The organism is Desemzia sp. FAM 23988, from assembly GCF_045528365.1.
Lineage (GTDB): Bacteria > Bacillota > Bacilli > Lactobacillales > Carnobacteriaceae > Desemzia.
Window position 1 is genome coordinate 1 of record NZ_JBGQQS010000024.1, and the last position, 43,030, is coordinate 43,030.

At 38.3% G+C, this 43,030-nt stretch carries 34 protein-coding genes, 12 tRNA genes, 1 rRNA gene and 1 other annotated feature; of the genes, 9 read left to right on the forward strand and 38 right to left on the reverse strand.

Annotation, left to right across the window (positions count from 1 at the left end):
* Positions 1 to 211 precede the first annotated feature (211 nt).
* A complete protein-coding gene (locus tag ACEN4L_RS11205) occupies positions 212 to 2,308 on the reverse strand; it encodes a peptidoglycan D,D-transpeptidase FtsI family protein (RefSeq protein WP_407097382.1) in 2,097 nt (698 codons plus the stop codon).
* A gap of 200 nt (positions 2,309 to 2,508) precedes the next feature.
* Here ACEN4L_RS11205 and ACEN4L_RS11210 point away from each other — a divergent pair, with 200 nt between their 5' ends.
* On the forward strand, positions 2,509 to 5,268 hold the full coding sequence (locus ACEN4L_RS11210; RefSeq protein ID WP_407097383.1) for a YfhO family protein: 2,760 nt from the start codon (positions 2,509 to 2,511) through the stop codon (positions 5,266 to 5,268).
* A gap of 63 nt (positions 5,269 to 5,331) precedes the next feature.
* Here ACEN4L_RS11210 and ACEN4L_RS11215 read toward each other — a convergent pair whose 3' ends face one another.
* Entirely contained in the window at positions 5,332 to 5,940 is a 609-nt protein-coding gene (locus ACEN4L_RS11215) for a superoxide dismutase (protein WP_407097384.1), read from the reverse strand.
* A gap of 967 nt (positions 5,941 to 6,907) precedes the next feature.
* Between ACEN4L_RS11215 and ACEN4L_RS11220 the strand changes: the two genes are divergently transcribed.
* A complete protein-coding gene (locus ACEN4L_RS11220; RefSeq protein WP_407097412.1) occupies positions 6,908 to 7,684 on the forward strand; it encodes a DUF1189 domain-containing protein in 777 nt (258 codons plus the stop codon).
* Between the two features lie 671 nt (positions 7,685 to 8,355).
* On the opposite strand, the gene ACEN4L_RS11225 is transcribed toward ACEN4L_RS11220, so the two are convergent.
* Both ACEN4L_RS11225 and ACEN4L_RS11230 read right to left on the reverse strand, forming a co-directional pair.
* A complete protein-coding gene (locus tag ACEN4L_RS11225; protein WP_407097385.1) occupies positions 8,356 to 9,681 on the reverse strand; it encodes a DEAD/DEAH box helicase in 1,326 nt (441 codons plus the stop codon).
* Between the two features lie 221 nt (positions 9,682 to 9,902).
* Positions 9,903 to 10,208 carry a hypothetical protein gene (locus tag ACEN4L_RS11230; RefSeq protein WP_407097386.1) on the reverse strand — a complete coding sequence of 102 codons (306 nt, stop codon included), beginning with the start codon at positions 10,206 to 10,208 and terminating at the stop codon, positions 9,903 to 9,905.
* 401 nt (positions 10,209 to 10,609) lie between these two features.
* Between ACEN4L_RS11230 and zwf the strand changes: the two genes are divergently transcribed.
* Complete coding sequence (gene zwf / locus ACEN4L_RS11235; protein ID WP_407097387.1) at positions 10,610 to 12,118, forward strand: glucose-6-phosphate dehydrogenase; 1,509 nt, start codon at positions 10,610 to 10,612, stop codon at positions 12,116 to 12,118.
* Between the two features lie 126 nt (positions 12,119 to 12,244).
* On the opposite strand, the gene proS is transcribed toward zwf, so the two are convergent.
* The 4 genes from proS to argR form a co-directional block, all read right to left on the reverse strand.
* Complete coding sequence (gene proS, locus ACEN4L_RS11240; RefSeq protein ID WP_407097388.1) at positions 12,245 to 13,684, reverse strand: proline--tRNA ligase; 1,440 nt, start codon at positions 13,682 to 13,684, stop codon at positions 12,245 to 12,247.
* Between the two features lie 713 nt (positions 13,685 to 14,397).
* Entirely contained in the window at positions 14,398 to 15,267 is an 870-nt protein-coding gene (locus tag ACEN4L_RS11245) for an aldo/keto reductase (RefSeq protein WP_407097389.1), read from the reverse strand.
* Between the two features lie 29 nt (positions 15,268 to 15,296).
* Positions 15,297 to 16,832, reverse strand: coding sequence for a phosphomannomutase/phosphoglucomutase (locus ACEN4L_RS11250; RefSeq protein WP_407097390.1), 1,536 nt, complete (start codon positions 16,830 to 16,832; stop codon positions 15,297 to 15,299).
* A 55-nt stretch (positions 16,833 to 16,887) separates the two neighbouring features.
* Positions 16,888 to 17,343: an arginine repressor gene (argR, locus tag ACEN4L_RS11255; protein ID WP_407097391.1), complete on the reverse strand. Its 456-nt coding sequence runs from the start codon at positions 17,341 to 17,343 to the stop codon at positions 16,888 to 16,890.
* A gap of 173 nt (positions 17,344 to 17,516) precedes the next feature.
* Positions 17,517 to 17,741: a binding site (T-box leader), on the forward strand.
* A gap of 150 nt (positions 17,742 to 17,891) precedes the next feature.
* Here argR and argS point away from each other — a divergent pair.
* Positions 17,892 to 19,586 (forward strand): arginine--tRNA ligase, encoded by a 1,695-nt coding sequence (argS, locus tag ACEN4L_RS11260; RefSeq protein ID WP_407097392.1) that lies wholly within the window; start codon positions 17,892 to 17,894, stop codon positions 19,584 to 19,586.
* 36 nt (positions 19,587 to 19,622) lie between these two features.
* Here argS and yidD read toward each other — a convergent pair whose 3' ends face one another.
* The 7 genes from yidD to ACEN4L_RS11295 all read right to left on the reverse strand — a co-directional run bounded on the left by yidD (position 19,623) and on the right by ACEN4L_RS11295 (position 27,774).
* Positions 19,623 to 19,874, reverse strand: coding sequence for a membrane protein insertion efficiency factor YidD (gene yidD, locus ACEN4L_RS11265; RefSeq protein WP_407097393.1), 252 nt, complete (start codon positions 19,872 to 19,874; stop codon positions 19,623 to 19,625).
* A 77-nt stretch (positions 19,875 to 19,951) separates the two neighbouring features.
* Entirely contained in the window at positions 19,952 to 21,697 is a 1,746-nt protein-coding gene (locus ACEN4L_RS11270) for an ABC transporter ATP-binding protein (RefSeq protein ID WP_407097394.1), read from the reverse strand.
* Positions 21,694 to 23,361 carry an ABC transporter ATP-binding protein gene (locus ACEN4L_RS11275; RefSeq protein ID WP_407097395.1) on the reverse strand — a complete coding sequence of 556 codons (1,668 nt, stop codon included), beginning with the start codon at positions 23,359 to 23,361 and terminating at the stop codon, positions 21,694 to 21,696. Before ACEN4L_RS11275 ends, ACEN4L_RS11270 begins: the two co-directional genes overlap by 4 nt.
* Positions 23,362 to 23,783: 422 nt before the next feature.
* The gene (gene trmL / locus ACEN4L_RS11280; protein ID WP_407097396.1) at positions 23,784 to 24,293 is read right to left on the reverse strand and encodes a tRNA (uridine(34)/cytosine(34)/5-carboxymethylaminomethyluridine(34)-2'-O)-methyltransferase TrmL; all 510 of its coding nucleotides are present in this window, start codon (positions 24,291 to 24,293) and stop codon (positions 23,784 to 23,786) included.
* A 25-nt stretch (positions 24,294 to 24,318) separates the two neighbouring features.
* On the reverse strand, positions 24,319 to 25,479 hold the full coding sequence (gene queG / locus ACEN4L_RS11285) for a tRNA epoxyqueuosine(34) reductase QueG (protein WP_407097397.1): 1,161 nt from the start codon (positions 25,477 to 25,479) through the stop codon (positions 24,319 to 24,321).
* Positions 25,480 to 25,998: 519 nt separating this feature from the next.
* Positions 25,999 to 26,850 carry a putative RNA methyltransferase gene (locus ACEN4L_RS11290; protein WP_407097398.1) on the reverse strand — a complete coding sequence of 284 codons (852 nt, stop codon included), beginning with the start codon at positions 26,848 to 26,850 and terminating at the stop codon, positions 25,999 to 26,001.
* A 33-nt stretch (positions 26,851 to 26,883) separates the two neighbouring features.
* Positions 26,884 to 27,774 (reverse strand): NAD-dependent dehydratase, encoded by an 891-nt coding sequence (locus ACEN4L_RS11295; protein ID WP_407097399.1) that lies wholly within the window; start codon positions 27,772 to 27,774, stop codon positions 26,884 to 26,886.
* 181 nt (positions 27,775 to 27,955) lie between these two features.
* On the opposite strand from ACEN4L_RS11295, the gene ACEN4L_RS11300 reads away from it, so the two are divergent.
* Positions 27,956 to 28,393: a DUF2188 domain-containing protein gene (locus ACEN4L_RS11300; protein WP_407097400.1), complete on the forward strand. Its 438-nt coding sequence runs from the start codon at positions 27,956 to 27,958 to the stop codon at positions 28,391 to 28,393.
* Between the two features lie 97 nt (positions 28,394 to 28,490).
* On the opposite strand, the gene ACEN4L_RS11305 is transcribed toward ACEN4L_RS11300, so the two are convergent.
* Both ACEN4L_RS11305 and ACEN4L_RS11310 read right to left on the reverse strand, forming a co-directional pair.
* Complete coding sequence (locus ACEN4L_RS11305) at positions 28,491 to 29,057, reverse strand: YtxH domain-containing protein (RefSeq protein WP_407097401.1); 567 nt, start codon at positions 29,055 to 29,057, stop codon at positions 28,491 to 28,493.
* A 90-nt stretch (positions 29,058 to 29,147) separates the two neighbouring features.
* Positions 29,148 to 30,425, reverse strand: coding sequence for an aminotransferase class I/II-fold pyridoxal phosphate-dependent enzyme (locus tag ACEN4L_RS11310; protein WP_407097402.1), 1,278 nt, complete (start codon positions 30,423 to 30,425; stop codon positions 29,148 to 29,150).
* 257 nt (positions 30,426 to 30,682) lie between these two features.
* On the opposite strand from ACEN4L_RS11310, the gene ACEN4L_RS11315 reads away from it, so the two are divergent.
* The 4 genes from ACEN4L_RS11315 (at position 30,683) to ACEN4L_RS11330 (ending at position 34,634) form a co-directional block, all read left to right on the forward strand.
* Positions 30,683 to 32,020 (forward strand): ABC transporter substrate-binding protein, encoded by a 1,338-nt coding sequence (locus ACEN4L_RS11315; RefSeq protein WP_407097403.1) that lies wholly within the window; start codon positions 30,683 to 30,685, stop codon positions 32,018 to 32,020.
* Between the two features lie 205 nt (positions 32,021 to 32,225).
* The gene (locus ACEN4L_RS11320) at positions 32,226 to 33,050 is read left to right on the forward strand and encodes a carbohydrate ABC transporter permease (RefSeq protein WP_407097413.1); all 825 of its coding nucleotides are present in this window, start codon (positions 32,226 to 32,228) and stop codon (positions 33,048 to 33,050) included.
* Between the two features lie 161 nt (positions 33,051 to 33,211).
* Positions 33,212 to 33,958: a carbohydrate ABC transporter permease gene (locus ACEN4L_RS11325; protein WP_407097414.1), complete on the forward strand. Its 747-nt coding sequence runs from the start codon at positions 33,212 to 33,214 to the stop codon at positions 33,956 to 33,958.
* A 43-nt stretch (positions 33,959 to 34,001) separates the two neighbouring features.
* Positions 34,002 to 34,634 (forward strand): YesL family protein, encoded by a 633-nt coding sequence (locus ACEN4L_RS11330; RefSeq protein ID WP_407097404.1) that lies wholly within the window; start codon positions 34,002 to 34,004, stop codon positions 34,632 to 34,634.
* 62 nt (positions 34,635 to 34,696) lie between these two features.
* Here the strand turns inward: ACEN4L_RS11330 and ACEN4L_RS11335 are convergent, their stop codons facing one another.
* From ACEN4L_RS11335 to rrf, 21 genes are all read right to left on the reverse strand, one after another.
* Complete coding sequence (locus ACEN4L_RS11335) at positions 34,697 to 34,855, reverse strand: OadG-related small transporter subunit (RefSeq protein ID WP_407097405.1); 159 nt, start codon at positions 34,853 to 34,855, stop codon at positions 34,697 to 34,699.
* Positions 34,856 to 34,895: 40 nt separating this feature from the next.
* Positions 34,896 to 35,966, reverse strand: a complete 1,071-nt coding sequence (locus ACEN4L_RS11340; protein WP_407097415.1) for a sodium ion-translocating decarboxylase subunit beta — start codon at positions 35,964 to 35,966, stop codon at positions 34,896 to 34,898.
* A gap of 96 nt (positions 35,967 to 36,062) precedes the next feature.
* Positions 36,063 to 37,193, reverse strand: coding sequence for a sodium ion-translocating decarboxylase subunit beta (locus ACEN4L_RS11345; protein ID WP_407097406.1), 1,131 nt, complete (start codon positions 37,191 to 37,193; stop codon positions 36,063 to 36,065).
* A 17-nt stretch (positions 37,194 to 37,210) separates the two neighbouring features.
* Complete coding sequence (locus ACEN4L_RS11350; RefSeq protein ID WP_407097407.1) at positions 37,211 to 37,573, reverse strand: biotin/lipoyl-containing protein; 363 nt, start codon at positions 37,571 to 37,573, stop codon at positions 37,211 to 37,213.
* Between the two features lie 15 nt (positions 37,574 to 37,588).
* Positions 37,589 to 37,852: an OadG family protein gene (locus tag ACEN4L_RS11355; RefSeq protein WP_407097408.1), complete on the reverse strand. Its 264-nt coding sequence runs from the start codon at positions 37,850 to 37,852 to the stop codon at positions 37,589 to 37,591.
* Between the two features lie 15 nt (positions 37,853 to 37,867).
* Positions 37,868 to 39,289 carry an oxaloacetate decarboxylase subunit alpha gene (locus tag ACEN4L_RS11360; RefSeq protein WP_407097409.1) on the reverse strand — a complete coding sequence of 474 codons (1,422 nt, stop codon included), beginning with the start codon at positions 39,287 to 39,289 and terminating at the stop codon, positions 37,868 to 37,870.
* Between the two features lie 111 nt (positions 39,290 to 39,400).
* Positions 39,401 to 41,047: a phosphoenolpyruvate carboxykinase (ATP) gene (locus ACEN4L_RS11365; RefSeq protein WP_407097410.1), complete on the reverse strand. Its 1,647-nt coding sequence runs from the start codon at positions 41,045 to 41,047 to the stop codon at positions 39,401 to 39,403.
* A gap of 258 nt (positions 41,048 to 41,305) precedes the next feature.
* Positions 41,306 to 41,494, reverse strand: coding sequence for a hypothetical protein (locus ACEN4L_RS11370; protein WP_407097411.1), 189 nt, complete (start codon positions 41,492 to 41,494; stop codon positions 41,306 to 41,308).
* 233 nt (positions 41,495 to 41,727) lie between these two features.
* A tRNA-Leu gene (locus ACEN4L_RS11375) sits at positions 41,728 to 41,811 on the reverse strand.
* Positions 41,812 to 41,852: 41 nt separating this feature from the next.
* Positions 41,853 to 41,923 (reverse strand) — tRNA-Cys (locus tag ACEN4L_RS11380).
* Between the two features lie 21 nt (positions 41,924 to 41,944).
* Positions 41,945 to 42,016, reverse strand: a tRNA-Gln gene (locus ACEN4L_RS11385).
* Between the two features lie 9 nt (positions 42,017 to 42,025).
* A tRNA-His gene (locus ACEN4L_RS11390) sits at positions 42,026 to 42,098 on the reverse strand.
* A 19-nt stretch (positions 42,099 to 42,117) separates the two neighbouring features.
* Positions 42,118 to 42,188 (reverse strand) — tRNA-Trp (locus tag ACEN4L_RS11395).
* A gap of 10 nt (positions 42,189 to 42,198) precedes the next feature.
* Positions 42,199 to 42,279, reverse strand: a tRNA-Tyr gene (locus ACEN4L_RS11400).
* Between the two features lie 3 nt (positions 42,280 to 42,282).
* Positions 42,283 to 42,355 (reverse strand) — tRNA-Phe (locus tag ACEN4L_RS11405).
* 45 nt (positions 42,356 to 42,400) lie between these two features.
* Positions 42,401 to 42,473, reverse strand: a tRNA-Asp gene (locus ACEN4L_RS11410).
* 19 nt (positions 42,474 to 42,492) lie between these two features.
* Positions 42,493 to 42,565, reverse strand: a tRNA-Val gene (locus tag ACEN4L_RS11415).
* A 25-nt stretch (positions 42,566 to 42,590) separates the two neighbouring features.
* Positions 42,591 to 42,662: transfer RNA gene (locus tag ACEN4L_RS11420), tRNA-Glu, on the reverse strand.
* 24 nt (positions 42,663 to 42,686) lie between these two features.
* A tRNA-Ser gene (locus tag ACEN4L_RS11425) sits at positions 42,687 to 42,776 on the reverse strand.
* Between the two features lie 44 nt (positions 42,777 to 42,820).
* A tRNA-Asn gene (locus ACEN4L_RS11430) sits at positions 42,821 to 42,894 on the reverse strand.
* Between the two features lie 10 nt (positions 42,895 to 42,904).
* A 5S ribosomal RNA gene (rrf, locus tag ACEN4L_RS11435) occupies positions 42,905 to 43,020 on the reverse strand.
* Between the last annotated feature and the right edge of the window lie 10 nt (positions 43,021 to 43,030).

Sequence of the window (43,030 nt, forward strand, 5' to 3'; positions counted from 1 at the left end):
ACTCACCTCTTATGTGATTTCTGTTCGTCAGACCAGAGTTTTGCTTTGGGCTTCAGATTCCACCTCACGGTGGACACCCTTGCCGTCAGCTATATGCTTACCACTGTCAGGTTGCATTCGGGACTTGCACCCGTTAGAGTTCGCCCATGCTGGGCGAACAAAAAAAGGCCGGCCCATATCTTATGGACCAGCCTTTTTTGATGTCCTACACTTATTCTGCTCCTTCAGAAGAGTCCGTTGCATCTTCATCAGGGGTTGCTTCTTTGTACTCGCCTACTTTGAAATAAGCATCCATTACTTTTCGTGCAGCAATCGTATTTTCATAGTTTGTATTGTTGTTTGGTAGATTGGGCACAATGACAGCCACCGTAATTTCCGGATTATCATATGGCGCATATCCCACAAAGGTCTTATTCGTTACTGATTTTCCATTATAAAAAGCTTGGGCAGTCCCCGTTTTTCCTGCGGCCTCATACTCAGCACCTACAAAACGAGAACGTGCAGACCCATTCGCTCCGTGTACTACTTGGTAAAAGCCTTGATGCACTCGTTCCATCGCTTTAGGATCAACATTGACGGTGTTTAAAATCTCAGGTTCTAATTGTGTTTCGATTGTTCCTAAACCGCCATCTTCCCCTGTAGACCAAATTTCATCTACCAGTCTAAGCGCGATACGTGTGCCTCCGTTAGCAATTGTTGAAGCATACTGCAACAACTGAATTGGAGTATACGTATCGTACTGTCCAAAACCAAAGAACATTGCTAAACCAGCATTTGGATTAGGCCCAACATATCCAGTTGCTTCACCTGGTAAATCAATTCCTGTTTCTACACCTAAGCCAAATTGAGCAAAGTAATATCTTAGTTTAGTCATGACTTGGTTGACGTTTATCGGGAATGTTCCCTTGGAATTAAGTTGGTACTGACCGCCCATCCGTAAAACGACTTTTGCCATATAAACGTTTGAAGATTGTTCTAACGCGCCTATGTCATTTAATGCGACACTACCATTTCGGTTAAACACCGAGCTAATACTTTGAGTTTGCCCTGTTTTAAGTGGAGCATCGACAATTACATTATCATCAAAGGTCAACGCGCCATCCATATAGCCGGCTAATACAGTCGCACCCTTTACAGCAGATCCCATTGAATAACTTTGAGTAATATTTCCCAATGCATCATCTTCAATTTTGCCTGTTTCAGAATTGTATTTTTTACCGACTAAAGCTAAAATTTCTCCTGTTTGCGGATCAGAAGCAGCAATGTAAATTCTATCATTGTCCCCTTCTCGTTCGCCTAGTGATTCAACAGCAATTTGTTCTATCGTCTCTTGAAAATCCATATCTGTTGTCAGCACTAAATTATCGCCTTTTTCACCAGCGTACTGTTCAATCGTTTCAATGATATCTCCATTAGTGTTGGTTTGAGTTTCTGATTTAGATTTGGAACCGCTGAGAACTGATTCATATTGCTGTTCCAGCTGACTGTTTCCCACACGATCGTTTCGTGCATATCCTCTAGCCAAGTAAGTAGATAATTGACTTTCTGGTACTCCTTGTTCCTCTGTGGAAACTTCTCCAAGAATACTCTTCAGCATACCTTCTTGAGGATAATTTCGGATCCAATCTGTACCCGTATCTACACCTGGCAATGAACTTAAATGTTCACTGACTAAGGCGATTTCTTGATCTGTCACATTTTCATTTTTAATGTTGATCGTTGTTAAGGCATAAGCCCCATTCATTTTTTTAAAGATAGCTGCCGCTTCAGTTTCCACATCAGACATTTGAGCAATGTCTTCATCCGTTACTTTGGAAATTTGCGTTTGATAAAAATCAGAACCGCTTAGATCCAATTCTTTTTCTGATAATCTCTTATTGATTTTTTCCTCATTCAGAACTAACCAATAGTCTTGCAGATCACGAGGTGTAATATCGTATTCACTTTCGTTCTCTACTCTGACTTTAGAGGGCATATCGATAACAGCGGCTAAATCCAACGCTATCTTAGCCATATCTTCTGAAGAAACACCTTGTCCACGTGTATAGGTGATCGTTTGTACCGCTGTATTCCCTACCATTTTACGATGTTCAGCATCATATATTTCACCACGAGGCACATTTCCGGTTGCTAAAGTTGTCTCTGTTCGAGCAACTTCTGCTTCAAATTCTTCACCACTGACAATTTGCAAATAACCAAGTCTTAAAATAAGTAATGCGAAGCACACAAACACACCAGCAAATAGTATGTTAAGTCTTAAAGGAATATGCGACTTATTCTTCGTTTGTTTTTTTTGATTTGATTTCAAATGAACACCTTCCTATTTAAGTAGAACTTCGTATATTGTAACAGATTATCCGACCTTTAACCATAATCGCTAAAAAGTTTCACATTTAACTTTTTTTTGAATTCCTATCAGTAAAAAAACTTTTTTCCTGAATCGATTATTTCTCCTGCTTGAATATGCTATTCTAGGAGTAAGCAATTTTTTACTTGGGGTGATCGATCATGAAAAAACGAATAAGACTATTTATTCAAAATCAATGGCCATTATTATTAGCTTTTGCAGTCCCTTTTTTGATTATGTCCGTCATTCATGCATTCAAAGGGGTCTATCCATTTGGAAATGAAACTGTATTAACGATTGATTTGGGACAACAATATGTTGATTTTTTAGCTTATTATCGCACGACGCTGCTTGAAGATCCGTCAGCTTTCTTCTATTCCTTTTCGAAAGCCATCGGCGGGGATATGGTTGGATTGTGGGCTTATTATTTAGCCAGTCCATTTAATCTGATTTTCTTACTATTGCCGCAATCGCAAGTTGCATTAGGCGTTACAGTAGTCACTATGCTGAAATATGGTTTAGCCGGCTGGAGTTTCGCCTACCTATTAAAAAAAGAATTTGGTGGGGATGGTTTTAGTCTAGTAGCCTTTTCAACAAGCTATGCTTTAATGGGATACACGATTGTCAATCAATTCAACATCATGTGGTTAGATGGAATTATCTTCTTGCCGCTCATTATTTTAGGTTTGGAACGGCTGATCAAGCAGCAAAAAGGTGGTTTTTACACTGTTTTTTTAGCCATTTGCCTGATATCCAACTATTATATAGGGTATATGGTCTGCTTTTTCCTTGTTCTTTATTTTATCTTCCGCTGTATCAGTATTGGATTTCCACATACCAGTAAACGAAGGGATAATGTTCTGTCATGTATCAAAACAAGTTTATTGTTCATTTGGCATTCCTTGTTAGCTGGCGGTCTTTCCGCTATCTTGTTGCTTCCTACCCTTCATTCATTAATGGTAGGAAAAGCCAGTTATATAGAGTTGGATTTTAAATGGGAAACAGATTACTTTTTTCCTGAGATGGTCTCGAAATTTTTTGTTGGAGCCTTTAATTTTGACCAAATGCCTTCGGGATATCCAAACCTGTTTATAGGCAGTTTAGCTTTATTGTGCGTCTGCCTGTATTTCTTTAATCGGGCGTTTCCGTTACGAGAACGTGTTGCAGCTTTCGTACTAGTGACTTTTTTTATTTTCTCTATGAATATAGATGCCATGAATAAGATCTGGCATGCTATGCAATACCCGAATTGGTATCCGTATCGCTTTTCGTTCGTGGTCTCTTTCTTCCTATTATTATTAGCTTTTCGTAGTTTTACTCATTTGAAAGGGGTCAATCCTTTAGCTACTTTTTTAACCATGGTCATTGCATCTGGAATAGGACTGTATGTCTATAATGGAGAATTTGACTTTCTCACTCCCATCCAAGTCATCATTACTATGTTGTTTACATTCTTGATTTTATTGCTGCTTATTTTGAAACCACAACAGTATAAATGGTTGGGTTTCGTTTTATTTTTGGTAACGAGTATTGAAATGACGGTCAACGCCAGCATTTCTTTATCCAGGTTAAGTTATGTAGATCAAGACACGTTTTCTGTTTATCAGCAAAGCCAGCAGCAAGTGATCGATTGGATAGAAAACCAAGATGATGATTTATACCGGATCGAAAAGACTTTTGTGCGTACTAAAAATGACAGCTTCCAAGCCGGATTTAATGGCATTACGCATTTCAGTTCTACATTTGAAAGTGCTGTGCCCGACCTTTTCGGCCGTTTAGGAAATCCTGTCGGAGGTGGATTCCTGACCTATTCAAATGGGACACTTTTAACCGATGCTTTGTTTGGAGTGAAATACTACGCCAGTGAACGAAACGATCTGTATTGGAAAGACAATGAAGATATCCCTGCTTTGATAGAAACCGCGACGGAGCCATTAGAACAAAACAATTTTAGATACGATACTTTTCAAACAGCATTCTCTTTCCCATTCCGCTCGTCCTTAAATAAAGACAAGTATCATTTTACTTTGAAGCAGACTAAACCAGATTTAAAAGACTATCAAAAAATCGCCGCTACAAACCAAGTTGTGATTTACGAAAATCCTTATAGTCTGCCATTTGCATTCGGCAGCTCGAGCAATATCGAATCGGTATATTTACAGAAAAACCGGCCTATTCAAACACAAGAAGCTGTACTGAGTGCCCTAGCAGGAAGCAGCAACGCAACGACTTATTTCTTTCCTGAAGAGTTCTCAAGCACGATCTATCAAAATGTGCTGCTCTCTGGTTCTAGTTTTGAGCCAATTATTGAAAAAGACGACGAAGAGATTAAATCATCCGTTCAATTTCAATTTACTCCGAATACCAATGATGCTTATTATCTTACCGTAGGCTCTGCTATCGGAGACGAAGACGTCAACTTGTATTTAAATGGAGAACCATACGCATTCTATGATAGTTCAAATGAGACATTGATCCATAACTTAGCCAATGAAGATTATGGAAAGACGATAACATTTGAAATTGAACTGCTGGAAGATTCGATTTCTTTAGAAGATATTCAATTGTATCGCTTAGATACATCCGCCTTTGTTCACTCTATCGAATCCTTGCAAACTAGTGGAATGGAAGTTGATCATCATAGTCAGACAAACATCGAAGGTACTGTTACTATTCAAGATAATCAAGATTTCTTAATGACTTCAATTCCGTTCAGTGAAGGATGGTCTGTTTCTGTAGACGGTGTTCCCGTTCAGCCAGAAGAAGTGATTGATGGTTTACTAGGTATTCGGATCCAACCAGGAAAACACAAAATTGTCTTTTCTTACCGTACTCCTTATCTATTTGAAGGCATCATTATTACTTTTATTGCAATCGTATTATTGCTAATCCCTTCTATCCTCAAAAAAATAAATATATAACACAATAAAAAACCAAGCAATGGGATGCGAACATCTCATTGCTTGGTTTTTTATTTTACCGAGTTATTTTGCTGCGTCGTAACGTTTGCCTGCTTCTTCCCAGTTTACTACATTCCAGAATGCTTCAATGTATGCTGGACGTTTGTTTTGGTAGTTTAAGTAGTATGCATGTTCCCATACATCTAGTCCAATAATTGGAGTTTTACCTTCAGTTAATGGAGAATCTTGGTTTGGAGTTGAAACAACTTCAAGTTTCCCATTGTTTACTACTAGCCAACCCCAGCCTGATCCAAATTGACCAGCTGATGCTGCGGCAAATTCTTCTTTGAATTTATCGAAGCTTCCAAAAGTTGCTTCAATAGCATCCTTCAACGCTCCTGTTGGTTCACCGCCGCCATTTGGAGATAAAATTTCCCAGAAGAAGCTGTGGTTTGCGTGTCCGCCACCGTTGTTACGTACAACTGTACGAATATCTTCAGGAACAGATTGTAGATCTGCAACTAATTCTTCGATCGTTTTGTCCGCTAATTCAGGGTGTTTTTCAAGAGCCCCATTAGTTTTCTCAACATAAGTTGCGTGATGCTTGTCGTGATGTAATTTCATTGTTTCTTCATCAATGTGTGGTGCTAAAGCATCGTATGCATAAGGTAATTCTGGTAATTCAAAAGCCATAGTGTCATTCCTCCATATAATAAAATAGTTGCTTACTATTAATAATCTAACACTTTTTATAACCGATTACAATTTAAAAGACGAATTTTGTGAATTTCTTTGTCACATCTTATAGATCATACAGAGTCCTTCCATTTATCCATCATGGGAGTTACTGTCAGTAATGTTACAGGTAAAATGGGCACTCATACGTTTTAACGCTTCAGCGCTTATGCAGTCTTTGTAGCGTAAAAGTTTTCAATCTGTTAAGATTCAAAACGATCCCCTGACGTTCGTCAGACAGCACTGATTCCGGATGAAAGTTCTTTACCAACACTATACAAAGATGGAACAGGCATTTTTTCGCCATCGAATAAAAATGCCTCTTTTTTAAACCAGTCTGGTTCTATTTCACGTCATACGTATGAAAAAATTTAAATAAAAAATAAGATTACGAATCCTCTCGTCTCTGGTATGCTAAAAGAAAAATGCGGAAGCGGGCGACATGAACGAGATTTTATATCTGTTGAATGAAGTGGAAGGCTTCTGTCTTCATTATGAGAAAGACCTGCTTTCTTTGCACTTCCCGAAATATTTAGACACGCTTTTTAAGCTGTGACTCGTTTGAGACCCGTGATATTTCTGAAGGAATAGGGGGGGCTTGTAGCCATGTAAAGGATGAAATGTGAATTACGGAGCGTTAGCGCTTCAGCGCTTACGATTCCGTTTGAAGCTTGAAAGTCTGGAGACTACAGGCTCCAGACGGTCCCATGGCTTTCACAAGCAAACCCGTCCATTCCGGAGGAAATTCCACCCCATAGAGCCGCCCCTACTTATTAAGAGAGCGTTTTAGAAAGAAGACTTTAATTTTTGGGAGAAAGTACTTTTCATGCGTATGACGTGGTTCTATTTCAAGTGCTATTGAGTTTAGTTTCATAAAAGATTACAATTACATAGAACATCAAGAATTTTTTAAGGAGGAATACTTATCCAGCTCTTTCAGTTATTTAAAGCATCTTTATCTCGTCCTGAACAATTGATCCAAGCAAGGAATTTAAAAACAGGAAAAATAATTTTGTATTTTATCTTTTTGTCTTTTATTTTGACGATTCCCAGTTGGGTTCAAACCAATCAGCTATTAACAGATTTTATTCAAGATGGACAAGAAGTTGCTCAAAACATACCCGATTTTGAAATAGAAAATAACCAAATCACCCCTGCAGAAGATGCAGAAAGCTTTATTTATCAAACCAATTCTATTATTTTCGCTTTTGATCCCAGCGGCAACATCACCTCATCAGACATTGATAAACGTGTTTCCGGCAATACTCTTGGAATCTCATTGCTAGAGGATGGACTTTATTTAAGCATTCCCTTATACCCTATCCAGTTTCCATATAGTCAACTAAATGGGATGGATCAGGATACTTTTAAAGACGTTATATTAGGATTGCAAACCGTTAATCCTTTCGTTTTAGGTATTACCTTTGTACTATTATGGGTCAGCTCTTTGATTTTAGCTTTGATCTATAATTTTTTGTACACTGTATTTGGAAATTTGATTGCCACTATCACGAGAAAGCCATTGCGTTTTAGTGAAACGTGGAAAGTGGTGTTAGTTGCTTCTACTCTTCCAACTATTTTATTTACCGTATTGAATCTATTTAATATTCATCCTTTATTCCAATTAGAAGTGCAACTGGGAGTGACGATTTATTTTTATTATTTGTCTATCAAATCTATTCCTAAAAAAGAAACTCTCTAATAGATTTTTATTATCTAGATCGGACGTGCAAAAGTCGTATCAAAGACTTTTACATGTCCTTTTTTTATAGTTCTATAAGAAGAAATCACTTTATTTCGTATCCTTCCATAAGCCGCTTTTAGTCCTCTCCCATTTACTTTATTCCTATTGCTTCCTCCTTTTACTTGAAAAAAACTATGAATTTTTTGTTATTATTAATAAGTAAGAAAGTAACCACTTGCTATCACCCGTTGCAGTGCTCTCAAAAATACCACTTTGACAATCGTTGGACGCGTCAGTCCATTTCCACAGTTATTTCTGCTTTTCTGGCATATCTATCCATACTACTGGCTACATGAAGTCCACATAGCCAAGTACATCTAAGCGATCAATTTGACCGCTACTCTTACATTTAATCTATACATTAGTTTTCCAACCTTAAGGGAAACCCTCCAATCGAAAGCATCTTCTTATGCGAGTCCTGACTTAGTATAGAATATCTAGGATTGTTTACATTTTTTGCAAACACGAATCATTGAACCTTCTTGTATATTAGGAAGAGGAAAAATAACTTTTCCTCATTTCCTGCCCAACAATAGAATTTATTTTGATATACCCGTTTTTAATCGGATAATTGAAAAAGATCTCAAAAAAGAAGGCCATCTCTTTTTGAGACAGCCTCCTGCTTATACTTATGATTTTTTACCACGATTGCCTTCAATTCGGCGTTTTCGTTGGTTATTCTTTTTGATTTCACGACTGATTTTCTTTTTGTAACCTGGCTTGACGTTTTTCTTTTTCTTTTTCACATAACCGCGTAAAGATGGGCTTAATGTATCTTTAGCAGTGTTTTCACGTTTTTCTCGTCGTTGGCGGTCAAAAGTTTCTTTGATTTCACCTTTTGAAATTTTCTTCGGTTCAAATTTCACACCAATCTTTTCAATATCGTTCACCAAATTTTCTTCGCTTGGAGCATAAAGGGTAATGGCGATCCCTTTCATATTCTTTCTTCCCGTTCTTCCGACACGGTGAATAAAGAATTCTAAATCATTCGGGATCTCAGCATTGATGACGTGAGAAACTCCTTCGATATCGATGCCTCGAGAAGCTAAATCTGTCGCTACAACATATTGGTATTCCAGATTTTGGATTTGTCTCATCACGCGTTTACGCTCACGTGGAGGAATATCTCCGTGAATTGTAGCCACTTTTAGGCCTCGCGATTTTAACTCATTAGCAATTTCTTCTACTTTAGCTTTTGTATTGGCAAATACGATTGCTAAATAAGGTTGTCCGATCGTCAGCAATTGATAAATGATATCCACACGTTCTCTTCCTTTAGTAGAGATCAACCAATTATCAATTGAATCAGAGATAACCGTCTTAGGTGCAATTTGTTCAAATAAAGGATTTTCCATGTATTTCTTTAAGAAGGGTCTTAGAGATTCAGGAATAGTAGCTGAGAAGACCAGCATTTGCAAGTTATCCGGCATTTTGCCTGCAATTTTATCCACATCTTCTAAGAATCCCATATCTAAAGTCATGTCAGCCTCATCGACTACAAATGCAGTCGCAGTATGGACCAACAATCCATTAGCATTCACTAAATCTAGAATCCGTCCTGGAGTACCGATTGCAATATGAGGTTGCGTATTTTCTAACTTACTCAATTGGCGTTTTTTATCTGTCCCGCCGACAAAGTTTTGGACAATAACAGCTGGATTTGATTTTTCTGCCAATTGAACAGCTGCAAGATACAACTGTTCAGCAAGTTCACGACTAGGCGCAGTAACAACAACTTGGACTTCATTTTTTGCAGCATCGATTTTGTTCATCAATGGCAGCAAGAATGTATGCGTTTTTCCAGATCCGGTTTGAGATTGGCCAATAACACTTCTGCCTTTTTGGATAGCTGGAATCAATTTTTCTTGGACTTCTGTTGGTTCCTTAAAGCCCAATTCTTGGATCGATTCAATCAAAAAAGGTTGCAAATTAAATTTTTCAAATGGGTGTACCATTGTATCGCCTCTTTCTATCAATGTTATTTCTAGAATAACAACGTGGATGCTTTTTTTGGTTGTTCATTAGACTTTCCTACTTAACAAATTTACCACATTCATTCGTTTATATAGAATAATGAATTCTGAATTTTTCTATGACTCCGCATCTTGACTAGTATAACATAAAACCCATCTTTTTCTAAGTATGAATTGTGCGTGTTCCTCCATTTTTTATTGGTTTAACGGAAACGAGTTCTAAATGCAACAAATAAACAGATCCCCGCAATCGCTATTATAATAAAGTACCCACAAAAGATGATCTCCATGGCTAACAAGTCATAGAATAAATAACCCATCAAAGTCCATGTGAATGTTATCACGCCTGTTACCATCATAAAGCGACCAATCAATTTCACTCTCTCTTCAGCATCTTCTTTCTTGAAAAGACTCATAACATTCATTTTAAGTTGTCCTTTATTCAACAGCTTTCCGTCTACGAATAACAGCCCACTAAATAATGCGAAAACTAAAAATAAATAGTCCACTTTTTCCCCACTCTCTATTTATAGATACTTTGATTATACGAACAAATTAAATTAAGTTAAACCAATAACCTTAACTGAAATAATAAATGGTTTCTTTTCCTCTACTGATTAGAACTTGCACAAAATGTTTTTTTTCCTCCGAATCATTATTCTTAAAAACGAAAGAAATTCGTTGCAACCGTTAACAAATTTAGGTTTTATTTGATTCCTATGTTAAAATAAAATGGCTATTACTATTTACTAAATGAGAAATTTATCGTAAACGCGGTATAACAAATCAACTTCTTTGAAAACGAATGATTGATTCTGCTCTCAGAAAAAAGTACAATTAATTGAAGCAAACTTAAGATAACAATACCTGTTCGTCTTAAAGGATTACTTGAAAGTGAGGTTTGGTTAGAGTGATTGAAGAAAAAAAAGCTCTATTTATCATTTTTGGCGGGACTGGAGATTTAGCCAATCGTAAATTATATCCCTCCCTCTATCGTTTATTTAAAAAAGGCTATTTGAAAGAGCATTTCGCTGTTATTGGAACAGCTAGAAGAGAATGGTCTGATGACTATTATCGGGAGATCATCATGAGTAAAATTGGAGATTTGGCAGAATCTGAGGAACATGCGAAAGAATTTGCAAGTCATTTTTATTACCAATCCCATAATGTACAAGACATCGAACATTATAAAACATTGCAGTCGCTTGCTGAACGTCTAGACGACACTTATCAATTAGACGGAAATCGGATGTTTTATTTAGCAATGTCCCCAGATTTCTTTGGAATCATCGGTGAAAACATTAAATCGCAACAATTGCTGACTGAAAAAGGATTCAATCGTTTGGTGATCGAGAAACCTTTTGGAAATAATTACGAAAGTGCCTTCGAACTCAATGATCACATTCGTGCTTCTTTCAATGAAGATCAAATTTATCGGATCGACCACTATCTAGGAAAAGAAATGGTTCAAAATATTTCGACTATCCGATACGGCAATCATTTGATCGAATCCATGTGGAACAATCGCTACATCAATAACATTCAGATCACTTTGAGCGAATCTTTAGGCGTTGAAGAACGCGGTGGTTACTATGATACCAGTGGAGCTCTAAGAGATATGGTTCAAAATCACATTCTTCAAATTGTAGCCTTGTTGGCAATGGAACCTCCAGCTGTCTTCCGTGATTATGAAATTCGACAAGAGAAAATCAAAGTTTTGCGTTCGCTTCGTTTGTATTCAGAAGAGGAAGTACGTGTAAACTTTGTTCGCGGTCAATATGGAAGAAGTACTGTCAACGGAGAAACTTTGACAGGATATTGTGAAGAGAAAAATGTGGCTGAAAATTCTCAAACAGAAACTTTCGTAGCTGGAAAATTGTTTATTGATAATTATAGATGGTCTGGTGTTCCACTATATATCCGTACTGGTAAACGTTTGGCTGAAAAAGGGACACAAATTGATATCGAATTCAAAAATGTTCCTCATCAATTATTCCAAACAGCCGATAATCAGCCGTTGCCTCCAAATATATTGTCTATTTTCATCTCTCCTACCGAGGGATTTGCATTGCAATTAAATGCTAAAAAAGTAGGCCCAGGAGTTCAACCTGAACCTATCCAATTGACTAGTTCTCATTCTGCAGAAACTACTGCGAACAGCCCTGAAGCCTATGAAAAATTGATCTTAGATTGTTTAAACGGCGATGCGACAAACTTTACGCATTGGGATGAAGTAGCAGCATCATGGGAATTTGTGGATAAGATTCGTACAGCTTGGGATACGTTTGATATGGAGTTCCCGAACTATCCAAGCGGCTCCATGGGTCCTATCGAAAGTAAACATTTATTGCAAAAAGACGGCTTTAATTGGCATTGGTCTCCTGTGTCTACGATGAAAGATACAGCAGAACAGGACTAAATAAAACCTTAATCTAAAAGAGATCAAAATTCACCTGTTATGTGGTGGATTCTGGTCTCTTTTGATTGTTATGATAAAAAAACATCTCTCAGCATTCGCTGATGAGATGTTTTTCTTTTTTATGGATCAATAAGCTCTTGCTAACCAAACGGTATGTTTAGCAGGTTTACCGGATACGATACAAGTTTCTTTAACCACAGGTGGATTGAAAGGAATATTACGAGTTGTGAAGCCTGTTTCTTCTTTGATTTTAGCTTCCGTTTCCAATTCGCCATCCCAACCAGCTAAGACAAACCCTGGTACTTCTCCCGCAGTTTTTTTCTCTTCGATATGAGCTTTCAGCTCATCTAATGTATCGATCGTTGTATATTCATTTTCTTTGCGGTATTCACGAGCTGTTTCCAACAAGCGTGTTTGCATACTGTCAAGTGCTTCTGGTACGTAAGCCATGATATCATCTAAAGAAACGGCCTCTTTATCGCCTAGATCGCGCATTTTAACCATCACTTGATTATTTTCCATATCTCTAGGGCCAAATTCAATACGCATTGGCACACCTTTTAGTTCCCATTCATTGAATTTGAAACCTGGAGAGTTGTCTGTATCATCTAAAATGACACGGAAACCATTCACTTTCAATTCGGTTTCTAATTCTCTTAAACGTTCCACGATCTCTGGTTTTTTCTTCCATGGACCAACAGGCAATAAGACGACTTGTTTAGCAGCCACTTTCGGCGGCAATACCAATCCTTGCTCGTCCCCATGAGTCATGATCAAAGCACCGATCAAACGTGTAGACACGCCCCATGATGTCGTATGAGCTAGTACATGTTGATTGTCTTTATTCAAAAATTTGATATCAAAAGCTTCAGCAAATTTCGTTCCCATATAGTGAGAAGTTCCTGCTTGAACCGCTTTTCCATCTTTCATCATAGCTTCAACAGAAAAAGTATCTACTGCCCCAGCAAAACGTTCAGAAGGTGTTTTTTGCCCTTCGTATACTGGTACAGCTAACAATCCTTCAATTACTTCTTTATAAATAGTCAGCATACGCATCGTGCGTTTGCGTGCATCTTCTTCGCTTTCGTGTGCTGTATGCCCTTCTTGCCATAAAAACTCAGAAGTGCGTAAAAATGGTAAAGTTTTCTTTTCCCAACGGAATACATTTGCCCATTGGTTGATCTGCATTGGTAAATCGCGGTAAGAGTTTACCCAATCACTAAAGGCTGTACCAATCATTGTTTCAGAAGTAGGACGCAAAGCTAAACGTTCTTCCAATTGTTCTCCTGCTGCTTCAGTTACCCATGGCAATTCCGGGCTGAACCCTTCAATATGATCTTTTTCTTTTGTAAAGAATGATTCAGGAATCAGCATTGGGAAGTAAGCATTACGGATACCTTCTTCTTTAAAACGTTTATTGAATTCCTCTTGGATGTGTTCCCACATTTCGTAGCTGTCCGGTTTGAACACGATACACCCACGAACTGGTGAATAATCCATTAAATCGGCTTGTTTGATTGTTTGGATATACCAAGCTGAAAAATCTTCTTTTTGTAAATTACTCATACTTTCTTCCTCCTATTTTAACGAACGATTTTGGCAAAAAAAATAAGCATACTCCATCCTCTAAAAAGGACGAAACATACTGTCTCCGCGGTACCACCTTAATTGGTCAGTTTCAGTTGACCCAACTCAATTTCTGATAACGGCAGAACTCCGGTCATATTTCTACAACGTATTGTCAGGAAGGTTCAATCAATCAGCGGGGGCTTTTCTTTCAGCAATCAAAAAGCTCTCTTTTACCCATCATTTATCTACTAACCCTAACGCACCTACATTGCTTATTCTAAGCTAACTTCTTTTAAAATACAAGGATTACTTTTTCAGAGGCGGCTTATGACGTGTGATGCCTTTACTTTTTTCAAAACTGCCTTATGGTTAAGGAACAGCTTTGTAGCTCATAATTCAGCCTGGTGGTTCAACCCAATTATTAGGTAGAACCATTATAGATCACTAATCGAACCGATAACTCCTGCGAATTGTTAAGTAGAGCCACTATAGCTGGCAATTCACACCGGTAAAGCAAGCCGATTATTAAGTAGAACCACTATAGTTCACAATCCGAACCGGTAAACCACTCCGATAGTTAAATAGTACCCAACCTTCCTTATCAACGACTTATGGAAACCACCACAAAAAGCTCTAGGCGCTAGGAATTATTTCCTAGCGCCTAGAGCTTTTTGTGTATTTAATTTGATCGACACAACACAGTCCAACTATTATTTAGCGTCTTCTGGACGGATAGAAGTTTCTTTCAATCTTTCTTGATCATCAGGATCGCTACCGTAGCGAACACCAGTATCTAAAGATTTCATTTGCTCCATCTCTTCAGCCGTTAAACTGAAATCAAATATTTCACTGTTTTCTTTGATGCGGTTAGCGTGTACAGATTTTGGAATAATCACTTCTCCTCTTTCTAAGTGCCAACGCAAGATGACTTGTGCAGGTGTTTTGCCGTATTTTGCAGCTAATTCCACAATGATCGGTTGATTGAACAAGTCAGTTTTTCCTTGACCTAATGGACCCCATGCTTCATGAATAATGCCGTTTTCTTTCATGTATTCGTGCAATTCATTTTGCGGGAACTCTGGGTGAGTCTCAATTTGATTGATCATTGGTTGCATCAATTCTTGTTTTTTCAATTCTTCTAAATGGTGAGTTTGGAAATTAGATACGCCGATGGCTTTGACTCTGCCTTCTTCGTACAATTCCACTAAAGCTTTCCAAGTTTCCACGTATTTAGGAGCAGCCCAGTGAATCAAATACAAGTCTAAATAGTCTGTATCTAAACGATCTAATGATTCTTGGAAAGCTGCTTTCGTTTCTTCGTAGCCTTGGTCGTAGTTCCACACTTTTGAAGTCAAGAAAATTTCTTCTCTGGTAATACCAGATTCTTTTAGTCCTCTAGCCAAGTATTCTTCATTTCCATAAATTTTGGCAGTATCAAAATGACGGTAGCCAACTTCGACAGCAGCTTTGACTGCTTCCACAAGTTCTTCTTCGTCCTTCATCAAAAATACGCCTAGACCTAATTTAGGAATTTCGACTCCGTTGTATAATGTAATACTTTCAGCTAATGGTTGAACCACATTAACACTCCCTTTTCTACCTTTTTTCTTTATAACTTAGAAGAATCTAGTCCTTCTTGTTGACTAAAGAACAGTTTAACATTTTCTCGCAATTGAGCAATCGAATCTGCTTGATCACTTTCAAAATATAAAACCAGCAACGGTTCATGCAGACTTAAGCGTAATAAAAACCAGCCTGTTCCATATGCACCAGATGTATTGACACGTACACCCTCTAAGTTGTTGTTTTCAATCTCCATATCCGGCTGATCAGTTATAAAGTTTTTAAATGCTTCAATAACTTCCTCGCCAGTTTGTTGGACTGTATCTGTAGTGATTTTAAAACGAACTTCATCTGTTTCAACAGGTTGTTTTAATGATTCAAATAAACTCGAGAACTCCTTGCCTTCTGCAGATAATTCAGCATCCGCAATCAAGATCTTAGCAATCAAGTAAGCTCCATCATCCAGGAAATAATTTTCTTTCAGTGCTGCATGACCACTCGTTTCGATCGCAACTGATGTGTGCACACCTTCTTGATTTAATTTGATGGCTTGATTGATGACGTTGCGGTAACCCGTTAGGTGCCGATTTTGGTGTCCTCCAAGCTGTTCAATAAAGTCTTTCAAGTGTTCAGAAGTCGCTGAACTTGTCACGATAGTCGTTCCCGGATTCTCTTGGATCACGATTGCTGAAATTACCGCAATCAGATTGTTCCGATTCACCGTTTGTCCGTGGCGATCTACTAAAGCTGATCGATCTACATCCGTATCGAAAATAACTCCCATATCGGCATCATTGTCCAGCACGGCTTGTTTAATGCTTGCCATCGCTTGTTTGTTATCGGGGTTTGGAACATGATTGGGAAAATTGCCATCTGGTTCCAAGAATTGACTTCCTGAAATATCCGCTCCCAGCTTTTCCAATACTTCTGTGGCAAAAAAGCCGCCAGCTCCGTTTCCAGCATCCACAACAATGTGTTTTCCCTCTAAAGGAAGTTCAGGATTACGAGCTGTCGTGATGCCAGCTTGAATTTTTTGACGTAAATCAGCTGCATAATCTTCCAACAAATTTTTACGTTCAATGATGCCTTGATTATTCTCCCAAGTCACAGCATCCCAATTCGCGTTTTCCAACATAAAAGTAATGTCTTCGTGCTCTGCTCCTCCATCAGCTGTAAAAAATTTCAAGCCGTTGTATTCAAACGGCAAATGACTGGCAGTGATCATAATGGAAGCATCACAGGCATAATACTCATATTGAGTGGCCATAAAAAGTGCCGGTGTCGTTGATAATCCAACATCTACCACGTCGATACCTGCATTATTCAAGGCTTCGATCAGCACTTCTTTGATTCGGTTTCCAGATAAGCGGCTGTCTTGTCCGATAGCAACTCTTACAGGTTTCTCTAAATTATCCATTATCAATTGCTTTTTCTCTTTTAACCAACAAGCAAAACCAAAAGCTATGGATTCGATTGTTTGATCATGCAACGTAATGTCGTGTTCCGGTGTTTTGACCGCTATTCCACGTATATCAGAGCCATTTTGCAATTTTAGTAATTCATTTGCTGATTCACTAGCCAATTTAATTCCTCTTTTCTTTTAAAATGAGACTTCTAAACATATCCTATTTTTAATTTTACAGTTTAATAAATTGATTCAAATATTCATACATTTTCATCGCATTTTCTTCGTCTTTTGAAATCAATAGACAAGTATCGTTACCACCTACAGAAGCCACTATCTCAGGAAATTCGATCGCATCAATCAATGCCGCAGCGACGTGAGCATTTCCAGGTATAGTCACAATAATCGTGATGAATTGTACACGTTCTAGTTTTACCACGACATTGCCCAATGTTGATTGCAGACGCTCTTCTACAGACAAATTATTCGTTTGGTATAAAGTATATTTCATACCACCTTGAGGAGTCGAAGTTTTGATTAAATTCATTTCTTTGATATCTCTAGAGATAGTCGCTTGGGTTGCTTCTACTCCCTCCTCTTTTAAATAATGGAGCAATTCATCTTGGGTAGCAATATCGTGATTGGTGATAATCTGTTTGATTGCTAATTGACGATTCGTTTTTTTCATAGCCAAACCTCCATATGTAATTCGTTTCTTTGTCTCCCAGTATATCAAAAAAAGGTAGAAAGCGGTTAATAATTTAATTATTTTTACAATAATAATGAATAAACATTCTTTTTATTGAAAAACATTGGCATCTCGCCTGTTGTTTTGTTATAATAGGCTATACAAAATTGAATGAACAATCGTAGATGAAGAGAGTACTGCTTGAGGATGTTTTGAAGCGAGCTGGGTTGGTGAGAGCCAGTAATAAAAACTTGCAGGAAGCGCACTTCGGAGAGATGAGAACAAGGATCAGTATCACTAGTTCCATCCGGCTTATTCGGCCGTTACAGTGAATCAAGTGGTTGCGTCAATTTGACGTTGCAATAAGAGTGGTACCGCGGGGAATTCTCGTCTCTTTTTTAGTTTGATGTCATGAAAACTAAAAAAGGGCTATTTTTTTATGCAAAAAAACTGTTCTCCAGATGATTGGGTCTTTTCTACTGAGCATAATACATTCATAAATACAAAGACAAAATTTAAAAAACAAATTAACTAGAGGAGTTATGACAATGAATTACAAATTACAAGTGGCTCAAGCCTTGCATGAACAAGTTTCAGAAACATTGTCTGTTGAAGACATTCTTAACTTATTGGAAAAGCCAAAATCCGTTGAACATGGGGATGTAGCTTTCCCAGCTTTCTCACTAGCAAAAGCTTACCGTAAAGCACCACAACAAATTGCTGCCGATTTAGGAGAAAAAGTATCTTCCCCCATTGTTGAAAAAGTTGAAGTTGTCGGACCTTATTTGAACTTTTTCTTAAATAAAAAAACCGTTAGTGCCCACGTCTTACAAGAAATCTTAGAACAAAAAAATGCATACGGTGATATCAATATCGGACATGGAGAAAATGTTCCGATCGATATGTCTTCTCCTAATATTGCTAAACCTATTTCTTTAGGACACTTGCGTTCTACTGTAATCGGAAATGCTTTAGCACATATTGTTGAAAAAATGGGCTACCAACCTATCAAAATCAATCACTTAGGAGACTGGGGTACTCAATTTGGAAAATTGATCACTGCTTATAAATTATGGGGTACTGAGGAAGCGGTTAGAGAAAATCCGATTCAAGAGTTATTGAAACTGTATGTTCAATTCCATGAAGAAGCAGAAGAAAAACCTGAATTAGAAGACGATGGCCGTGAATGGTTCAAAAAATTAGAAGATGGTGACGAAGAAGCTACTGAATTATGGAAATGGTTCAAAGAAGAATCTTTAAAAGAATTCAATCGCATTTATGATAAACTAGAAATCACGTTTGATTCTTTCAATGGAGAAGCTTTCTACAATGACAAAATGCAAGAAGTTGTCGATTTATTAGAAGAAAAAAATATTTTGACCGTAGACAACGGAGCTACAATTGTGGATTTAGAAAAATACAATTTAAACCCAGCATTGATCAAAAAATCAGATGGTGCAACACTGTATATCACCCGTGATTTAGCTGCTGCTATTTATCGTAAACGTACGTATGATTTTGCTTTATCTCTATATGCAGTTGGAAATGAACAAAGCAATCATTTCAAACAATTAAAAGCTGTTCTGACTGAAATGGGTTATGACTGGGCTAATGATATGCACCATGTTCCATTTGGTCTGATCACAAAAGATGGTAAAAAATTGTCTACACGTAAAGGAAAAATCGTTCTTCTAGAAGAAGTATTGGATGAAGCCGTTGCCGTGGCCCTAAAACAAATCGAAGCGAAAAATCCTGATTTACCGAATAAAGAAGAAGTTGCCCGCCAAGTAGGTATCGGCGCTGTTGTCTTCCACGATTTGAAAAATGATCGTTTAAACAACTTTGACTTTACGATCGATGAAATCGTTCAATTTGAAGGAGAAACAGGCCCTTATGTACAATACTCTAGAGCTAGAGCTTTAAGTATCTTGCGTAAAGCAGGCGTTGATGAAGTTTCTGCTGCTGATTTCTACGCTTTAGATGATGCTTACAGTTGGGAAGTGATCAAACTGATCCAAGAATATCCTGAGACACTTCAACGTGCTTTTGGTAAGTTGGAACCATCTGTAATCGCTAAACACGCGATCCATTTGGCACAAGCCTTCAACAAATACTACGCCAACAGTCGTGTATTGACTGAAGATGCTGAAAAACCAGCCCGTTTAGCTTTGGTTCAAGCAGTCGCTATCTTATTGAAAGAAGATTTAAGAATATTAGGAGTACATTCTCCTGACCAAATGTAACAGCAAAAAAAACGAGGTTGAGTAGAAGGCAAACTTTTACTCAACCTCGTTTTTTTTATTGCGTCTAATGGAAAAATGTTCCGGGACTGGATCATACCCTCCTCTGACAAATGGATTACAGCGTAAAATTCTAAAGAAGCCCATAATTGATCCCTTGATCGCTCCATGTTTGCGAACCGCATCGATCGAATATTGCGAACAAGTTGGATGGTAGCGGCAACTGGGTGGAAAAAGAGGAGAAATCCCTTTTTGGTATCCTCTAATCAATAAAATAACAATTTTTTTCATTTATTCACCTACATCATATGATTCTCTTATTATAGAGCAATACCCTTACTTTTGTAAAGTAAGGGTGTTGCTCTGTTTTATTGACTTTTTTCTTTTTGTGAACGATACATTTCTGCATAGATTCCTTGTTTTTGAATCAATGACTCATGATCTCCCTGTTCTACAATTTGACCTTGATTCAGCACTAGAATTTGATCAGCATGTTGGATCGTCGACAAGCGATGGGCAATAATGAATGTTGTTCTTCCCATTTTCAACACATCCATTGCATGTTGAATCATTTCCTCCGTTTCAGTATCGATACTCGAAGTTGCTTCATCTAAAATCAATATTTCAGGATCAAAGGCCAGCGCTCTCGCAAATGAGATTAATTGGCGTTGACCAGACGAAAGCGTACTGCCCTTATCCACTACGGGCTCATCAATTCCCATTGGCATATTATGCAGCAAGGTGTCTCCGCCAACTTCTTCGATTGCTTTGATCACCGCTTCACGACTGATCGAAGTTTCTCCCAACGTAATGTTTGAAGCGATCGTTCCCTTAAACAAATAAGGGTCCTGCAGCACGATCCCCATATGTCTGCGCAAACTTTTTCTAGAGACGGATGTGGTCGGCGTACCATCTATTGTGATCGTCCCCTTAGTCGGGTCATAAAAACGGAATAACAAATTCATGATCGAGCTTTTTCCTGAACCTGTATGGCCTACTAAAGCGACCGTTTGACCTTTTCTAGCTGTAAAATCGATATCTTTCAATACGTATTCTTCATCCTTATAAGCAAATGAAACTTGATCAAAGACAACTTCCCCTTCTTTAAAGTCTAATTCGCCTGTCTGGTCTTCTTCTGTTTTGACTAATTTCATTTCAAAAACTCGTTTCGCCGAAGCCATCGCAGTCTGCAAGTAAGCGTATTGGGTCACAATACCTTGAATGGGATTAAATAAACGAGTCGTGTAATCTACATAAACATACAATACTCCAACTGTTATCCCTAGTGCCGAACTAAAATAGGCGTTTCCAAAATACACTACCAACAAGAGCAAGGTAATATTTTTAATCACTTCCACAAAACTAAACGAGCCCATAGAATCCAATAACGTAAATTTCAAACTGTATTTATACCACTCTTCATTTACATCCGTAAATTCTTTTTCCATTTTGTCTTCTTGCTGATAAGCTTGAATGATCGACATCCCTTGAATGGATTCATTTAAGGTCCCATTGATCTCACTAACCAATGACCGGATTTTTGTAGTAAACGGTACAGCAAACTTTTGGTACACAACTGCCCACAATACAAAGAAAGGAACCAATAACAGCGTAATCAATCCAAAAGTAATGCTAATTTGCATCAAGGCAATATAGATCCCTACTAGATAAATCAAGTTGGTCAACACTTGTCCAACCACAACGACGTAAAATATCCGTAATTGCTCCGTATCATTTGTGATACGAGAAACCACTTTTCCAGCAGGCAAATTGTCAAAATAACGGATCGGCAGTTTTTGTACATGGGCAAATAAATCATTCCGCATATTTTTAACGATTTCATTTGCTCCGATAGTCAGCAGTAAGAAACTAAAGTACCGGGTTATCGCTGTTACAAGCGCCAGTCCTAAGAATACGGCTAAATAACGGATCAATAAATCGACAGCTAGCAGCGTCTGATTCGAAGGAGCAATTACATCATCAATGATTCGTTGAATAATCAAGGGACCTGCTAAATCAGCTCCTACAGCAACAATCATTAATAAGATCCCAATGGAAAAATGGAGTTTTTTCTGGAAGGAATAAACCACTAATTCTTTAATTGTATTTTTCATTTAGTGTCCTCCTCTTTTAATTGTTGTCTTTGGTATTGCGTTTGGTACCATCCTTCTTTGGCAATCAAATCAGCATGTGTACCTTCTTCAATAATTTTCCCATCTTCCAGCACAATGATCCAGTCTGCATGATGAATCGCTGATAGACGATGAGTGGTGATCAAGGTCGTTTTCCCTTTACGAACGTGTTGAATATTATCAATGATTTTTTGTTCTGTTTTCGCATCTACTGCAGATAACGAGTCATCTAAAATCAAGTACTCTGGATTTTTAATCAACGCACGCGCAATGGAAACACGTTGTTTTTGCCCACCTGAGATGGCAACGCCTCTTTCTCCAATCAATGTATCCAACCCTTCAGGCATTCTAGCTAGATCTTCTTCAAAATTGGCCAAACGAACTGCATCCATGATCTCGTCATCCGTTGCTCCTGGCTTGCCGAACTGAATATTTTCTCTTATTGAACGAGAAAACAGCGTATAATCCTGCGGGACATAACCGATCATTGGTTTCAACACGTCGCTTTTCAACTCTTGAATGGACTCAGATCCAACAGTGACCGCTCCATTTCCTGCAGGATATTGGAGCAGTAATTGACGGATAAAAGTCGTTTTCCCGCTCCCGGTTTTTCCTACAATCCCCAGAGTATTTCCTTGAGCGATTTTAGTTTTGACATTCGCCAAATTGGCAGACTCAGAAGAGGGATATTTAAAGGTGACTCCTGAATATTCGATATCTTGACTATCCAGTACAGCTTTGTATCCCTCTTGCTCCATATCATCACTGGATCCCAATACTTCTGCCACTCGTTTCATAGAAGCACTACCTTGCTGCACCAAGTTGATCAGTTCCCCGACTGCCTGAACTGGCCACACCAGCATACCTAAGTAGACTTGGAAAGAAATCAACTGTCCTAAAGTCAGTTCTCCATTTGAAACTAAAACAGCACCGTAACCAAATGCTACAATGTAACTGATTCCCATCAAGATCTTTACAATCGGAGAAAACAAGGCGTTGATTTGCGCTACAGAAATGTTTTTTTGCAGGACCTCTTCTGTTTTTTCCGCAAATTTTTGAGCCATAGCATCTTCTTGAACGTACGCACGCACGACTCGTACACCCTCTACGCCTTCCAAGACATCATCATTGATATCTGCAAAAGCTGTTTGAGAAGCTAAATATCGCTCATTCACTCGATCTCCAAGTATTTTCAACAGATACGCCATGATCGGCATAGTCAGCATAGACCAGATGGTCAATTTCCAAGACACCGAAACAAACATCATGACCAAGATAAATCCAAGAAAAACTGTCGAATCCATGGTTACCATAATTCCATAACCAGCCATTTCTGATATTGCATCTAAGTCATTGGTGGAACGGGCCATTAAATCTCCGGTACGATATTTTTCATAAAAGGTTGCTCTCATACGTAAAAAGTGTTTCATTAATCGTTCTCGTAGTTCTTTGGCCAATAAGTTTCTGCCTCCGAAAAATAGATATCCCCAAAATACTTCTGTTCCATAAGTAATTACGATCGATAGAACAAATAAAGCGATTTGGCTGATTAGTCTTTCAGTAGTTAATGTATTGCTGTAAATCTGGTCAATCACATTTCCAATGATATATGGTGGTATCAGCACTGCCGCATTTGAGAATAACATGGCAAATATCCCCCACCCATATCTCTTCTTATGCGTTTTAAAAAAAGGCCACAATTGTTTAACTAACTCTTTCATTCTCCCCCAACTTTCCACGCTCCTATCAAAAAAAGACAAAAAAATAGCACTAATCTATTAAAAAACAGATGAGTGCAGAATTTCCTTTACATTTACTCGTCGATTTTTGAATAGGAGGATAATCTTAATTTATGAATGTTTAAATCTGCTAAATAAATCATGATCGATTCCCTCCATTTCCTAAGTATAGTTTACAAGTCATATTGTAGCCCTTTCATTAAAAATACACAAGTCAAATTGACATATTTTATTCATCTTTTTCATTATTTTCTTAGAAGTTGATTTTGGACTATAAAAAAAGCCCACCTTGGAATAGAATGAACTTCTCCAAGATAAGCAAGTAAAGGTTAGTCTAGTTTGTCGTTAGCGTAATGGTGTTGCAATTCTAATCCAGAAAATTCTTGTTGCCGTAATACTTCATAAATCATAATGGCCGCTGTATTGGAGAGATTTAAAGAACGCACGTGTTCATCATTCATCGGTAATCGTACACACTTCTCTTCATTTTCACGCATGAATTCTTCCGGTAATCCTGTTGTTTCTTTCCCAAAAAGAAAATAGTAATCTTCCTCTGTATTGGTATAATCTACTTCGCTGTAAACGCGATTGGCAAATTTAGAGACTAAAAACAGCTGTCCGTCTTTAGAATATTCCATAAAGGCTTCCAAGTTTTTATGATAAGTAATGTTTACATCATTCCAATAATCTAATCCAGCTCGTTTTAAATGTTTGTCATCCGTTTTAAATCCTAATGGCTCAATCAAATGTAAATGCGAGTTGGTTGCAGCACACGTACGGGCAATGTTTCCTGTATTTGCTGGAATCAGTGGTTCAAATAGTGCAATGTGATTTGTCATGTTTCTTTCTCTCTCTCCTATTAACTTACTTCAATTTTTTATTTCTGATGACTTCAATAGCTTGAGTAATCTCATAAACAGCTTCTTCATCCGTCTCTTTCTCCAAAGCTTCGTGTAGAAATTCGATCACCAGATCATCTCTTTTTGTGACTATTTTGGAAATAGACCAAGCTGCTGTCCCACGAATTACGGGACGAACATCTTCTTCGATGCAGCGCAACAGATCCGGCAAAGCAGTCCGATCACGCGAGTTTCCTAAGGCAATAATAGCATTTCTCTGCAGCGGCTTCTTCCCTCTCCAGGAACCAGCCATTGAGCCAAATTGCTCTTTAAAGTCTTTGTTGCTGATTATCAGCAATGGTTTTAATTTGGGCATCACTTTTTCAGGATCGGGTTCCATTTCATCATGAAAATGAAAATCTTTTCCTCTATTATAAGGACAAACAATTTGGCAAATATCGCATCCGTAAATGACATGTCCGATTTTACGGCGGAATTGTTCGTCCATCATCCCTTTGGTTTGTGTCTGGTAAGAAAGGCATTGTTTAGCATTGATTCTTCCATCTCCCAGTAATGCTCCAGTAGGACAAGCAGTGACACAACGCATGCATTCCCCGCATCCAAAAGGAACAGGTTCGTCTGGCTCAAACTCTAGATTAGTGATGATTTCTCCCAAATACACATAGCTGCCGAATTCTTCTGTGATCAGCAAGCCATTTCGCCCAATAAACCCCACTCCCGCTCGTTGAGCTACGGCAACATCTACTAATTCGCCCGTGTCTACCATCGGCTTAAAAGTCACTTCTTTATCAGCGGTCACACGTATATAATCGATGAGGCGCTCCATACGATTCCGCAATATGTCATGGTAATCTTGCCCCCAAGAAGCGCGCGCAAATTCTCCACGTCGAACCCCTTTTTCTCTCTGCGGAGGCTCACTCATTTTTGTAGGATACGCTAAAGCAATGGAGATAATAGATTTTGGCTGATCAAAAATCAACTCTGGATAAACGCGTTCTTCAATGACTTTGTGTTCGAATCCAGAATGGTGCCCTTTTGCTTGTTGAGCTTTCAATCTTTCCTCTAGACCATCAAACGGTTCTGCTGTAGCAAACCCGATTTTATCAATGCCGATTCGTTTACTTTCCTCAATGATCCGCTTTTTTAATAAAGTCCCACTGGTCATCTCGATCCCAACCTTCATGTCGTCTTCATAATTTAAGAATGTAAGTTTATTTTATCATATTTACTCTGTCTAGTCTGTTACAATTCAATCCTGTCTTTTTAAACGGTTCCGCAATTTTTGACGTAAGTAAGTAACAGCTAACTATCTTATAAGCTAAATCAGATAGAACTTTAGTTGGGATATAGGTTGCTCATAGTATCCTAGATCATGGCTGAAGAATGACAGTAATGCGGTTGTCAACATCAAAAAACACTCAATTTAATGAAAATGCAAATTTGAACGACAAAAAAACGTATCGCTTCGGTGTCCAGCACTGCGAAACGATACGTTAGTAGAGCCTCTTGATCTCATTAACTTTTATCAACATCTGATGGGATTACTGATAAAAACGAATGAACCTGTTTGGCTTATAAATAACAATATAACACCATCATGATATGAATGCAAGGGAAATCTTTTAAATAGTTTTCTTGTCTCAACTAAAAATGACTTTTTTAGGAAATCGTTTGATTTGCTTGATTATCCTGGCATTTTACCCACTAATAAACAAACATGTATCGTAATTTCTTTCAGTGGATGAGCTACCGCATATTTTAAAGCTTCCTCACTTGCTCCCCAGCTCAAAGGGGTCATTTTCACCAAATCCTGATAGTTTTCCAGCGTCAGCGGAAAAGTATATCGAATGGTGTAAATCTGACTCTCCGGAAAGTGTTCTTGGAACTTTGCGACAACCAGTTCATTCGAATACGATTGCTTCTCTTCTCGATCTCGATAAAGCACGTTTCTTAGTTCTATTAAGTAATCTTTATCCGGAACAATTTTTAGAAGAGTTCCATTAGGCCGCAGCATTCTTTTGAATTCTTGATAATTCGAAGGAGAAAAAATGTTCAATAATGTATCAGTTTGTTTACTCGCAAATGGAGAATGAGCCAAATCAGCCACACACCAAAAAGCATCTGTAAAATGACTTCCCGCTAAAGCAATCGCATCTTTGGAGATATCGAATCCGATTTGCTTTCCTTCAAGCCCCAATGAAGACAGATAGTCTAATTGAGAACCTTCCCCAGATCCAATATCAATGGTTGTACCGTTTTTTTCTTCAATGTGCTCCATAATCTCGTCCAGCATAATGTTGAACAAACCCGCTTGAGCTATCCGAAAACGTGAAGACAGCATCTCCGTATCGTATTCATTAGAGACCCCTTTTGTTAAAAAATGAACCGTCCCTTTTTTAGAAATATTAAAGTTGTGGCCTTCTTCACACACCAGACTATTTCCATCTACCGATTGAAACGGCTCTTGACAAATAGGACATTGAAACAAATCAAGATTTTCTTGCAAGAATTTTTTTGCTTTTTCTATCTTTTTCAACTCTTTGAAACTCCTCACCAGACTAGTTAGACCTTAGTTATTTTCCTGTTTTAGTTCGGCAGTTAATTGGTATATCAACGGTTGCAGCCAACTTTTTAAATCCGGTACAGGATACCCTTCTTTTTCTAAACGCGTCACTTTCAAATAACAGTCTTCCTTCAGACTAAACGGCGATTGGTTTTCTTCATCAGAAGTGTATTCAATATTGGCTTGTTTTCCAGTGGCTTCTTCGATCCAATGCATCAACGTTTCCAGTTCAACGGTTTCATTTGAACTCGCATTGTAGACCCCTGTTTTTTGGTTTTCGATCAACCACATCATAACATTAGCTACTTCGCTTCCCTTAATGAAACTGATGCGCGCATCAGCACGATATAGACGGAAACTTTCTTCATTCATCATTCGACGAATATAATAGTGCAGACGCTCAGTATAATCATTCACATCTAAGACGATTGGAATCCTTAAAGCCGCAGTTGGAAAAGCTTCGTCTTCAAACAAGACTTTTTCTGCTTGACGTTTGCCTTCTCCATAAGTAACTTCTTTAGTTCTGTCCAAATCAAATAACCAAGGATCAAAATCTGTTTCACTGTATCCATCTTTGCTTCCTTTATAAACGGATAATGTGGAAGTGAATAAGTAATACCCTACTTTTCCACCCAGCTTTTCTTGAATGATTTGCGCATCTTCTTTTGTGAAACAAATATTGTCTAATACAATATCCCATTTTTTTTCGCAAATATCGTTCCATCCTTCATGTTCCGCATCAGAACGGTCCAGTACAACGTGTGCGACATTTTTGCCTTTTGGCACTTTATTGTTGCCTCTTGTAGCGAAAGTGACATGGTATCCTTTTGAAATCAGTTTATCTGCTGCTTTACGTCCAAAAAAACGCGTGCCTCCTAAAATAAGCACTTTTTTCATGAGCTTCGCTCCTCGCGTGATTTTTTTATAAATCAACTGTACCATAAGTCCTATTTTTTTACATTAACAGAAAGTAGTTTTCCATAGTATTTTTTTGTTTTTATAAATCGTTTCATTTGCTGAGTGAGTTAAAGAGTGATACATTGTGAGGGAAATAGTTCAGATAGAAAGGATAGATACTATGCCATGGAATATGAACGATTTTCCAAATGCTTTTAAAAATTTCGACCCTTTATTGCGTAAAAAAGCCATAGATATCGGCAATGCTCTACTCGACAATGATTATCCAGAAGATAGAGCCATTCCTATTGCAATCTCACAAGCAAAAGAATGGTTGTCAGATGCTTCAAAAGATGAAAAAGAAGCCTACGAGAACGAAAAGAACCCAACCAAAACTGACAAACATGATACCTCCAGCTCCAATCCAGATTTATTGGACAATGATGTGGAAGTCTATTTTGAAGACGACACTTGGGTCGTAAAAACAGAAGATGCTAAGCGTCCAAGTGATACATTTGATAAAAAAGCAGATGCTGTAAAGCGCGCCAAAGAAATTGCAGAGAATAAGGATTCTTCCGTTATTCGCTATACAAAAGACGGAAAGAAACAAGATGATTGATTGAAATAACCCTTCTGAAATTCATGGAGTAAAGTGAATTTCAGAAGGGTTATTTTTTGTTGAGACTTTATGAGTTGTTTAATTTCTTTAAAGTACTTTATTCTTTAAAGGTATTTTCAATATCCAACTCTTCTTCAAAGGCTTCTTGATACAATTCATATTCTCTTTCACCTTGTCTTTCTTCTTTGGCTTCGGTGATTTCTTGTTTCGATTGTTTAGCCAGCTCTCCAGAGTAGATTTTAACATTGTTTCCAACATCCGAAAGATCATTTTTCAATTCACCAGCAGTGATTTTCACATCTTGTGCTGCTGCTTTAAGATTGGCTTTTAACAAGTCTTTACTCATGGAGTTTTTATTTTTCAATCCCTTTAGATTTTCCTTTAAGATCGGACCATCTACTCTGGCTTGACTTGAAATTTTGTTGGAGGCTTCTTTAAAGCTAACAGATACACCTTTTGAAGCATCTTGAAGTACCGCTTTGACATCTTCGCTTTTATCTTTAGCAATATCAAAATAATCTTTTCCAGTTTCTTTCGTGCGATTTGCTTTCTCCATTAATTCTTCTTGTAACTCATCACCTGGTTTTGGTGCATATAACATAGCTGCTGTGTAGGCTGCTGCTCCTCCAATCAATGCTCCTAACCAAAACGTTCCTTTTGACATAGCTATCCACTCGCTTTCCTTAAATTCATAAATAACCTTTTTATTTCCTTTATCTCATTTATTTTAGCATGCTGAAAAGTATTTCACACTTTATTTGTTTGAGTCCAGTTCTTTTTCTAAACTAACCATTTCTACACACAAACAAATTGCCTTAACAGCGGCTTCTATTTCTTCCACTGAGATAGATGTTGGCGCTAAACGGATACTGTTATTTCGTGGGTTGACTCCATAAGGATAAGAGGCATTCGCTTCTGTTAAGCTCACTCCAATATCCGCTAATAACTCAACAATTCTGTCTGCACAGCCATCCATTGTCGTTAAATGCACAAAATACCCCCCATTTGGCTCGGTCCATTCCAACATCGTTGATTCTTCACCAAAGTAGTTTCCAAAAAGATTACTGATGCTGTCAAATTTTGGTTTCAATAGTTCAGCATGTTTTTCCATATGTTGCAGTAAATGCTTTTTATCTTTCAAGAATTTCACATGACGTTTCTGATTGACTTTATCAAATCCAATCGTCTGATCAGAAAGAACTTCTGTAACCCAATCAATATTTTCTTTACAAGCTCCCAAAGCTGCTACCCCGGCACCTGGAAAAGTAATTTTTGAAGTAGAGCAGAACATCCAAACTCTTTTTTCCGTTCCATATGATTTGCTGGTTTCTAATACATTTTGAACATGTTCTTTCTTTTCTTTAAGGTGGTGCACGACATAAGCATTGTCCCACATAATCACAAAATCTTGAGCAAGAGTTTTCATTTTAGCCAATCTGTCGACTACTTCGTTCGAGTAGGTCACTCCTGTAGGATTGCTGTAAGTAGGGATACACCAGATTCCTTTGATTGAAGCATCATTAGCTACTAGGATTTCTACTTGATCCATATCCGGCCCAGTTGAAGTCATTTCAATAGGAATCAATTCAAACCCTAATTTTTCTGTTGCATTGAAGTGTCGATCATAACCTGGGCTTGGGCATAAAAATTTGACTACCTTTTCTTTAGCCCATGCTGAATTTTTATCTGACTGTCCTAAAAACATTTTGCTGGCTAAAACAGTATACATTAACTGCAAGCTCGAATTCCCTCCAATGATGACCTCATCAGCGGTAATTTCCAATACTTCTGAAAAAAATTGTTTCGCTTCAGGGATCCCTGTCAGTACACCATAATTACGAAAATCAGCTTCAGTTTCTTGATACAGATCTTCCGGCGTTAAAATGTTCAACATCGGTTCAGATAAGGCTAATTGATCTTTGCCAGGTACTCCCCTTTTCAGATTTAATTGAAAAGGTTTCTCTTTGAATCTATCGTATGTCTCTTTCAGCTCTTCTAAACGGTTAATTTTTTCTTCATTTGTTTGTCTCATCTTGTTTAGTCTCCTTAGCGGCATCATTCTTTTTGTCAATAGGTAAATTATAGCCAAAATAGTTGCGGAGGGGAAGAAATACCTGATTGAAGCAGTTTTTTTATTTTTATATCATTTAAGGCTATTTATTTGAATACTTCGAAACTATAGTATATCATCAAAATTGAAGAAGCACTCATTAATGTATGCCCTTACGTTAAGTGCCGACATTAATTCTGCTATTCCCATTATAACTTAGAAAGGTGAAGGTGGTAGCAATGATTAAAAGAAAGAAATTTTGGCTTTCTTTGACCCTTACAGCAGGAACTGCGCTTTTATTAGCAGCATGCGGAGGAGGAAATGAAGAAGCAAATAATTCCGAAGATACCGGAGCGGATGGAGATAAAGTTTCGATTGAATTCTGGTCTTTCTGGGGCTCTGGTTTACGCAGAGACGCTATTGAAGAAATTATTGAAGATTTTAATACATCACAAGACGAAATCGAGGTTGAGTACGTTTATCAACCATGGGGAGACATATGGACCAAATCACTAGCTTCTATTGCAGCTGGGGATCCACCTGATGTTATCGTTCAAGACATCAATTCAGTTCAACAACGTGCAGAAGCACAACAATCAACGAACCTTCAAGACTACATCAACCAAGAAGATGATATGGAATCTCTCTTCTATCCTCATTTATGGGAAACCGTATTCTATGAAGATAATGCCTATGCGTTGCCTTTTAATACAGATACCCAAGTGCTTTTTTACAATAAAGATGCTTTTGAGGAAGTAGGCTTAGATCCTGAGACTCCACCTGCTACATGGGAAGAATTAGAAGAATACGCTCGTGCTTTAGATGTACAAGACGGAGATTCATGGGAACGCATCGGATTTTACCCGCTTTGGAATGTAGGCGCAGATGTTTGGGCATTAAATGCGGATAATGGCGTAAGCTGGTTCGATGACGAAGGTAATGTGACCATTGATACACCTGAAAAAGTAGAAGCTCTTGAGTGGATCTTAGAATGGCAAGACTACTATGGTGCTGACACTATCAATTCATATGAAGCAGAATTCGGCTCAGGAGTTGCTGATCCATTCATTTCTGGATTAGTGGGTATTCGAGCTCAAAATATCAACTATTACACCAATTTACTTGAAAATGCACCTGAAGACTTTAACTTTGGTGTAGCACCTTTACCAGAACATGAAGAAGGCAGCGGAAATTGGTCATGGGGTGGCGGTTTCGTTCTAGAAATCCCATACGGAGCAGAAAATCCTGAAGCTTCTTATGAGTTTATGAAATACCTCACTTCAACAGAAGTTCAAGAAAAATTTGGTTTGAATAGTTTTGATATTATGGCAAACCAAGAAGCTAACACTAATCTGACAACTCATCCTGATTTAGATGAGGAAGGCCAAATGATTTATGAAATGGCTGACCGCAATTTAGAAAACACAGTGATCACTCCTGTTCCTTTGACTGCACCTGACTTTAGTTCTTTAGTGAATGGAGAAATTGATAATGTGATGCTGGGAAATAAATCACCTGAAGAAGCATTGGAAGCAGCTCAAGCTTCAGTTGAGAATCTCGTTGAACAAAACGAATAACGGTTTATTTCATGAGCAAAATGACTCAGCAGACAAGGTGACAGAGGCTATTCTTTGTCGCCTTGTTTTGTACTAAACGAAAGAGGTGAAAAAATTGGCTGCTACAACAGAAAAGCAAAAGAAAAAAAAGACTAAAAAACAAAAAAATGATGCTCTTTGGGGCCTCTTCTTTGTCTCTCCATTTATCATTGGTTTCGTTATTTTTATGTTGGGGCCAATGCTATTTTCTTTCTATGGAAGTTTTACTAACTACAATTTGACTTCCAAAATGGACTTTATCGGCTTTGATAATTTCAGAAGAATGTTTACACAAGATGAGCTTTTTTGGAAATCACTCTATAATACGGGGTATTACGTCTTGTTCAATGTTCCTTTGACAGCGATTGGGAGTGTTTTATTAGCCGTCTTATTAAATCAACGCGTGCGAGGAATCTCCATATTCAGAACTATTTTTTATTTACCCGCTATTTTATCTGGTGTGGCCGTCTATGTATTATGGATGCAGATGCTCTCTCCTACATCAGGTTTAATAAATACTATATTAGCTTGGGTCGGGATTCAAGGTCCTGCTTGGTTATTTGATCCCCAATGGACAAAACCGGCTCTGATCTTAATGAAACTGTGGAGTGTGGGAGGCGCAATGCTGCTGTATTTGGCGACTTTGCAAAACGTTCCAAACCAACTATACGAATCAGCAGAAATCGACGGAGCCAGTGCTTTTAAACGATTCCGTCACATTACTTTACCAATGATCACGCCCATTATTTTTTATGATGTAGTTACATCAACTATCGGAGCTTTCCAAATTTTCCAAGAAGCTTATGTCATGTCGGAAAGTGGCACGAATGGTCCAGCGAATTCCCTTCTCTTCTACAATTTACATATGTGGAACAAAGCTTTTGTGGCTTTTGACATGGGGTATGCAATGGCTATGTCTATGGTATTATTTGTTATCGTGTTGAGTTTAACATTTGTGAATTTAAAATTGGCTCCTCGTTGGGTACATTATGGAGGAGGTCGAAGTGAATGATTGAAAATGTTTCGAATACAAAAACTTCTGAACAAACTGAAAAAATTATTCCTAAAAAGCAGCACTTTAAGAGTCGGAAAAGACAACGTAATGCAAATAAATTCATTTCTTACATTCTTTTGATTGGGGTAAGTATTGTTCTATTAGCTCCACTCTTTTGGATGGTCTTTACTTCTTTAAAACCAATGGAAGAAATCGTGCGCTTCCCGCCAAGCTTCTTTCCGGAAACTTTACAATGGTCCAATTATACAGAAACCATTGCAGCCTTTCCGTTTTTCAAATATGCAAGAAACACTTTGCTGATCACGTTTTTTGTTGTGTTAGGTAATGTGGTGTCCAATTCATTTATCGCCTATGGTTTTGCTAAAATATCTTTCCCAGGGAAAAACATTTTATTTTCTCTCGTCTTAGCTACCATGATGATTCCAGGATTTGTTACCATGATTCCACAATACATTCTATTCACTCGAATCGGCTGGGTAGGAACTTATTTACCGTTGATCGTCCCGTCTTTCTTCGGTAGTGCCTTCAATATCTTCTTGATGCGTCAATTTTATTTATCGATCAATGATGAGTTGATTGAAGCCGCCCAGATTGATGGTGCAAATCATTTGTATATCTGGAGTCATTTAATGGTTCCTTTGACTAAACCAGCATTGATTACTATTGGGATCACATCCTTTAACGGAGCATGGAATGACTTTCTTGGACCATTGTTGTATATTCATGATGAAGAGATGTATACCTTACAAATCGGATTACAAACTTTCCAAAATCAATCGACTACCCAGTGGAATTATTTGATGGCTGGAGCTACTTTAGTCATGATCCCAACAGTCTTATTGTTCTTCTTCGCTCAGAAATACTTCATTCAAGGAATGGACTTGACTGGCGGAACAAAAGGATAAAAAAATGAAAATATACAGTAAATCGGTAGAAAGGACAACTCTGATGAAAAAATTCGACTTTACCAACGGAATTGTAGAAGGTACCGAATGGATATCCCGACTGGCTGTTTTGAACCTTGTATGGCTGTTGTTTTCACTGCCTTTAGTTACCGCAATTCCAGCCACAAATGCCTTGTTCCATATCTTGCATTTGTGGTCACAAGGCGAAACGTCTGTGCCTATTTTTAAAACTTTTCACCATTATTTTAAATCACATTTTTGGGAAGGATACAAAATTGGGCTGCCGGTTTTCGGAATATCTGCAATCCTATTCCTAGACAGTTGGTATTTAGCCAGCTTATCCTCTCCAGCAGCTTGGATACAAGTTTATAAGTACGTGATTTACGTCGCTTCTATTCTTTTTGGATTGACAGCTTTATTCTATTTCCCGTTAACCAAAAAGCTGACTACTTCTTTGCCAAAAAAATTTTTAACGGGGTTTGTTTTAATGGCTGGTCATCCGCTCATCAGCTTGGGACTATTCCTCATCTCTGGAGTATTGCTTTTTGTATTGTTGAGATGGCCAGCATTATTCTTTTTCTTTTCAGTAAGCGGTCTTGGCTGGATAGCCACAATAGCTGTAAAAACTACTTTCACTAAAACCCTGTTGAAAAAAATTCATTCTGTACAGAGCTAAATGAACAGTTAAAAAGGAACGTCAAGACAGTAAAGTTATTGTCCTGACGTTCCTTTTTTAATTTAGTTTTTTACTGAAGGGTTATCCCCTTTTGACGGAAATAATTTGATCAGCAAAATACTCGTCACGTACAAAATAAACAGGACAGCAAAAATTCCTAACATACCAATACCCATAAGTTCCAATCCTTTTTCTAAAGCTGTGTAATCTACATCAAACATTCTACCGCCTCCCTTCAAGAAAACGATCTTTACAACAAGGTCACATAAAGTAATTCAATACTAAGCCTCCAGCTACAACCGAGGCAATCTGTCCAGAAACATTCGCTCCAATTGCATACATCAATATGAAATTCTGATTGTCTTCAGTATGGGCCATTCGCTGGATAACTCGAGCTGACATAGGAAATGCAGAGATACCAGCAGCACCGATCATCGGATTGATTTTTTCTTTTCTGAATATATTCAGAAACTTGGCGAATAGAACCCCGCCGATGGTATCCATTACAAATGCCACCAGACCAAAAGCAATGATTAAAAGTGTACTAAGATTTAAAAACTGATCAGCCGTCATTTTTACTGAAATGGTCAATCCCAATAAAATACTGACCAGATTGACTAATTCATTTTGTGCGGACTGACTCAATCGATCCAATACACCGCATTCCCGCATCAAATTACCAAACATCAAAAAACCGACTAACGGCAATGAAGCTGGAGCGACAAAGCCCGCCACAAAAACAACACTAATTGGAAATAAAATTCTAGTTGATTTAGAAATCGTTTCTGCTTGGTAAGTCATCTTGATTTTCCGTTCTTTTTCTGTAGTGACCGCTTTGATGGCGATAGGCTGAATGATAGGCACTAAGGCCATGTAAGAATATGCTGCTACAGTAATGGGTCCCAATAAATGAGGCGCTAACTGATTGGTTACAAAAATGGATGTCGGACCATCTGCCGCTCCAATAATTCCGATAGAAGCAGCTTCTTGCAAATCAAATCCAAATATAATCGCTACTAAAATAGTAAAAAAGATCCCAAATTGAGCTGCTGCTCCAAATAAAAACATAAAAGGGTTCTTTAACAATGGTCCAAAATCGATCATTGCTCCGATACCGATAAAAATCAACAATGGAAACAACTCATTCGAAATCCCAAAATCAAAGAGAACATCTAAAATTCCTTCTTGAGTCTGTCCATTTATTTCTTGACTAATCAATCCAGAGCCGGGTATATTGACTAATACAGCGCCAAGCCCCATCGGAATAAGCAATGTTGGTTCATACTGCTTTTTGATACCCAAGTAAATCAACAAAGCTCCAATTCCCATCATAATGATTTGACCAGAAGTAACTGCTGATAATCCATTGATAAAAGCTTCCAAATAATCCCCTCCTGCCACCATACGCTATTATTCCTCATTTCTTCATTAACCAAAGAAAGATAACAACACACCTGCAGCTACTGCAGAACCAATGACACCTGCTACATTTGGCCCCATGGCGTGCATCAACAAGTAGTTGGAAGGATTGGCCTTTGCTCCCTCTTTTTGAACTACACGTGCAGCCATCGGAACGGCAGAGACGCCTGCTGCACCAATCATTGGGTTGATCTTTCCACCAGACAGCTTGCACATCAATTTCCCCATCAATACACCACCTGCTGTCCCTGCAGCAAATGCGATTAAGCCCAACAACACAACTTGTAAAGTCTCTATAGTGAGTAAAATATCCCCATTGGCTTTAGCTCCAACCGTTATCCCCAGCAGAATCGTGACAATATACATAAATGAATTTTGTAACGTTTCAGTAAGTTTTGGTACAACGTTGCTTTCTTTCACTAAATTTCCCAGCATCAGCATTCCGATTAGTGGAGCTGATGAAGGAACAACTAAAATAACAAATATCGTAGTTACAATAGGAAACAATATTTTTTCTGCTTTTGATACTGGACGCAACTGTTCCATTTTAATTTCTCGTTCTGCTTTAGTTGTTAAGGCTTGTATGATCGGTGGTTGGATAATAGGAACCAATGCCATATATGAATAGGCAGCTAACGCTATGATGGGTAATAAATGATCTGCTAATTGAGTAGTCAAATAAATTGCTGTCGGTCCATCTGCACCACCAATAATTCCAATAGATGAAGCTTCTTGAGGCGTCATTCCCAAAGCCAAAGCTCCGAAAAAAGCAATAAAAATCCCGACTTGTGCCGCTCCGCCTAACAACAAGGTCTTAGGATTTGCAATTAAAGGTCCAAAATCAATCGTTGAACCTAAACAGAGAAATATAAGTGGCGGATAAATTCCCAGCTCTGTTCCTTGATAGAGATAGTACAAGAGTCCTCCTGACGAACCAGCCTGAGGAGCCAACATGAGATTGGCTAAAGGCAAATTCACTAATAACATTCCAAAAGCTATCGGCAACAGCAGATAAGGTTCATACCCTTTTTTGATGGCTAAATATAGAAAAGCACAAGCCAATAGGATCATAATGACGTGTTTGTAACTCATATTGACCAGACCAGAAGTAGTGATGAGTTCATTTAGTGCCTCAAACATTCGCCTTCCTCCTCACCTCAAGAGATAACCATCAATGAGTCCCCAGATTCTACCGCCTGATTAGCTCGTATTTGGATACTTGAAACCACTCCATTGTTGGGAGCTACAATTTCATTTTCCATTTTCATGGCTTCTAAGATGCACAAGACTTCTCCCTTAGAGACTGTTTGTCCTTCGGCTACTTGAAGACGCAAAATAGTACCGGGCATTGGAGCAGAAATGGTATGACCATCAGTCTGAGTTGTATTATGATTCTGCTGCGGTGTTGATTGGATAGGTGCAGTGGGTTGTGCGAGCTGTTGGGAGTGAGTTTCAGTGTCGACTTCTTTCACAGATACTTGATAGACTTTTCCATTAACCGTAATTTCGTAATTTTTCATGTCATGATCCTCCATTTAACGAATTCTTTTTATCGACGTGATTTGATAATGCTTATTTTGCTGCTCTTCATTCGCTAAAATCAATGCCATCAAAGCCGCTGCTGTTCTCGTCTCTTCATCTTCCACTAGAGTCGTTGCAGCTTGTGATTTCTCTTTTTGTCTTTCTAAGACGATCCGAGATAAACTGATGACAAGCTGCAGCCCAATCAAAATGAGAAAAACAACTAACATACTAAGGACAGTGACCACTACTCCATCCATAACAGTGAAATTTCGCATACTACCCCTCTTTCCTTACATACTTGCTGAAATTCGTATCACCACATCTTCAGCTACAGATTGTACTGTTGGTTCGGAAACCATCATAGGTCTTTGATATTTCTTTTCTAAAAAAGCTTTGCCTACTTGTGGGAAAAGAGCATACGTTAAGACATCTTCATCTGATTTTGCCAACTCGCCCAGCTCTTTTTTCAACCGATCGAATTCTGGTTTGATATGATTTGCAGGACGGTCGGTCACTACAGGATCATCATGAATGATCGATTTCCTGAATTCTTCGCTTACCGGTACCGGAGTTTGCCCGTAAGAACCACGCAAATATTCTTTGATTTCATTTGGTACCATCTTATATCGTTCCACAGATAAAACATTGAATACGGCTTGAGTTCCGACCATTTGGCTCATAGGGGTTACAAGAGGCGGGAAACCTAAATCAGCACGTACACGAGGAACTTCTTTCAGTACCTCATCGTATTTATCCGTAGCATTAGCTTGCTTCAACTGAGATAACAGGTTAGACAACATCCCACCTGGAACTTGGTAAATCAGCGCTTTTGGATCTGATCCCATCATTTTCGGGTTCAACAATTCATTTGCCAAATATTTATCTCGAATAGGTTTAAAATAATCCGCGACTTCTTCTAACAGGTCAACATCTAGTTTAGTACGATTCTCCCCTTCATTTAAACAAATAGCCATTGTTTCTGTAGGTGGTTGACTAGTCCCTTCTGCGAATGGTGAAATAGCGGTATCGATCATATCCACTCCTACTTGGACTGCCATCAGATAGGTCATTTGAGATGTGCCGCTGGTAGCATGTGTATGCAGACTTAAAGGTACCGTGATGACCTCTTTTATTGCCTTAACTAAGTCTTTTGCTACATAAGGGGTCAGTATTCCAGCCATATCTTTAATGCAAATAGAGTCTGCACCCATATCTTCCATTTGTTTCGCTAAGTCAGCAAAATAAGGGATCGTATGCACATCACTGATCGTATAACAAATGGTCAATTGTGCATGCCCGCCATATTTTTTTACCGCTTTTAAGGAAGCTTCTAAATTTCGTACATCATTTAATGCATCAAAAATACGAAAAATATCGATTCCATTCTCCATCGCTTTTTCGACAAATTTGTCAACCACATCGTCTGCGTAATGACGATAGCCCAACAAATTTTGACCGCGCAGCAACATTTGCAACTTTGTATTCGGAGCTCGTTTGCGTATTTCTCTCAACCTATCCCAAGGATCTTCATTTAAAAAGCGAATGGCTGCATCAAATGTTGCTCCACCCCAGCATTCTAAAGAAAAGTATCCTACTCGGTCCATTTTTTCAATGATTGGCAACATATCTTCTGTGGACATTCGAGTAGCCATCAAACTTTGGTGAGCATCTCTAAGAACTGTTTCTGTCATTTCAATCGTTCGGCCTGGCATGTATCTTCCTCCCCACTCAAAAAATGGAAAAGCAATTCTTACAATAAGAATTGCTTTTCTTACGCAAATCAAGAATGAACTGTAAAGAACTCATTCTTATTTTACGCTTACTCAAAATTCTTCTATTAGATTTAATACAGCTTTCAAAGCTTCGTTAGGCAATACATTTAATGGATTTTTTTGATTTTGTTCATTGATAAATTCGCCACGCATTTTCATTCTTTCATCCACTAAAGCCGTATAAGACGAATTAGAGAAACCCGGTTCAAATCCGTTGACTACTAAATAACTGATATCTGAACAATTGCCAAAAGATTTGAATTCAGCTGTTCCCTCCACTATTTTTTCTACTGCTTCCAGAGTGACTTCTTTAGGTATTTTTTTATCTAAAAAGAAACCTGTGTTCAGAATGTAGCAATCGGTATTTTTTTTCTCAAACAGGTATTTAAAATTATTGTAATCATCGATCAACGGATAAACTCTAAAGGGATTAGCATAAGGCTCAATAACCAACTTGTTGATATCTACCCCTTTTTTCAAACGCTCAGCAGTCGTTCTCTTAGTAGCCAGAGTGGCTCCAAACGTCGTGGCCAACACTGGATCGGTTACTTTTAAGACTGGCGGCAGCGATTCATCTTTCATGATCCAGAAAATAGCATTGATCGGTTCATCAAATTTATCTACTCGATTTGGCGTAGAATAACGGGATTTCACTGTCCGCCCATTTCCGTTACGTAGATCTTCTGTCAACAGGACTTTTTTCCCCTCTTCATCTTGAGTGACTCCTACATTTTGTACACTGACAAAGTAATCTACTTCTGGATGATCAGCAGGATAATCTTGTGTTTTATCAAAATAAGACGGTTCTAAAGCGATGGAAGAGCCATTTTCCAAAGAAATGATAAAAGCATCATCATGCAATACTTCGATTCCATACTTATCATCATGCTTGGCATGAGTCAAGGTCGATTTACCTGAACCCGATAGTCCGAAAAATGCTGAAACGTAACTCTCGTTATTTTTAAGAGTAAATTTCTTCTGTCCGCCATGACAAGAGGCATAACCGACATTATGGGCAATATTCCATGCTAAAGTAAGTGTAGCTTTTTTTAATTCCCCAAAATAATTCATCCCAAGAATGATGGCACAATTGTGTTCAGGATCAAAATAGGCTAAACCTAATGGATAATCTGGATGATGCCAATAAGCATCTTGGTAAATCATGATATCTCCTTCATTGATTTCAACGGAAGATTGATACATCGTGTTGTATTCTTCATTGGTCACTTGGAAATTTAACAACCAAGAATACAAGTTATTTTCTTGTCCTTCTGGTACCGTTAAATGAGCTTTCACCATAAAATCAGAATCTAATCCTACATAAGCTGTTGTTTTGTATCTTAATTTTTGCGTACCATCATAAACGGCATCCATAACCAAAGATTTAATTTTTTTATCTTCTTCAGGATTTTCTCCTTGTATTCTTTTTGCTACAGCAGTTCTTCCTACAACATTGTTTCCATTTTCCACTAAAACTTTAGCGCTTTGAGGCAATCCTAGTTTTTCAGGAAATTTAACGTCCAAATCAGTCACAATCGTATTGACAGCATCATGTGCTAATCCATAGGCATCTTCAAGTGTAGTGACTAACTGAATATTATTGCTGTACATAGAAGTTTCGATAATAGAACGTAATGAAGAAAACAGGTGATTTGTTTTGCGAATTTCTGATTTTAAAAATCTTTCTTTCGTTGACAATGGCGACACTCCTCACAATTAATAGATTATTGGAACCATCTTTACCTATTGCTGCAACTTTTCAAAAACTTTTAAACCGACTATTTTCTCCCATCCTTTCTTTTCTTATTCAAACTTCTAAAAGTTGACCAGCAACACTTAAAAAATTTATAGTGACTCGATTACACTCTTATAATAACAGAAAAACACCTATTATTAAAGCGCTTACTTTACTTTAAATAAAAGAATTCATTCCTTTTTTGGAATGAATTCTTTACCTCAATGATGATCTTTATTCTTTTGGAATGGATGATTGCCTTTTTTAATCCTAGTTCCTACATATACTATATACAGTCCATAAGCAATAACCAAAACTGCAACTAATGGTTGGATAGCTATCGCAAAAATTCCCATGAGCACAATTAAACTTCCAACAATTATCTGCCATTTTCCTAAACGTTTATTCACGATCATCTCTCCTACTTGTTCTCTTACTTCTAGTATAACAAACTATTTATCCAAATGTTGTCGTTTAGGAATTAAATAAACTAATTCTATTGTCTCCATCGACTTATAGTTTGTTAAATCTGCTATAAACTCACATTTTTTTACTTACCAACGTCAAATGTTGTAGAACCGAAATTTGTATATAACAGTATAAAAAAAGCAACAACGCTATTATACGCTGTTGCTTTTTAGTATACCGGCGGCCGGAATCGAACCGGCACGCCCTCGCGGGCACAGGATTTTGAGTCCAGCGCGTCTACCAGTTCCGCCACGCCGGCAAGATTACTAATTGCAAGTTTTAACTTTTATTAAAGTCATAAGGCGGTAACCGGATTTGAACCGGTGATGAAGGTTTTGCAGACCTCTGCCTTACCACTTGGCTATACCGCCAAAATATAATATTTAAACAAACTGGGCTAGCTGGATTCGAACCAGCGCGTGAGGGAGTCAAAGTCCCTTGCCTTACCGCTTGGCTATAGCCCAATAAAAAAGGGCGACTGATGGGGATCGAACCCACGCGTGCCGGAACCACAATCCGGTGTGTTAACCACTTCACCACAATCGCCATAATTTAAATGTACTAACAGGGGTAGTAGGAATCGAACCCACATTGATGGTTTTGGAGACCATAGTTCTACCGTTAAACTATACCCCTAAAATAATAATGGAGGGGGGCAGATTCGAACTGCCGAACCCGAAGGAGCGGATTTACAGTCCGCCGCGTTTAGCCACTTCGCTACCCCTCCAAATGGCCCGGGACAGAGTCGAACTGCCGACACCTTGAGCTTCAATCAAGTGCTCTACCAACTGAGCTACCGGGCCATATGCATTAGGAAAAATTAGTGCTATTCTATTTTTTCAAAAATACGGTCTCGACGGGAATCGAACCCGCGATCTTCTGCGTGACAGGCAGACATGTTAACCCCTACACCACGAGACCATAATTTAATTTGTTGCAATGGAGGTTAACGGGCTCGAACCGCTGACCCTCTGCTTGTAAGGCAGATGCTCTCCCAACTGAGCTAAACCTCCAGGTTTGAATAAACCTTTATTACAATGACCCGTACGGGATTCGAACCCGTGTTACCGCCGTGAAAGGGCAGTGTCTTAACCGCTTGACCAACGGGCCATAACTTACATTAAAATTTCACAACGGAGAGTAAGGGATTCGAACCCTTGAGACAGTTTTCACCGCCTACACGATTTCCAATCGTGCTCCTTCGGCCAGCTCGGACAACTCTCCAGATTCTAGTTTCCTTGTACCCTATACATGAAAATACTATGTAACTCCGCAAGTAGGACTCGAACCTACGACATCGTGATTAACAGTCACGCGCTACTACCAACTGAGCTATTGCGGAATAACTATATGCGCGGCAACGTCCTAGTCTCACAAGGGGAAACCCCTCACTACCTTCGGCGCTAAGAAGCTTAACTACTGTGTTCGGCATGGGAACAGGTGTGACCTTCTTGCCATCGTCACCACACATATGTGTG

Excerpts from the sequence above, each read along its gene's own strand:
- ACEN4L_RS11315 (WP_407097403.1), top strand. The coding sequence starts at position 30,683 with ATGATTAAAAGAAAGAAATTTTGGCTTTCTTTGACCCTTACAGCAGGA.
- ACEN4L_RS11325 (WP_407097414.1), top strand. The coding sequence starts at position 33,212 with ATGGTCTTTACTTCTTTAAAACCAATGGAAGAAATCGTGCGCTTCCCG.
- ACEN4L_RS11275 (WP_407097395.1), bottom strand. The coding sequence starts at position 23,361 with ATGTTATTCTCAAATGCGGCAGTGCTGATACCACCATATATCATTGGA.
- ACEN4L_RS11305 (WP_407097401.1), bottom strand. The coding sequence starts at position 29,057 with ATGTCAAAAGGAACGTTTTGGTTAGGAGCATTGATTGGAGGAGCAGCA.
- argR (WP_407097391.1), bottom strand. The coding sequence starts at position 17,343 with ATGAAAAAAACGAATCGTCAATTAGCAATCAAACAGATTATCACCAAT.
- ACEN4L_RS11355 (WP_407097408.1), bottom strand. The coding sequence starts at position 37,852 with ATGCGAAATTTCACTGTTATGGATGGAGTAGTGGTCACTGTCCTTAGT.
- ACEN4L_RS11215 (WP_407097384.1), bottom strand. The coding sequence starts at position 5,940 with ATGGCTTTTGAATTACCAGAATTACCTTATGCATACGATGCTTTAGCA.
- ACEN4L_RS11295 (WP_407097399.1), bottom strand. The coding sequence starts at position 27,774 with ATGAAAAAAGTGCTTATTTTAGGAGGCACGCGTTTTTTTGGACGTAAA.
- ACEN4L_RS11270 (WP_407097394.1), bottom strand. The coding sequence starts at position 21,697 with ATGAAAAATACAATTAAAGAATTAGTGGTTTATTCCTTCCAGAAAAAA.
- proS (WP_407097388.1), bottom strand. The coding sequence starts at position 13,684 with ATGAGTAATTTACAAAAAGAAGATTTTTCAGCTTGGTATATCCAAACA.
- ACEN4L_RS11335 (WP_407097405.1), bottom strand. The coding sequence starts at position 34,855 with ATGTTTGATGTAGATTACACAGCTTTAGAAAAAGGATTGGAACTTATG.
- trmL (WP_407097396.1), bottom strand. The coding sequence starts at position 24,293 with ATGACAAATCACATTGCACTATTTGAACCACTGATTCCAGCAAATACA.
- ACEN4L_RS11310 (WP_407097402.1), bottom strand. The coding sequence starts at position 30,425 with ATGAGACAAACAAATGAAGAAAAAATTAACCGTTTAGAAGAGCTGAAA.
- ACEN4L_RS11225 (WP_407097385.1), bottom strand. The coding sequence starts at position 9,681 with ATGGTACACCCATTTGAAAAATTTAATTTGCAACCTTTTTTGATTGAA.
- ACEN4L_RS11300 (WP_407097400.1), top strand. The coding sequence starts at position 27,956 with ATGCCATGGAATATGAACGATTTTCCAAATGCTTTTAAAAATTTCGAC.
- argS (WP_407097392.1), top strand. The coding sequence starts at position 17,892 with ATGAATTACAAATTACAAGTGGCTCAAGCCTTGCATGAACAAGTTTCA.
- queG (WP_407097397.1), bottom strand. The coding sequence starts at position 25,479 with ATGACCAGTGGGACTTTATTAAAAAAGCGGATCATTGAGGAAAGTAAA.
- ACEN4L_RS11330 (WP_407097404.1), top strand. The coding sequence starts at position 34,002 with ATGAAAAAATTCGACTTTACCAACGGAATTGTAGAAGGTACCGAATGG.
- ACEN4L_RS11350 (WP_407097407.1), bottom strand. The coding sequence starts at position 37,573 with ATGAAAAATTACGAAATTACGGTTAATGGAAAAGTCTATCAAGTATCT.
- yidD (WP_407097393.1), bottom strand. The coding sequence starts at position 19,874 with ATGAAAAAAATTGTTATTTTATTGATTAGAGGATACCAAAAAGGGATT.
- ACEN4L_RS11360 (WP_407097409.1), bottom strand. The coding sequence starts at position 39,289 with ATGCCAGGCCGAACGATTGAAATGACAGAAACAGTTCTTAGAGATGCT.
- ACEN4L_RS11320 (WP_407097413.1), top strand. The coding sequence starts at position 32,226 with ATGTTGGGGCCAATGCTATTTTCTTTCTATGGAAGTTTTACTAACTAC.
- ACEN4L_RS11340 (WP_407097415.1), bottom strand. The coding sequence starts at position 35,966 with ATGATGGGAATTGGAGCTTTGTTGATTTACTTGGGTATCAAAAAGCAG.
- ACEN4L_RS11345 (WP_407097406.1), bottom strand. The coding sequence starts at position 37,193 with ATGTTTGAGGCACTAAATGAACTCATCACTACTTCTGGTCTGGTCAAT.
- ACEN4L_RS11210 (WP_407097383.1), top strand. The coding sequence starts at position 2,509 with ATGAAAAAACGAATAAGACTATTTATTCAAAATCAATGGCCATTATTA.